The 55404-nt window shown below is 72.9% G+C and carries 52 protein-coding genes (2 of these 52 only partly in view); 27 read left to right on the top strand and 25 right to left on the bottom strand.

What is annotated here, in order from left to right; all coding sequences use genetic code 11:
• On the bottom strand, positions 1-30 hold the beginning of the coding sequence (locus ACH47Z_RS26780; protein ID WP_399077885.1) for an ATP-binding protein. It extends 387 nt beyond the left edge of the window; the window shows 30 of its 417 coding nt (coding positions 1-30); its start codon is at positions 28-30; its stop codon lies off the left edge, out of view.
• 197 nt (positions 31-227) lie between these two features.
• On the opposite strand from ACH47Z_RS26780, the gene ACH47Z_RS26775 reads away from it, so the two are divergent.
• Entirely contained in the window at positions 228-995 is a 768-nt protein-coding gene (locus ACH47Z_RS26775) for an IclR family transcriptional regulator (RefSeq protein ID WP_399077883.1), read from the top strand.
• Positions 996-1039: 44 nt separating this feature from the next.
• Positions 1040-2560 (top strand): glycerol kinase GlpK, encoded by a 1521-nt coding sequence (glpK, locus tag ACH47Z_RS26770; protein ID WP_399077881.1) that lies wholly within the window; start codon positions 1040-1042, stop codon positions 2558-2560.
• 10 nt (positions 2561-2570) lie between these two features.
• On the opposite strand, the gene ACH47Z_RS26765 is transcribed toward glpK, so the two are convergent.
• The 5 genes from ACH47Z_RS26765 to ACH47Z_RS26745 all read right to left on the bottom strand — a co-directional run bounded on the left by ACH47Z_RS26765 (position 2571) and on the right by ACH47Z_RS26745 (position 8893).
• The gene (locus ACH47Z_RS26765) at positions 2571-4253 is read right to left on the bottom strand and encodes an ABC transporter family substrate-binding protein (RefSeq protein ID WP_399077879.1); all 1683 of its coding nucleotides are present in this window, start codon (positions 4251-4253) and stop codon (positions 2571-2573) included.
• A gap of 43 nt (positions 4254-4296) precedes the next feature.
• Positions 4297-6381, bottom strand: a complete 2085-nt coding sequence (locus ACH47Z_RS26760) for a dipeptide ABC transporter ATP-binding protein (protein ID WP_399077877.1) — start codon at positions 6379-6381, stop codon at positions 4297-4299.
• A complete protein-coding gene (locus ACH47Z_RS26755; RefSeq protein WP_399077875.1) occupies positions 6378-7301 on the bottom strand; it encodes an ABC transporter permease in 924 nt (307 codons plus the stop codon). The genes ACH47Z_RS26760 and ACH47Z_RS26755 overlap by 4 nt, the downstream gene beginning before the upstream one ends.
• A gap of 1 nt (position 7302) precedes the next feature.
• Positions 7303-8286 carry an ABC transporter permease gene (locus tag ACH47Z_RS26750; protein WP_399077873.1) on the bottom strand — a complete coding sequence of 328 codons (984 nt, stop codon included), beginning with the start codon at positions 8284-8286 and terminating at the stop codon, positions 7303-7305.
• Between the two features lie 172 nt (positions 8287-8458).
• On the bottom strand, positions 8459-8893 hold the full coding sequence (locus tag ACH47Z_RS26745; RefSeq protein ID WP_399077871.1) for an OsmC family protein: 435 nt from the start codon (positions 8891-8893) through the stop codon (positions 8459-8461).
• Between the two features lie 96 nt (positions 8894-8989).
• Between ACH47Z_RS26745 and ACH47Z_RS26740 the strand changes: the two genes are divergently transcribed.
• The 4 genes from ACH47Z_RS26740 (at position 8990) to ACH47Z_RS26725 (ending at position 11082) form a co-directional block, all read left to right on the top strand.
• On the top strand, positions 8990-9478 hold the full coding sequence (locus ACH47Z_RS26740; protein WP_399077869.1) for a MarR family winged helix-turn-helix transcriptional regulator: 489 nt from the start codon (positions 8990-8992) through the stop codon (positions 9476-9478).
• On the top strand, positions 9475-9933 hold the full coding sequence (locus ACH47Z_RS26735) for a MarR family transcriptional regulator (RefSeq protein WP_399077867.1): 459 nt from the start codon (positions 9475-9477) through the stop codon (positions 9931-9933). The genes ACH47Z_RS26740 and ACH47Z_RS26735 overlap by 4 nt, the downstream gene beginning before the upstream one ends.
• Before the next feature lie 61 nt (positions 9934-9994).
• On the top strand, positions 9995-10342 hold the full coding sequence (locus tag ACH47Z_RS26730) for a tetratricopeptide repeat protein (protein ID WP_399077965.1): 348 nt from the start codon (positions 9995-9997) through the stop codon (positions 10340-10342).
• A gap of 95 nt (positions 10343-10437) precedes the next feature.
• On the top strand, positions 10438-11082 hold the full coding sequence (locus ACH47Z_RS26725) for a peptide deformylase (RefSeq protein WP_399077865.1): 645 nt from the start codon (positions 10438-10440) through the stop codon (positions 11080-11082).
• Positions 11083-11090: 8 nt separating this feature from the next.
• Here ACH47Z_RS26725 and ACH47Z_RS26720 read toward each other — a convergent pair whose 3' ends face one another.
• Complete coding sequence (locus tag ACH47Z_RS26720) at positions 11091-12521, bottom strand: dihydrolipoyl dehydrogenase family protein (protein ID WP_399077863.1); 1431 nt, start codon at positions 12519-12521, stop codon at positions 11091-11093.
• Between the two features lie 142 nt (positions 12522-12663).
• Here ACH47Z_RS26720 and trxA point away from each other — a divergent pair, with 142 nt between their 5' ends.
• Entirely contained in the window at positions 12664-13038 is a 375-nt protein-coding gene (trxA, locus tag ACH47Z_RS26715; RefSeq protein WP_399077861.1) for a thioredoxin, read from the top strand.
• Between the two features lie 34 nt (positions 13039-13072).
• On the opposite strand, the gene ACH47Z_RS26710 is transcribed toward trxA, so the two are convergent.
• A complete protein-coding gene (locus ACH47Z_RS26710) occupies positions 13073-14077 on the bottom strand; it encodes a LacI family DNA-binding transcriptional regulator (protein WP_399077859.1) in 1005 nt (334 codons plus the stop codon).
• Between the two features lie 152 nt (positions 14078-14229).
• Here ACH47Z_RS26710 and ACH47Z_RS26705 point away from each other — a divergent pair, with 152 nt between their 5' ends.
• Both ACH47Z_RS26705 and ACH47Z_RS26700 read left to right on the top strand, forming a co-directional pair.
• A complete protein-coding gene (locus ACH47Z_RS26705) occupies positions 14230-14913 on the top strand; it encodes a TetR/AcrR family transcriptional regulator (protein ID WP_399077857.1) in 684 nt (227 codons plus the stop codon).
• Between the two features lie 624 nt (positions 14914-15537).
• On the top strand, positions 15538-16704 hold the full coding sequence (locus ACH47Z_RS26700; RefSeq protein WP_399077855.1) for an FAD-dependent oxidoreductase: 1167 nt from the start codon (positions 15538-15540) through the stop codon (positions 16702-16704).
• 6 nt (positions 16705-16710) lie between these two features.
• Here the strand turns inward: ACH47Z_RS26700 and ACH47Z_RS26695 are convergent, their stop codons facing one another.
• Entirely contained in the window at positions 16711-17391 is a 681-nt protein-coding gene (locus tag ACH47Z_RS26695) for a TetR family transcriptional regulator (protein WP_399077853.1), read from the bottom strand.
• Positions 17392-17491: 100 nt separating this feature from the next.
• Between ACH47Z_RS26695 and ACH47Z_RS26690 the strand changes: the two genes are divergently transcribed.
• Entirely contained in the window at positions 17492-18055 is a 564-nt protein-coding gene (locus ACH47Z_RS26690) for an NAD(P)H-dependent oxidoreductase (protein WP_399077851.1), read from the top strand.
• A gap of 65 nt (positions 18056-18120) precedes the next feature.
• Here the strand turns inward: ACH47Z_RS26690 and ACH47Z_RS26685 are convergent, their stop codons facing one another.
• Positions 18121-19002 carry an LLM class F420-dependent oxidoreductase gene (locus ACH47Z_RS26685; protein ID WP_399077849.1) on the bottom strand — a complete coding sequence of 294 codons (882 nt, stop codon included), beginning with the start codon at positions 19000-19002 and terminating at the stop codon, positions 18121-18123.
• 91 nt (positions 19003-19093) lie between these two features.
• Entirely contained in the window at positions 19094-20089 is a 996-nt protein-coding gene (locus tag ACH47Z_RS26680) for an ArsR family transcriptional regulator (protein WP_399077847.1), read from the bottom strand.
• A gap of 56 nt (positions 20090-20145) precedes the next feature.
• Between ACH47Z_RS26680 and ACH47Z_RS26675 the strand changes: the two genes are divergently transcribed.
• Both ACH47Z_RS26675 and ACH47Z_RS26670 read left to right on the top strand, forming a co-directional pair.
• Complete coding sequence (locus ACH47Z_RS26675; protein WP_399077845.1) at positions 20146-21408, top strand: MFS transporter; 1263 nt, start codon at positions 20146-20148, stop codon at positions 21406-21408.
• Between the two features lie 34 nt (positions 21409-21442).
• Complete coding sequence (locus ACH47Z_RS26670) at positions 21443-22864, top strand: amidase (RefSeq protein ID WP_399077843.1); 1422 nt, start codon at positions 21443-21445, stop codon at positions 22862-22864.
• 234 nt (positions 22865-23098) lie between these two features.
• On the opposite strand, the gene ACH47Z_RS26665 is transcribed toward ACH47Z_RS26670, so the two are convergent.
• The 3 genes from ACH47Z_RS26665 to ACH47Z_RS26655 all read right to left on the bottom strand — a co-directional run bounded on the left by ACH47Z_RS26665 (position 23099) and on the right by ACH47Z_RS26655 (position 25918).
• Complete coding sequence (locus ACH47Z_RS26665; protein ID WP_399077841.1) at positions 23099-24679, bottom strand: hypothetical protein; 1581 nt, start codon at positions 24677-24679, stop codon at positions 23099-23101.
• Between the two features lie 81 nt (positions 24680-24760).
• Positions 24761-25189 (bottom strand): hypothetical protein, encoded by a 429-nt coding sequence (locus tag ACH47Z_RS26660; RefSeq protein ID WP_399077839.1) that lies wholly within the window; start codon positions 25187-25189, stop codon positions 24761-24763.
• Positions 25190-25246: 57 nt separating this feature from the next.
• A complete protein-coding gene (locus tag ACH47Z_RS26655) occupies positions 25247-25918 on the bottom strand; it encodes a helix-turn-helix transcriptional regulator (protein ID WP_399077835.1) in 672 nt (223 codons plus the stop codon).
• Positions 25919-26045: 127 nt separating this feature from the next.
• Here ACH47Z_RS26655 and ACH47Z_RS26650 point away from each other — a divergent pair, with 127 nt between their 5' ends.
• Together ACH47Z_RS26650 and ACH47Z_RS26645 are read left to right on the top strand one after the other, a co-directional pair.
• Entirely contained in the window at positions 26046-26459 is a 414-nt protein-coding gene (locus ACH47Z_RS26650) for a hypothetical protein (protein ID WP_399077833.1), read from the top strand.
• Positions 26460-26537: 78 nt separating this feature from the next.
• The gene (locus tag ACH47Z_RS26645) at positions 26538-26984 is read left to right on the top strand and encodes a type II toxin-antitoxin system PemK/MazF family toxin (protein ID WP_399077831.1); all 447 of its coding nucleotides are present in this window, start codon (positions 26538-26540) and stop codon (positions 26982-26984) included.
• A 33-nt stretch (positions 26985-27017) separates the two neighbouring features.
• On the opposite strand, the gene ACH47Z_RS26640 is transcribed toward ACH47Z_RS26645, so the two are convergent.
• Entirely contained in the window at positions 27018-27893 is an 876-nt protein-coding gene (locus tag ACH47Z_RS26640; RefSeq protein WP_399077829.1) for a TIGR02452 family protein, read from the bottom strand.
• Positions 27894-28171: 278 nt separating this feature from the next.
• On the opposite strand from ACH47Z_RS26640, the gene egtA reads away from it, so the two are divergent.
• The 4 genes from egtA to egtD are packed head-to-tail and all read left to right on the top strand — an operon-like array spanning position 28172 to position 32623.
• Positions 28172-29515 (top strand): ergothioneine biosynthesis glutamate--cysteine ligase EgtA, encoded by a 1344-nt coding sequence (egtA, locus tag ACH47Z_RS26635; protein WP_399077827.1) that lies wholly within the window; start codon positions 28172-28174, stop codon positions 29513-29515.
• A complete protein-coding gene (gene egtB / locus ACH47Z_RS26630; protein ID WP_399077825.1) occupies positions 29512-30852 on the top strand; it encodes an ergothioneine biosynthesis protein EgtB in 1341 nt (446 codons plus the stop codon). Before egtA ends, egtB begins: the two co-directional genes overlap by 4 nt.
• Complete coding sequence (gene egtC, locus ACH47Z_RS26625) at positions 30852-31667, top strand: ergothioneine biosynthesis protein EgtC (protein WP_399077823.1); 816 nt, start codon at positions 30852-30854, stop codon at positions 31665-31667. The genes egtB and egtC overlap by 1 nt, the downstream gene beginning before the upstream one ends.
• On the top strand, positions 31664-32623 hold the full coding sequence (egtD, locus tag ACH47Z_RS26620) for an L-histidine N(alpha)-methyltransferase (protein WP_399077821.1): 960 nt from the start codon (positions 31664-31666) through the stop codon (positions 32621-32623). Before egtC ends, egtD begins: the two co-directional genes overlap by 4 nt.
• A 1-nt stretch (position 32624) precedes the next feature.
• On the opposite strand, the gene ACH47Z_RS26615 is transcribed toward egtD, so the two are convergent.
• The gene (locus ACH47Z_RS26615) at positions 32625-33878 is read right to left on the bottom strand and encodes an extracellular solute-binding protein (protein ID WP_399077818.1); all 1254 of its coding nucleotides are present in this window, start codon (positions 33876-33878) and stop codon (positions 32625-32627) included.
• A 183-nt stretch (positions 33879-34061) separates the two neighbouring features.
• Here ACH47Z_RS26615 and ACH47Z_RS26610 point away from each other — a divergent pair, with 183 nt between their 5' ends.
• The gene (locus ACH47Z_RS26610) at positions 34062-34277 is read left to right on the top strand and encodes a dodecin (RefSeq protein WP_399077816.1); all 216 of its coding nucleotides are present in this window, start codon (positions 34062-34064) and stop codon (positions 34275-34277) included.
• Between the two features lie 13 nt (positions 34278-34290).
• Here ACH47Z_RS26610 and ACH47Z_RS26605 read toward each other — a convergent pair whose 3' ends face one another.
• The gene (locus ACH47Z_RS26605) at positions 34291-34782 is read right to left on the bottom strand and encodes a hypothetical protein (RefSeq protein ID WP_399077814.1); all 492 of its coding nucleotides are present in this window, start codon (positions 34780-34782) and stop codon (positions 34291-34293) included.
• A gap of 64 nt (positions 34783-34846) precedes the next feature.
• Between ACH47Z_RS26605 and ACH47Z_RS26600 the strand changes: the two genes are divergently transcribed.
• From ACH47Z_RS26600 to ACH47Z_RS26570, 7 genes are all read left to right on the top strand, one after another.
• Positions 34847-35854, top strand: a complete 1008-nt coding sequence (locus tag ACH47Z_RS26600; protein WP_399077812.1) for an LLM class flavin-dependent oxidoreductase — start codon at positions 34847-34849, stop codon at positions 35852-35854.
• Between the two features lie 73 nt (positions 35855-35927).
• Positions 35928-36116 (top strand): antitoxin, encoded by a 189-nt coding sequence (locus ACH47Z_RS26595; protein WP_399077810.1) that lies wholly within the window; start codon positions 35928-35930, stop codon positions 36114-36116.
• A 32-nt stretch (positions 36117-36148) separates the two neighbouring features.
• Complete coding sequence (locus ACH47Z_RS26590) at positions 36149-38488, top strand: ABC transporter (protein ID WP_399077809.1); 2340 nt, start codon at positions 36149-36151, stop codon at positions 38486-38488.
• A gap of 97 nt (positions 38489-38585) precedes the next feature.
• Entirely contained in the window at positions 38586-39005 is a 420-nt protein-coding gene (locus ACH47Z_RS26585; protein WP_399077807.1) for a CU044_2847 family protein, read from the top strand.
• A 3-nt stretch (positions 39006-39008) separates the two neighbouring features.
• Positions 39009-41147: a trypsin-like peptidase domain-containing protein gene (locus ACH47Z_RS26580; RefSeq protein WP_399077805.1), complete on the top strand. Its 2139-nt coding sequence runs from the start codon at positions 39009-39011 to the stop codon at positions 41145-41147.
• A complete protein-coding gene (locus ACH47Z_RS26575) occupies positions 41144-42094 on the top strand; it encodes an AAA family ATPase (protein ID WP_399077803.1) in 951 nt (316 codons plus the stop codon). Before ACH47Z_RS26580 ends, ACH47Z_RS26575 begins: the two co-directional genes overlap by 4 nt.
• A 2-nt stretch (positions 42095-42096) precedes the next feature.
• On the top strand, positions 42097-45426 hold the full coding sequence (locus ACH47Z_RS26570; protein WP_399077801.1) for an SAV_2336 N-terminal domain-related protein: 3330 nt from the start codon (positions 42097-42099) through the stop codon (positions 45424-45426).
• Here the strand turns inward: ACH47Z_RS26570 and ACH47Z_RS26565 are convergent.
• From ACH47Z_RS26565 to ACH47Z_RS26545, 5 genes are all read right to left on the bottom strand, one after another.
• Entirely contained in the window at positions 45384-46262 is an 879-nt protein-coding gene (locus ACH47Z_RS26565) for a lysophospholipid acyltransferase family protein (RefSeq protein WP_399077799.1), read from the bottom strand. The genes ACH47Z_RS26570 and ACH47Z_RS26565 overlap by 43 nt on opposite strands.
• Complete coding sequence (locus ACH47Z_RS26560; protein ID WP_399077797.1) at positions 46262-47056, bottom strand: GNAT family N-acetyltransferase; 795 nt, start codon at positions 47054-47056, stop codon at positions 46262-46264. The genes ACH47Z_RS26565 and ACH47Z_RS26560 overlap by 1 nt, the downstream gene beginning before the upstream one ends.
• A gap of 242 nt (positions 47057-47298) precedes the next feature.
• Entirely contained in the window at positions 47299-48048 is a 750-nt protein-coding gene (locus ACH47Z_RS26555; protein WP_399077795.1) for a succinate dehydrogenase/fumarate reductase iron-sulfur subunit, read from the bottom strand.
• Entirely contained in the window at positions 48045-49994 is a 1950-nt protein-coding gene (locus ACH47Z_RS26550) for a fumarate reductase/succinate dehydrogenase flavoprotein subunit (RefSeq protein ID WP_399077793.1), read from the bottom strand. The genes ACH47Z_RS26555 and ACH47Z_RS26550 overlap by 4 nt, the downstream gene beginning before the upstream one ends.
• A 1-nt stretch (position 49995) precedes the next feature.
• Positions 49996-50667: a succinate dehydrogenase gene (locus ACH47Z_RS26545; RefSeq protein ID WP_399077962.1), complete on the bottom strand. Its 672-nt coding sequence runs from the start codon at positions 50665-50667 to the stop codon at positions 49996-49998.
• A gap of 119 nt (positions 50668-50786) precedes the next feature.
• Between ACH47Z_RS26545 and ACH47Z_RS26540 the strand changes: the two genes are divergently transcribed.
• Positions 50787-51671, top strand: coding sequence for a LysR family transcriptional regulator (locus ACH47Z_RS26540; protein WP_399077791.1), 885 nt, complete (start codon positions 50787-50789; stop codon positions 51669-51671).
• Between the two features lie 38 nt (positions 51672-51709).
• On the opposite strand, the gene ACH47Z_RS26535 is transcribed toward ACH47Z_RS26540, so the two are convergent.
• The 3 genes from ACH47Z_RS26535 to ACH47Z_RS26525 form a co-directional block, all read right to left on the bottom strand.
• Positions 51710-53863, bottom strand: coding sequence for a putative bifunctional diguanylate cyclase/phosphodiesterase (locus tag ACH47Z_RS26535; RefSeq protein ID WP_399077789.1), 2154 nt, complete (start codon positions 53861-53863; stop codon positions 51710-51712).
• A complete protein-coding gene (locus ACH47Z_RS26530) occupies positions 53860-54672 on the bottom strand; it encodes an SAM-dependent methyltransferase (protein ID WP_399077788.1) in 813 nt (270 codons plus the stop codon). Before ACH47Z_RS26530 ends, ACH47Z_RS26535 begins: the two co-directional genes overlap by 4 nt.
• A gap of 276 nt (positions 54673-54948) precedes the next feature.
• Positions 54949-55404, bottom strand: the 3' end of a protein-coding gene (locus ACH47Z_RS26525; RefSeq protein WP_399077786.1) for an SCO0930 family lipoprotein. 519 nt of this gene lie beyond the right edge of the window; only the last 456 of its 975 coding nucleotides appear in the window; its start codon lies beyond the right edge, outside the window — the gene reads right to left on this strand; the stop codon is at positions 54949-54951.

Raw genomic sequence — 55404 nt, 5'->3', positions numbered from 1 at the left:
CCGAAGCAGCGTGTTGAGCTGTGCCGCCATGGTCTCTCCCGGTGATGTGTACGGCCGGGTACGGCGCCCATGCCTGAAGCGCATACCGGTTGCGCAAAAAGCTACGGAGACTGTCCGGGCGGGTCAATGAATGTGGGTCGGCATTACCGAACGCGGAGCTCCCGGCGGCACCGCAGGGACCGCCCTTCCGTACGGCGAAGCGTCCCTGGCGGTAATAGGCTCGCTTCATGGCCGGACCGGTCCAGTCGATCGAACGGGCGGCGGCGATTCTGCGTCTGCTCGCCGGCGGGCCCCGTCGCCTCGGGCTCGGCGAGGTCGCTGCCTCGCTGGGGCTGGCCAAGGGGACCGCCCACGGCATTCTGCGCACGCTCCAGCACGTGGACTTCGTGGAGCAGGACACGGCGACCGGGAAGTACCAGCTCGGAGCCGCCCTGCTGCACCTCGGCACCAGCTACCTGGACGTCAACGAGCTGCGCTCGCGCTCCCTGAACTGGGCCGATGCCCTCGCCGCCCGCAGCGGAGAGGCGGTCCGCCTGGGAACCCCCCTGGAGGGCAGCGTGCTCGTCGTCCACCACGTGTTCCGGCCGGACGACACCTTCCAGACCCTGGACGTGGGCTCACTGCTGCCCCTGCACGCCTCCTCGCTGGGCAAGGTACTGCTCGCCTACGGAACCGCGACGACCGAGCCCGCCAAACAGCCGGGGCTGGAGGCGTACACCCGGCACACCCTGGTCGATCGCGAGCAGCTCGCCCGGGCGCTCGCCGAGGTGCGGGAACTCGGCTGGGCCGCCGAGATCCAGGAGATGAGCATGGGCGAGGCCGGGCTCGCCGCGCCGATCCGAGGGCACGGCGGCCTCGTCGTCGGCGCCATCGGGCTGTCCGGGCCGGTCGAGCGGATCTGCGACAGCCAGGGCCGCCCCCGCCCCACTCTGATCACCCTGATCCGCGAGGCCGCGCGGGCGATCTCCAGGGACCTGGGGGCCGCCCGCTGGTAGGCAGAGCAGGCCGCCCCTCGACGCGTCGGAAGGCAGACCCGATCATGGCCGAACGGTTTGTAATGTCCATCGATCAGGGCACCAACTCGACCCGGTGCATTCTGTTCGATCACCGCGGGCGTCTGGTCTCGGTGGCGCAGAAGGAGCATCAGCAGCACTTCCCCGAGCCCGGCTGGGTCGAGCACGACGCCGTCGAGATCTGGCAGAACCTCCGGCGCGTCGTGCCCGAGGCCCTGTCCGTCGCCGCTGTCGACACAGGACAGGTCATCGCCATGGGGCTGGCCAACCAGCGCGAGACGACCGTGCTGTGGGACCGGCGGACCGGCACCCCCCTCGGGCGGGCGATCGTGTGGCAGGACACCCGCACGGCGCCGCTCGTCGAGGAACTCGGCCGGCACCCCGGCGAGGAGTTCTTCCTGCAACGGTGCTGTCTGCCGCCCTCGACCTACTTCTCGGCGCTGCGGATCCGCTGGCTGTTCGACCACGTCAAGGGGCTCCAGCAGCGCGCCGACGACGGCGAGGTGCTGTTCGGCACCATGGAGAGCTGGCTGATCTGGAACCTCACCGGAGGCCCCGAAGGCGGTCTGCACATCACCGACGTCACCAACGCCAGCCGCACCATGCTCATGAACATCCGCACGCTCACCTGGGACGACGAGCTGCTGGACTTCTTCGGGGTGCCCCGCTCGATGCTGCCCGAGATCCGGTCCTCCGCCGAGACGTACGGCGACGCCCGCTCGCTGCTGCCGGGCGTCGCCATCACGGCCGCGCTCGGCGACCAGCAGGCCGCGCTCTTCGGCCAGACCTGCTTCTCCCCCGGCGAGGCGAAGTGCACCTACGGAACGGGCAGCTTCCTGCTGCTCAACACCGGCAAGGACATCGTGCGGTCCCGGCACGGGCTCCTCACCACCGTCGCCTACAAGATCGGGGACCAGCAGCCGGCCTACGCCCTGGAGGGGTCGATCGCCGTCACCGGCGCACTCGTCCAGTGGTTCCGGGACCGCCTGGGCCTGATCAGCAGCGCCCCGGAGATCGAGACCCTCGCCCGGACGGTCGAGGACAACGGCGGCTGCTACATCGTCCCCGCCTTCTCGGGTCTGTTCGCGCCTCGCTGGCGCAGCGACGCACGCGGGGTCATCGTCGGCCTCACCTCGTACATCACCAAGGGACACCTGGCGCGTGCGGTCCTGGAGGCCACCGGATGGCAGACACGGGAGGTCGTCGACGCCATGAACGCCGATTTCCCGGTCTCCCTCCAGCAGCTCAAGGTGGACGGGGGCATGACCGCGGACAACCTGCTCATGCAGTTCGTGGCCGACGTGCTCGACGTGCCCGTGGTGCGGCCCATGGTCGCCGAGACGGTCTCCCTCGGCGCCGCCTACGCGGCCGGGCTCGCCGCCGGCTACTGGCCGGACCTGGAGGTACTGCGCCGCAACTGGCACCGGGCCGGGCAGTGGCTGCCCGACATGGACCCCGAGCTGCGGGACGCGGAGTACGACAACTGGCAGCGGGCCGTCGAACGGTCCCTGGGCTGGGCCCGGCCCGCCGCCTCGGGCCCGCCGTGACGCCGTAGGGTCACTTCTGCCAGCCGACCGTCTCCGGGAGCGGGGTGTAGAAGATGGTCGCGCCGACGTTGGCGAGGCCCTTCTTCACGGCGTAGGTGGAGGGGCCGCTGTACAGCGGGAGGAAGGCGTACTCCTGGAGCGCCGTGCGCTCGACCTTGTTGACCGCCGCGATCTGCCGGTCGAGGTCGGCGATGTCGGCGGTCGCGCGGATCTCCTTGTCCAGCGCGGGCGTACCGGAGCCGGTGATGTTGGAGGCGCGGTCCGAGCAGTAGAAGTCGCACAGGTAGCGGGCGCCGAACGGGTCCATGGAACGGTTTCCGGAGACGAACAGGTCGAACTTGCGCTCGCTGAGGATGCTCGAGAAGTCCGCGTCGTCGGCCTTGTGGATGACCAGGCGGATGCCGGCCCGCTTCAGCATCGCGGCGAAGGCGCCCGCGGTGGCCTTGCCCAGGGGGTCGTCGCCGAGCAGGGTGTAGCCGACCTCCAGCTTCTTTCCGTCCTTGGCCCGGATGCCGTCGCTCCCCGTCTTCCAGCCCGCCGCGTCGAGTTCCTTCCCGGCCGCGTCCGGCGCGTACTTCAGGACGGCCGAGACGTTGTCCGCGTACCCCTTCTGGAAGCTGTACAGCATGGCCGAACCGGGCAGCGGCTCCTTGTAGTCGAGGCCCTGGAACTGGATTCTGGCGATCTGGGTCCGGTCGACGGTCTCCTCGATGGCCCTGCGTACGGCTTTGTCCCCGAGGACGGGGGACTTGGTGTTGAAGTAGAGCGCGTACTCGAAGGGGCTGCCGCCGCTGCGGATCTCCGTGCCCTTGAGGCCCTTGACCTGCTTGAGGCTCTCGGCGTCGACGGCGGAGACGTAGTCGAGCTGGCCGTTCCTGAACGCGTTGACCGCCGCGGTGGATTCCAGGTTGACGTAGACGCGCTTGTCGAGCTTTCCCTTGCGGCCCCACCACTTCGGGTTGCGGACGAAGGTGATGTTCCCCGAGTGGGTGTCCCACGAGCCGACCGTGTACGGCCCCGCGCCCCACTCCGGGTGGGCCTTCTTGACGTACGCCTTGTCGAAATTGTCGACCGTGGCCGCCTTGGGGTGCAGGAAGGTGGTGAACAGGGCGGACCAGGAGGCGTTGACGCCCTTGAAGCTGATCACGGCCTGCTTGGCGTCACGGCCCTTCTCGACGGAGGTGATCTGGTCGTAGCCGTCCGTGGACGAGGCGGCGTAGGCCTTGTTCGAGCCGTTGTTCGCCTGCCAGGTCGCCTTGATCGCGGTCCAGTCGATCGGGGTGCCGTCGTTGAAGACCGCCTTGGGGTTGATCGTCAGCGTGACCTTCTGGTTGCCGCCCTCGACGGACACCTTCACGTCGCTGTAGTAGTCCGGGTTGTACTGCACGTCGCCGGTCGGCGAGTAGGTGATCGCGTCGGCGTTGTACCAGGCCCACACCCGGGACGCGGTCAGCGTGGCATTGACGTTGAACGGGTTGCCCTGGTCGTCGAAGGTCCCGGCCGTCGTATAGGTGCCGCCGTCCTTGATCCGGTCGTAGGGCGTGGGGTTGTAGTCGGCCGCGCCCGACGCGGCGGACGGGGTGCCCTTCGCGTCCGAGGCCGTGGAGTTCGTGCCGGACGAGGACTGGCACGCGGTGGCGGTGACGGAGATCGCGGCCAGGAGAGCGACGGGCAGGGCCAGTCTTGCGCGCATGACGGATCGTTCCTTCTGGGTGGACGGGTGGTGGGGTGGGTGCTCAGACGCCGTGACAGGCGTACTCGTGGCCGGGCTGCCCGGCCACGGGAGCCGGCACGGGACGCTCCGTACGACAGCGCTGCCGTACGGTCTCGTCGGCGAGGCGGTACAGCGGGCAGCGGTCCACGAAGACGCACCCTTGCGGAAGGCGTGCGGCGCTCGGCTGCTCGCCGTCCAGCACGAGGCGTTCACGGGTGCGCTCCCGCGCCGGATCGGGCACCGGGACCGCCGACAGCAGTGCGCGGGTGTAGGGGTGCTTGGGGTCGGAGAAGATCGTCTCGGTCTCGCCGGTCTCGACGACGTGGCCGAGGTACATCACCGCGATGCGGTCGGAGATGTACCGGACCACGGCCAGGTCGTGCGCGACCACGAGGTAGGCGAGCCCGAGTTCCCGCTTGAGCCGGGCGAGCAGGTTGATGACGCCGGCCTGCACGGACACATCCAGGGCGGAGAGCGGCTCGTCCAGGGCGAGCAGTCTCGGCTCCGTCGCCAACGCGCGGGCGATGCCGATCCGTTGGCGCTGGCCGCCGGAGAGGGCGGCCGGGAAGCGGTCGCTCACCGTGTCGTCCAGGCCGACCAGGGCCAGCAGTTCGCGCACCCGGGAGCGGATCGCCTCGCGGTCGCGGCCCGCGGCCCGCAGGGGTTCGGCCAGCAGCTGGAAGACGGGCATGCGCGGGTCCAGGGCGCCCAGCGGGTCCTGCATGACGATCTGGACGTCCTGGCGTACCGCGCGTGCCCGCGCACGGGAGGCGAGGGTGCCGACGTCGGTCCCGGCGATCTCGATCCGGCCGCCCTCGGGCTGTCTGAGCCGGAGGATCTCCATCAGCGTCGTGGTCTTGCCGCTGCCGGACTCGCCCACCAGGCCCAGGGTCTGCCCGGCGCGCAGCTCGAAGCTGACCCCGTTGACGGCGTGCAGCGTGCCGATCCGGCGCTTGAGGAGGGCTCCCTTGGTCACCGGGAAGGTCTTGACGAGGTCCTCGACACGCAGGATCACCTCACCGGCCTCGGTTCGGCCGGAGGGCGCCTGTTCCTCGACGGGCGCGGCGCCGCCGGTGGGGTCGAGGGATCCGTCGGCGATCTCCTCGGCGCGCAGGCAGGCCACGTGCCCGTGCCCGGTGACATGGCGCAGCCCGGGTTCACCGGTGCGGCACGCGTCGAGGGCGACGGCACAGCGGGGCGCGAAGGGACAGCCGGCCGGCAGGCCGACCAGGGCGGGCGGTTCCCCGCCGATCGGGACCAGGGGACGGCGGGCCCCGCCGTCCACGGTCGGCACGGCGGCGAGCAGCCGTGCGGTGTACGGCATCGTCGGCCGGCGGAACAGTTCCGCCACGCCCGCGCGCTCCACGAACCGGCCGGCGTACATGACGGCGACGTCGTCGGCGTGGCCCGCGACGACCCCGAGGTCATGGGTGATCAGGACGAGGCCGGCACCGGTCTCCCGCTGCGCCCGGCGCAGGACGTCGAGGATCTGCGCCTGCACGGTGACGTCGAGCGCGGTGGTGGGCTCGTCGGCCACGAGCACGGACGGCCGGTTGGCGATCGCCAGGGCGATGACCACGCGCTGGCACATGCCACCGGAGAACTCGTGCGGGAAGGCGGCGGCGCGGCCGCGCGGGTCGGGGATGCCGACGAGGTCGAGGAGTTCGACGGCCTGCTCCCAGGCGGCCCGTTTCGTCAGGTCCTGGTGGACGCGCAGGGCGTCGGACAGCAGCCGGCCCACGGAGAAGATCGGGGTGAGCGCGGACAGGGGGTCCTGGAAGACCATGCCGATGGACCTGCCACGGACGCGCGACAGCTCCTGGTCGCCGAGGCCGACCAAGTCCCGTCCGCCGAGCAGTACGTGGCCGCTGAGGTCGGCGGAGGGCGGCAGCAGGCCCATGATGCCCAGCGCGGTGGCCGACTTGCCCGAGCCGGACTCGCCGACGATGCACAGGGTCCGGCCGGGCAGCAGGTCGAAGCCGACGCCGCGCACCGCCTCGACGGTGCCGGCCTCGGAGGGGAAGGAGATCCGCAGGTCGCGCACGGAGAGCACGGGGGCGGCCGCGGTGAGGGACGCGGGATTCGGCACGGGGGTCGCGAGGGTCATCGTCGGCCTCCTGCCGCGCCGGTCACCGAAGTGGGGTCGAGGGCGTCGCGCAGTCCGTCGCCGATGAGGGTCATCGACACGGTGAGCAGGACGACCAGTCCCGCCGGGAAGGCGAAGAGCCAGGGGGCGCTGGTGACGGTGCCCGCCCCGTCCGCGAGCATCGTGCCGAGGGAGACGTCCGGGGTCTGGACGCCGAACCCGAGGAACGACAGGGCGGTTTCGCTGAGCACGGTCGCGACGACCCCGAGCGTCAGGTTGACGATCAGCAGGGAGCCCAGGTTGGGGATGATGTGGCGCAGGATGATGCGCAGCGGACCGACGCCCATGAACTCCGCGGCCGTCACGTAGTCCCGTTCACGCAGGGAGGTCGACACGGACCAGATCACCCGCGCCGTGGACATCCAGCCGAACACGGTCAGTACGACGATGAGGACGCGCCAGTCGCCGGCCAGCCGGTGGGAGACCAGGGCGAGGATGAGGAACGACGGGACGATCAGCAGGAAGTGGATGACGGCGAGGGTCATCCGCTCGACCCGGCCGCCGAAGTACGCGGCGCCGGCGCCGACGACCGCGGCGACGACGATCGTCAGCACGGCCACGCTCACCGCGATCACCAGTGAGCGCTGGAGTCCGTGCACGGCACAGGCGTAGATGTCGTTGCCGCCCTGGTTGGTGCCGAACCAGTGCAGGGCGCTCGGCGGCTGGGTGAGGGCGGTGAAGTCGGCGTCGGTGTAGGCGTAGGAGGTGAACTCGCCGCCGAAGGCGGCGAACAGCACCAGCAGCACGAAGATCACCACCCCGGCGACGGCGAGGCGGTTGCGCAGGAAGCGCCGCAGATAGAGCCGGCCGAGGCCGGTGCGCTGCGGCGCGGGCCGTGCCGCCGTACGGGACAGGGCGTCGGGTGTCGTGTCGGTGGCCATGTCAGCTCACCCGCACCCTCGGGTCGAGGAGGACGGTGGCGATGTCCGCGAGGATCGCGCCGATCGCGGTCAGGGCCGCTGCGAAGGCGGCCGTGGCGACCGTGCCGTGCACGTCGTTCTTGCTGATGGTCTGGATGAGGTAACGGCCCATGCCGTTCCAGCCGAAGACCGTCTCGGTGATGACGGCGCCGGTGAAGACGGCCGGGATGCCGAACGCCACGGAGGCGGCCGTCGGGATGAGCGCGGCCCGCAGCGCGTGCCGGCGGATCGCCTGGCTCCGGGTGAGTCCGGTGGCCTGAGCGGTGCGGACGAAGTCGGCGTTGATCGTGTCGAGCAGCAGCGAACGCTGTGTCAGGTGGTAGCCGACGTACCCCATCAGGGTCAGTGTCAGGGTCGGCAGGATCAGATGCAGGAGGCGGTCGCCGATCGTCGGGAGCAGTCCCTGGACGTCGGGTGAGTTCTCCCCGGCGACGTAGAGGAAGTGCAGCCCGGCGTGCTGGTTCAGCCAGATGGCGACGAAGACGACGGCGAGCGCGGCGACGGACGTCGGTACGTTGAACACCAGGATGGACACGGCCTGCGAGATCCGGTCGGCCCAGCCGTACTGCCGGGCCGCGGCGTACACGCCGAGCGCGACGCCCACCACGACGGACAGGACCGTCGCGACGACGACCAACTCGGCGCTGACGAGCGCCCGGTAGCCCACCTCGCCGTTGACGGAGACACCGGTGGGAGATCTGCCCCAGTCGAAGTGGCGGACCACCGAACCGAGCCAGTCCCACCAGCGCCGCGCCAGCGGCACCCGCGGGTCCAGGTTGTACGGCGCGAGGGCCCGGTCGATCTGGGCCTCGCTACGGACGGGCCGCAGCTCCTTGAAGTTCGACCGCGGGTCGAGGAACCAACTGGCCAGGAAGTACGTCGCGTTGGTCGCAATCACGATCATCAGCAGCCAGCCGGCCGCTTTGCGCATCACGTAGCGCACCATCCGCGGTACCTCCCCAAGGTGTGATCGTCAGCTTGGTTCGTACCTTGCGGAGAACGCCAGGCCCGGGCCGCTCCTGCCATGAGCCCGACATACTGCCGCAGCAAACGGTCCGGAGCAGGGCGGCATTTCGGATGAGCGAGACGTGCGCGCTGTTACATTCCGAGTCCTCGGGTCAGGCGTCCGCGACCGTCGCCGTCACCGGTGTTCCCGTCTCCACCGTGCGGCTGACCGTGCACAGGCGGTCGTGGGAGGTCTTCACCGCGCGGGGCAGGATCGCGCGGGCCCGTTCGGCGCCCTCGCCGTCGGGGAACGTGACGTGGAAGGTCACCGCGAGGCCGGTGAGGCGGTTGCCGAGTTCGTCGTCCGTCCTGGTGCCCCGCACGGCGACGGTGAAGGCGCTGGGCTCCGCGTGCCGGCTGGTCGCGAGGTCCACGTCCACCGCCGTGCAGCCCCCGAGCGCCGCGAGCAGCAGCTCGACCGGGGTGAACTCGGTGTCTCCTTCGGCTCCGGTGCCGAAGGAGATCGTGCCGCCGCGTGCGTTCGTCGCCACGTAGTGGCCGGTACTGGTGCGCTCCACGGTGACGGAGCGCAAGGAGTCATCGGTCATACCGGCGACCCTAACTCTCCGGACCGCCTCACTCCGGTCTGCGGACGCCTCCAAACATAGTAGCCATGTACATAGTAGCCATGTACCGTATTTCTCATGAGCAATGGTTCCGAAGGAGCCACGCCCGGTTTCCTGGTGTGGCGGCTGTCGATGAAGTGGCGCGTCGCGGTGGACCGTGCGGTGGCCCCGCTGGGGCTGACGCACGCGCAGTACTCGCTGATGGCCTCGCTGTACGGCATGCGGCGCTCCGGCCTGCGGCCCAGCCAGCGCCAGCTCGCCGATCGCACCGGGCTGGAGGCGCTCTACGTATCCAAGCTGGCCCGCGGCCTGGAGTCGGCCGGCCTGCTCGACCGCACCCGGGACCCGGACGACCCGCGTGCCGTCCGGCTCGCGCTCACCGAGCAGGGGCGCGAGGTCACCGGGAAGGCGATCGACGTCGTCCAGGGGCTGCTGCGGCAGCTGCTGGCGCCGCTCGGCGGACTCGACAGCCCGCGCACACGGGAGTTCAGCCGCGACCTCAGGACCCTGCTCGACGCACCGCTTGACCCGTTCGGCACCACCGATCACGAGACGGAGCAGTCATGACCACCACCACAACACCCCTCGTCGGCCCCCGCGTCATCGGCCTCGCCCACTACGCCTCGCGCGCCGTCCTGGAGCGCGCCCTCGCCCCGCACGGGATCGACTTCCTCCAGTCCGTCACCCTCCGGCTCACGGTCGTGGCCGACGGCCCGGTCGAGCGGGCCGGCCTCGCCGCCGAGGTCGTCGACACGGTGAAGGTCGCCGAGGCCGACGCACAGCGCACGATCGACACACTGGCGGCCGTCGGCCTGATCTCCGTCGAGGAGCCGTCCCTCGTACGGGTCACGGCCGCCGGACGGGAGCTGTACGCCACGACCTCCGCCGCGACCGCCCCGATCTCCGCCCGGATCTACGCGGGCATCTCCGAGGAGGACCGGGCCGTGGCCGGCCGCGTGCTCGCCCTGATCACGGAGCGGGCCAACGCGGAGCTGGCCGCGCTGAGCACGCAGAACAGTTAGTGGAATATTGAACAACCGCGTTCCGTTGAGGCCGTCGAAGGAGGTCACAGTGGAGACGCGAGTGGAGACGACGTACTACGACCACGGCACGCCCGCCGAGCGCTGGGAGCGCGCGCAGCGGTTCTTCGGCGCCAAGGACTACGCGGGCGCGGCACGGGTGCTGACCGGGCTGGTCGAGGAGGTGCCGGAGCAGACCGGACCCCGGCTGCTGCTGGCCCGCGCCTACTACCACTCGGCCCAACTGAGCCGTGCCGAGGCCGAGTTGCGGGTCATCGTCGAGCATGACCCGGTGGAGCACTACGCCCGGCTGCTGCTGGGCCGCACTCTGGAACGGCAGGCCCGGCACGAGGAGGCCGAGCGGCACCTGCGCATCGCCTCGGCGCTCGCGGGTGACTTCCCGCAGGAGTGAACAGCGCGCCGCGGGCCCGGTTCCCGTACGGGGACCGGGCCCGCGGTATACGGACATACGGCGGGGGCGGCGGGAGGGCATGGCATCCTGGCGCGATGGCACCCTCCCCTGATCACGCGCCGCTCGCCGAGCGGGTCGAGGAACTCCTCGCCGCCGGCGGCCCGTTGCCCATCGTCGCCGCCGGACAGCCCGTGCTGCGGCGCGTCACCGAGCCGTACGACGGCCAGCTCGGCCCCGCCCTGCTGGCCCGCTTCGTCGAGGCCCTGCGCGTCACCATGCACGCCGCGCCCGGCGTGGGCCTCGCCGCGCCGCAGGTCGGCGTGCCGCTGCGGATCGCGGTCCTCGAGGACCCGGCGCCGGTGCCCGAGGAGGTCGCCGTGGCCCGGGGCCGGGTGCCGCAGCCCTTCCGGGTCCTGGTCAACCCGGTGTACGAGCCGGTCGGCAGTGCGCGGGCCGCGTTCTTCGAGGGCTGCCTGAGCGTGCCGGGCTGGCAGGCGGTGGTGGCCCGGCACGCCGAGGTACGGCTGCGCGGCCAGGACGAGCAGGGCCGCGAGCTGGACGAGGTGGTCAGGGGGTGGCCCGCCCGCATCGTCCAGCACGAGACGGACCACCTCGACGGCACGCTCTACCTGGACCGCGCCGAACTGAGGTCGCTGTCCACCAACGAGGCCGTGGCGGCCCTGTGGGCCCAGCCGACGCCGGACGCGGCCGGCACGGCCCTCGGCTTCGAACTGCCGTAATCCAGCGGTCAGTTGTCGCGGTAGGCCTCCAGCAGCCGCAGCCACACCTCGCTCAGCGTCGGGTACGACGGCACCGCGTGCCACAGCCGGCCGACCGGGACGCGGCCGGCGACGGCGATCGTCGCGGAGTGGATGAGTTCGCCGACGCCGGGGCCGACGAAGGTGACGCCGCGCAGGATCTCGTCCTCCAGGTCCACGACCATCCGGGCGCGGCCCTTGTAGCCGTCGCCGTACAGTCCCGCCCCGGCGACCGAGGAGAACTCGACGTCGACGGCGCGCACCCGGTGGCCCGCCTGTTCCGCCTCGGCGAGGGAGAGACCGACCGCGGCCGCCTCCGGTTCGGTGAAGACGACCTGGGGTACGGCGTGATGGTCGGCGGTGGCGGCGTGCGCACCCCAGGGCTCCTCCAGCGGGGTGCCGCCGACCGCGCGGGCGGCGATGGCGGCGCCGGCGATACGGGCCTGGTACTTGCCCTGGTGGGTGAGGAGGGCGCGGTGGTTGACGTCGCCGACGCCGTACAGCCAGTCGGTGCCGGTGACGCGCAGGCTGTCGTCGACGTCCAGCCAGGAGCCGGGCTCCAGACCGACGGTGTCGAGGCCGATGTCGTCGGTGTGCGGGACGCGCCCGGTGGCGAAGAGGATCTCGTCGGCCTCCAGCCGGTCGCCCGCGGCGGTGACGGCGACGACGGTGCCGTTCTCGCGGGTGACCGAGGCGACGGAGGTGCCGGTGCGGACGTCGACGCCCGCCTCGGTGAGCGCCTCGGCGACCAGTTCCCCGGCGAACGGCTCCATCCGGTTCAGCAGCCCCTTGCCGCGCACCAGCAGGGTGACCCGGGAGCCGAGGGCCTGCCAGGCGGTGGCCATCTCGGTGGCGACGACACCGCCGCCCACGACGATCAGCCGGGCGGGGGCCGCCTCGGCGCTCGTCGCCTCACGGCTGGTCCACGGCTTCACCTCGGCGAGTCCGGGCAGGTCGGGGAGTTGGGCGCGGGTGCCGGTGGAGACGGCGACGGCGTGCCGGGCGGTGAGGGTGGTGACCGTGCCGTCGGGGGCGGTCACGGTGACCGTACGGGGGCCGGCGAGCCGCCCGTGGCCGCGGAAGAGGTCGGCGCCGATGCCGTCGAGCCAGCCGACCTGGCCGTCGTCCTTCCAGTGGGAGGTGTACTCGTCCCGGCGGGCGAGGACCGCCGGGGTGCCGAGCGGGCCCTGCACGTCCTGGGCCAGGCCGGGCAGGCGGCGGGCGTCCGCCTGGGCGATCACCGGCCGCAGCAGGGCCTTGCTGGGCATGCACGCCCAGTACGAGCACTCGCCGCCGACCAGCTCGCTCTCCACGACCGCGGTGGTGAGGCCGGCCGCGCGCGTGCGGTCGGCGACGTTCTCCCCCACGGGCCCGGCCCCGAGCACCACGACGTCGTACGCGATGGATTCCGTTTCCGTCATGGGGTCAGTCTGGTGGGTGGTGTGCGCGGCGGCCACACGGGTACGCGCGCGGGACACAGGCGTGCACCTGTGGAATAGGCGGCCTGACGGCCGTGTTTCCGCCGACGGCACAACCCCACACCGGGAAGTAGGGATTCACACCATGAGCAGCACCGTGGAGCTGACCAAGGACAACTTCGACCAGACGGTCACCGAGAACGAGTTCGTTCTCATCGACTTCTGGGCGTCCTGGTGCGGGCCGTGCCGGCAGTTCGCGCCGGTCTACGAGAAGGCCGCGCAGGACAACCCCGACCTGGTCTTCGGCAAGGTGGACACCGAGGCCCAGCCGGAGCTGGCGGCGGCGTTCAACATCCAGTCGATCCCGACGCTCATGATCGTGCGCGACAAGATCGCCGTGTACGCCCAGCCGGGTGCCCTGCCCGAGCCCGCGCTGACGGACATCATCGGGCAGGCCCGGAAGCTGGACATGGACGAGGTCCGCAAGAGCGTCGCCGTCGAGCAGGGCGGCGCGCAGTAACGCACACGCCGAACGGGGGCCTCGGCGGCGCCGGTCAGCTGGACTCGCGCCGGATCACCGAGGCCCCCAGCACCTGGTGCACCTCCGGCTCGCTTCCCGGGTCGCGCACCGCGCGGTCGACCAGTTCGGCGAGGTCGCGGCCCGAGGGCAGTTCGATGCGGACCGTGCTGAGCCGGGGGCGCAGCAGCCGGCCCAGCATCAGGTCGTCGGCGCCGATCACGGCCACGTCCTCGGGGACGCGCAGGCCCTCGTCCTGCAGGGCGCGCATCAGCAGCATCGCGTACTCGTCGTTGTAGGCGAACACCGCGTCCAGATCCAACTCCCGCCAGCGAGCGGCAAGTTGAGCGGCTGCCTGCTCCGTGTAGGCGAGCGGCAGCTCGGTGACGGCCGCGTCCGCGCTGCCGCGCAGGGCCTCGCGCACACCGGCGAGCCGGGGCTGGGAATAGACCTCCAGACCGGGCTCCTCGGGCACCACGACACCGATCCGGCGTCTGCCCTCGGCGTAGAGGTGGGCGCCCGCGCAGTGGCCGACCGCGTCGTGGTCCATCAGCAGGGCGTGCGCGCCGTCGACGCGCACGGGGCCGAGGGTGACCACGGCCCGGGCGCCGGAGCGCTTGAGCACCGCCACGCCCTGCGGTCCCAGTTCGACGCCGGGCACCAGGACGGCGACCGGCCGCAACTCGGCCCAGGCGCGGGCGGCTTCGTCGCCCTGCAGGCCGACCGTGCCGTACTGCACGACGGTGTAGTCGAGGCGGCCGAGCGCCTGCTGGAGTTCGTTGAGGAATCTGCTGTACAGGGGGCCCGCCGGGACCGCGGCGGCGGGCATGAGGACCATACGGCTGTGTCCGGCACGCAGGCTGCGGGCGGCGGCGTGGGGCACGTACCCCAGTTCCCGCGCGGCCTCGTGGACGCGTCGGCGCGTCGGTTCGCTGATCCGGACGGCGCTGGTGTTGTTGAGGACGTAGGACACGGTCGCGCGCGAGACGCCGGCCAGGCGGGCGACGTCGGCGCTCGTGGGCGTGTTCGGTATCTGCACCATGACAGACCGCATCTTGGCAGAGGGGGTGGGGGCCGGAGCGGGCGGGGCGATGTGGTTCACCGTTCGACGAAAAGTGGTTCGCCGACGCACGGACGGGCGAACACGTTCGTAACGAACTTGTTCGCAGCGAACATGTTCGTTACGATGGACCCATGACCGCCGATTCCCCTGATTCCCCCGGTTCCCCCCGCTCCCGCCGCGAGCGCCCCGCCAAGGCGGCCCTCACCCGGGAGGGCATCGTCGCCACCGCCGTCGCGATCCTGCGGACGGAAGGGCTGCGCAAGGTGACCATGCGACGCCTCGCGCAGGAGCTCGACACCGGCCCGGCCTCGCTGTACGTGTACGTCCGCAACACCGACGAGCTGCACGCGGCCGTCCTGGACGAGCTGCTCGGCACGATCGGGCCCGCCCCGGCCGAGGGCACCTGGCGGGAGCGGCTGGAGAAGGTCCTGACCGCGTACACCGCGGTGCTGCTGGAGCACCCGAGCCTCGCCCGCTCGGCGCTGACCTCGTGGCCCGGCGGCCCGCACTATCTGCGGCTCATCGAGACCCTGCTGGGGCTGCTGCACGAGGGCGGGGTGCCGCGGGCACAGGCGGCGTGGGGCGTCGACCTGCTGCTCCAGCACGCCACCGCGACCGCCGCCGAGCACGCCGGGGAGGAGCCCCCGGGCGACTGGCAGGCCCTCACCCGCGCCCTGCGCGCAGCACCCGCCGACACGCACCCGCACATCGCGTCCAGCGCCGACGCCCTGCTCTCCGGCACCCCCGAGGCCCGCCTGTCATGGGCCTTCCGGACCCTGCTCAACGGCATCGAGCGAACCGCCGTACCGGACTGACACGGCCGGGGGTCCACGGGCCCACGCCAGGCGACTTGCCACACGCCGGGCTGCCGCGCCGACCCGGCGACCCCCAGATCCCGCGACTGTACGACCCACCACCCAACCGACCCGCACCGTCCGGTGGGCGGGCGGACTGTCGCGGCCTTGCACACCGACACCGCCACCGAGCCACCCAGCCGTCCCGGCGACCCGGCGACCCGGCGACCCGGCGATCCGGCGATCCGGCGATCCGGCGATCCGGCGATCCGGCGATCCGGCGACGGTACGACCGACTCACCCCGTCCGACGGGCAGTCGCCGCCCCGCACACCAACCCACCACGCCGACCCGCCGACCCGCCGATCCCGCGCCTGTCCGGCCCACCACCCGACCGACCCACCCCAGCCGACGAGCCGGCACAGCCCCACACCAACCCACCACCGGACCACCACGCCGACCCGCCGGGTCGGCGGCTGTGCGGCACGGCGGACGGCCGACCCGCCGCCGGCCGGTCCACCCGGTCCGGGGGCCGTTCGGCCCGCCGTCCAGGCGGTGCGCCGCGTGGCCGGCTTTCGTGTCCGGCGCCCCGCCACCCCGTCGGCCCCACAGCCCACCCGTCCGACCCACCCACCAGGAGCCCACCATGACCAGCCCCTCGCACGCCGCCTCTCCCCTCCCCCACCACCCCATAGCCGTCGTCGGTGCGGGGCTCGGGGGGCTTGTGCTGGCCCGGGTGCTGCATGTACACGGCGTCGAGGTCGCCCTGTTCGAGCTGGACGCCTCGCCGAGTGTCCGGATGCAGGGCGGCATGCTCGACATTCACGACGACTCCGGGCAGGAAGCGCTGCGGGCCGCCGGGCTGTACGAGGAGTTTCTGGAGCGTGTCCATCCCGGGGGTCAGGCCATGCGGGTTCTGGACCGGTACGGCACGGTCCGGCTGGCCGAGGGTGACGACGGCAGCGGCGGGCGGCCCGAGATCGACCGGGGTGAGCTGCGCGCGCTGCTGCTCGGGTCGCTGCCCGAGGACACGGTCCGCTGGGGTGCCAAGGTCAGCGGGGCGCGCCCGCTGGGCGGTGGCCGGCACGCGGTGACGCTCGCCGACGGCACCGCGTTCACCACGGACCTGCTGGTCGGCGCCGACGGCGCCTGGTCCCGGGTCCGCCCGCTGCTCTCCCCGGCCCAACCCGCGTACACGGGCGTGTCGTTCGTCGAGGCGGACCTGGAAGAGGCCGACCTGCGGCACCCCGTGAGCGCAGGGGTGGCCGGCGGCGGGATGCTGTTCGCGCTGGGCGCGGGCCGGGGCTTTCTCGGGCACCGTGAGAGCGACGGCAGTCTGCATGTCTACGCGGCCGTCGAGGCGCCGGAGGACTGGCTGGACGGCATCGACTTCGGCGACCCGGACGCGGCGAAGGCGGCCGTACTGAAGGAGTTCGACGGCTGGGCAGAGAGCCTGCGGGCGCTGGTCGCCGACGCCGACGGGCCGTTGGTGCCCCGGCGGATCCATGCCCTGCCGATTGGGCACCGCTGGGACCGGGTCCCCGGGGTCACGCTGCTCGGGGACGCGGCCCATCTGATGTCGCCGTTCGCGGGCGAGGGCGCCAATCTGGCACTGATCGACGGCGCCGAACTGGGCCTCGCGCTGGCCGCGCACCCCGGGGACACCGAGACGGCGCTGGCGGCCTACGAGGAGCGGATGTTCCGGCGGGCCGAGGTGTCGGCGCAGGATTCCGCGGACAGTGCCGCCCTGCTGTTCCGGGCCGACGCCCCGCAGGGTCTGCTCGACATGTTCACGGCCACACCGGCCGGCTGACCGCCCTCAGCGGAGCGGCTCCGTGCGGGTCACCCGGGCGACCAGGTCGGTCCAGCCGCCCTCCAGCCGCTCCAGGGGCATCCCGCACTGCCGGGTCTGGTGGTGGATCAGGGCCGGGTCGAGCGAGGCCAGCAGCGTGTGGGTCAGCAGCTCGCAGTCGGCGTCGGGCACGATCTGCCGCAGCAGCATCGCGACGTGTGTGCGCAGGGCCCGCGACGCCGGGTGGGAGAAGCGGCGGGTGGGTTCCGGCTGGGCGGCCAGGAGGAGCTCGAGCCGCTCGGCCGACCGGTACAGCACCGCCACGCCGAACGCCCGCAGCCGGTCCAGCGGCGGCGCCCCGGGGCCCAGCGGCGGGGGGCCGCCCATGAAGTCGGCCTGGAGCTGCCGGTCGGAGTGGTCGAGCAGGGCCATCAGCAGCCCGGTGCGGTCGCCGAAGCGGCGGAAGACCGTGCCCTTGCCCACCTTGGCCGCCGCGGCCACGGCCTCCATGGTGACCCCGGCCACGCCGTGCTCGGCGATCAGCCGGGCGGCGGCCTCGAGCAGCGCGGCCCGGTTGCGGGCCGCGTCGGCTCGCAGGCACGGCTCCTCGGCGGAGGGTGCGACCTGCAGCAACTCAGGCGTGTCGAAGGGCTCCTCGGGCGTCGGGAAGGGCGGCAGCGCGGCGGACATGAAGCCAGCGTAAAGCATCGGGAACAAAACTGGACCGCGGTCCGCTTAGAGTGATACAAACTTAAACGGACCCCGGTCCGGATCGTAACAGCGATGTTTCAGCCCCCTTGGAGTTCCCATGTCTGTTCGCATCCTCGCGCTCGTCGGCAGCCTCCGCGCCGGCTCGCACAACCGCCAGCTCGCCGAGGCGGCCGTCAAGCTCGCTCCCGAGGGCGCCGAGGTCGTGCTGTACGAAGGCCTGGCCGAGATCCCGTTCTACAACGAGGACACCGACGTCGAGGGCAGCGTCCCGGCCGCCGCCGCGAAGCTGCGTGAGGCCGCTCAGGCCTCCGACGCCTTCCTGCTGTTCTCCCCCGAGTACAACGGCACCATCCCGGCCGTCCTGAAGAACGCCATCGACTGGCTGTCCCGCCCGTACGGCGCCGGCGCCTTCGGTGGCAAGCCCGTCGCCGTCATCGGCACCGCGTTCGGCCAGTACGGCGGCGTGTGGGCGCAGGACGAGGCCCGCAAGGCCGTGGGCATCGCCGGCGGCAAGGTGGTCGAGGACATCAAGCTGTCCATCCCGGGCTCCCTGACCCGCTTCGCCGAGACCCACCCGGTGGACGACAACGAGGTCGCCGCCCAGCTGACCGAGGTCGTCGCCCGTCTGCACGGCAACGTGGGCGAGACCGCGGCCGCCTGAGCCGCGGGCATCCCGTGAAGGGGCCGGAGTCGCACTCCGGCCCCTCTCTCGTGCGCGGAAACGGCTCAGTCGAGCCCGGCCAGCCGCTCCACCACCGGAGCCGCGAACCGTTCCATCCACGCGGCGGTCCCGGGGAGCCGCGGGGCCAGGACCACGGTGTCGACACCGAGCCCGGCATAGCCCTCGATGTCCCGCAGGCACGCGTCGAGGTCGCCCGTGGTGGTGTGCTCGCCCGTGTAGACGAAGGTCTTGCGGATGCCGTCGTAGTCCCGGCCGACGCTCTCGCAGTGGCCGCGCAGCACCTTCAGCTTGTGCCGCATCTCCTCGGGTGAGGAGGGGATGATGTTGCACGCGTCGGCGTACCGGGCCACCAGGCGCAGGGTCTTCCGCTCGCCCCCGCCGCCGATCATGATCTCCGGGTGGGGGCTGCTCACCGGGGCGGGCACGCACAGGGTCTCCGCGAGCCGGTAGTGCCGCCCCTCGAAGGGGCCGTCGCTGTGCGGGTCCCACATCTGCAGACAGATCCGCAGGGTCTCCTCCAGCCGCTCGAACCGCTCCGCCAGCGCCGGGTAGGGCACCCCGAGGCCGTGGTGCTCGCGGTCGTACCAGGCGGCGCCGATGCCGAGCGTCGCCCGGCCGCCGGACAGCACGTCGAGCGTGGTGGTGATCTTGGCGAGCAGACCCGGGTACCGGTACGTCACCCCCGTGACCAGGGCGCCGAGTCGGACCCTGGAGGTGTGGGCGGCGAGATAGCCGAGCGTGGTGTAGGCCTCCATCATGGGGGCCTCGGCGCCGCCGTTGAACTCCATCTGGAACCAGTGGTCCATCACCGACAGCCACCGCACCCCGGCCGCCTCGGCCGCGGCACCGGTGGCGGCGAGTTCGGGACCGATGGCCGGCCCGCCCCCGGGATGGTCGAACCGGTTGATGTGCACACCCACACGCATGGCCGTCTCCGTCCGCGCTGACCGTCGTACGTCGCATAGGTCATAGAGACCGTAGAGATCGCCGACGCTAGCCGCTGAAGCGTGCTCGACGTCAACCGTGCGCGGGCGGGTCGCCCGACACCAGCCGTTCGGCCAGCTCGCTGCGCCGGTACAGCACCCGTCGTCCGTCCCGGGCTCGGGTGACCAGGCCGGTGGCGTCCAGGATCCGCAGGTGCTGGGAGACGGCGCTCGGGGTGACGCCGAGCCGGCGGGCGAGTTCGACCGTGGGCAGGGGCTCGGCGAGCAGGCGCAGCAGGGTGGTCCGGGGCGCCCCGAGCAGCTGGACGAGGGCGGAGGCGCCGGGATCGGGCGGGGGTTCCCACAGCGTCGCCGTGCCGCGGCCTGGATAGGCGAGCATGGGCGGGGCCTCGGCGCTGATCGGGGGCGCCGGTTTGTGCGCGAACACCGAGGGGACCAGCCGCAGTCCTCGCCCGGCGCCCTCCACCGCGTGCCGGCCGATCATCTTGTCCACGGTCAGCACACCGTCGCGCCAGCCGAGGTTCGAGTGCAGTCCGGCGAAGAGCGAGCGCGCGCCGCCGGTGGCCAGCTGTCCCGCGCGGTGCGTGATGTCGGCCTCCAGGACGAGCCGGATCCGGGGCCAGTGCGGCAGCAGGGCCGTCTCCCAGTAGCAGAGCAGCAACTCACAGATGGCGTCGAGGAGTTCGAGGACCGGTCCGTCCCCGGCGGCGCCGGCCTGCCGCAGTGCGCCCGGGAGCGGGCGCGGGGCGTGCGCGGCGAGCAGGTCGCGTCGTACGACGTCCGGGGGCGTGGCCCGTACGGCGGTCAACTCCTCGGCCGGCGTGGGGGCGTAGGCGGTGGGGCGGGGTGTGAGGAAGTCGGGCAGGGCCAGGGTGGGACCGACCAGAGCCAAGAGCAGGGGCAGGTCGGCGGGGGCGAGAGCGGGGAGCACGGCCTGGCGCCAGCCGCGGTGCAGGGGGTGCAGGGCGGGTGCGCGCAGCACGCGCAGGCTCTCCATCAGCTGGCTCAGCGGGGAGATCGCGAACCGGGTGTCGGCGAGGTCGTCGACCCCCAGCACGATGCTGATCATTTAGCCCCCGCCTACATCGTTTGGCAACGGCCCGCGTGTGCCGTGGACTTCCGCCCATGACGGATCACCACACCGGGCAGCGTACCCGGTGGCTCATTCCGCTGCTGGTCGTCGCGTGCGGGGTCGCGGTCGGCAACGTCTACTTCCCGCAGGCCGTCGTCCCGCTCGCGGCGACGGGCCTCGGCGTCTCCCCGGGTACGGCGGCCGGGGTGGTGACAGCGACCCAGTTCGGCTACTCGGCCGGCATCTTCCTGCTCGTCCCGCTCGGCGACCGGCTGCCGCCCCGCCCGCTGCTGGTCACCCTGCTCACGGTGACCGGTCTCGGGCTCGCCGCGGCGGCCGCCGCGCCCGCGCTGCCGGCGCTGCTCGCGGCGAGCGTGCTGGTGGGCGCGGCCACGGTGGTCGGTCCGCTGGCCGGGCCACTGGCGGCCGGGCTGGTCCCGGCCGGACGGCGGGGCGTGGTCGGCGGCACGCTGCTGAGCGGCTCCCTCGCGGGCATGCTGCTGTCCCGCACGGCCGGCGGCGCCCTCGGCGACCGGCTGGGCTGGCGGGCGCCGTACGTCCTCGCGGCCGTCCTCACCCTGGCGGTTGCGCTGTTGCTGTCCCGGACGCTCCCGCGCCTGACCCCGCCGACCCGGCAGAGCTACCCCCGCCTGCTGGCCGCACCGCTCCGCCTCCTGCGCACCGAACCCGACCTGCGCCGCTCCGCCTTCTACCAGGCGACGGTGTTCGCCGGATTCTCCGCCGTGTGGACCGGGGTGGCGCTGCTGCTGGCCGGCCCGGTGTACGGGCTGGGCGCGGCCGCGGTGGGGCTGCTCGCGCTGGTCAACGCGGTGACGATGGTCGTCACGCCGTACGCGGGCCGGCTGGTGGACCGGCGGGGCGCGGACGTGGTGAACCTGGGCTGCTTCCTGCTGGTCGCGGCCTCGGCCGGGGTCCTCGCCCTCGGGAGCCTGGGCGGCGGCCCCGGCCTGCTGTGCCTCGTGGCGGGCACGCTGCTGCTGGACGTCGGCATGCAGTCCGGCATGGTCGCCAACCAGGTGCGGATCTACGCCCTCGGCGCGGACGTCCGCAGCCGCCTCAACACCGCCTACATGACCTGCGCGTACCTCGGCGGCAGCCTCGGCTCCTGGCTGGGCGCCCGGGCGTACGCGGGGTGGGGCTGGCCGGGGGTGTGCGCACTGACCGCCGTACTGACCGCGCTGGGCCTGGTCCGGCACCTGCGCGCCCGGACCGGGATCAGGACACCCGGGACCCGGATCAGGACACCTGGGCGAAACCCGTACGACGGTTCCCGTCCAGACGTTACCGTTCGGTAGACATCGTGCCCGGAGCCGCCCGGAGGTGCTCGCCATGCCGCCCGACCGTGCCGCAGGTCTCGCCGAGAGCAGGTGTGCGCTCGCCGAGGGGGAGGTGACCTCACGGGCTCTGGTGGAGCGGGCGCTGGCCCGGATCGAGGCCGCGCAGCCGACGCTGAACGCGTTCCGGATCGTACGGGCCGAGGCCGCGCTCGCCGAAGCGGACGCCGCCGACCGGGAGTTGGCCGCCGGGGTGCGGCGCCCGCTGCTCGGGGTGCCGGTGGCGGTGAAGGACGACATGGACGTGGCGGGCGAGCCGACCGCGTTCGGCTGCCGCGGCGACTTCCCGCCGGTGGCCGCGGACGGCGAGGCGGTACGGCGGCTGCGCGCGGCCGGTGCCGTGATCGTCGGCAAGACCAACACGTGTGAGCTGGGCCAGTGGCCGTTCACCGAGGGGCCGGCGTTCGGCGACACCCGCAACCCGTGGCACACCGGGCACACCCCTGGTGGCTCGTCCGGGGGTTCGGCCACCGCCGTCGCCGCCGGACTCGTGCCCGCCGCGCTCGGCTCCGACGGCGCCGGCTCGGTGCGCATTCCGGCCTCGTGGACCCATCTGATCGGCATCAAGCCGCAGCGCGGCCGCATCTCGACCTGGCCGCGCGGCGAGTCCTTCCAGGGCATCACGGTCAACGGCACCCTCGCCCGTACGGTCGCCGACGCGGCCCTGCTGCTGGACGCGGCGAGCGGCAACCACGCCCGGGACCCGCACCGGCCGGCCGCCCTGACGGTGGCGGACGCGGTCGGCCGCGACCCGGGCCGGCTGCGCATCGCGCTGTCCCTGAAGCCGCCGTTCACCGCCGTACCGGCCCGGCTGGACCCCCGGATCCGCGCCCGGATCCTCCAACTCGCCGACAAACTAGCCGCGTTGGGGCATGTGGTCGAGGAGGCCGATCCGCCGTACGGGCAGATCGGGCTGACCTTCGTCCCGCGCGCCACCGCCGGGAACGCCGAGCACGTCCGCGAGGCTCCCGACCCGGCACTGCTCGACCCACGCACCCGGGACGCGGCCCGGCTCGGGCGGCTGCTCGGCGGTGCCCCGCTGCGGGCGGCCCGACGCGCGGAGGCGGTACTGCACCGCCGCGTCGGCCGCTTCTTCGGGACGTACGACGTGATCCTGACCCCGACGACGGCCGCTCCCCCGCCCCGGATCGGCGCCCTGCACCGGCTGGGCGGGCTGGCCACCGACCGCGCGATGATCGCCGCCTGCCCCTACGCCTGGCCGTGGAACGTGCTGGGCTGGCCGGGCGTGAACATACCCGCCGGCTTCGTCGACGGCGACCTCCCGATCGGCGCCCAACTCCTCGGCCCCGCCGACAGCGAGCCCCGGCTGATCTCCCTCGCCGCGCAGGTGGAGCGGGAGTTGCGCTGGCACGAGCGGTGGCCGCCGGAGGCGGTGGTGGGCGCTCCGACGGTGTGACGGAGCTTCATGCTCGCGCGGGGTCCGGGGCGGGATGGAGGTCGTTGGCTGGGTGGGTGGGGGCTGTGGGGTGGAGTGGGGATCGCCGACCGGGGGCAACGGCCGTTGGCCGGAGCGAGGGCCGTCGGTCGCGGCAGGGGCCGTCGGTCTGGGCCGGGGCCAGTCGCTGTGGCGCCACCGTGGGGCGTGGCAGAGTGCCGTCGGTCATGGCCGGGCGGGTCGGGGCGGGCGGGGTCACCAGGGGCCCCGGCCTGCTGTGGCCAGGAGTCTGTCGATCGTGGCCGGGGGCAGTGCCGGGTTCGCGGCGGCCGCGTGGGCGAGGTCGGCGTCCGTTTCACCGGCGAGGAGTTCTGCCAGACGGGTCGGCGGGAGGTATGGGTGGCGGGCGAGGGCGGTGCGGACCTGGGGGTCGGGGTCGCGGGTGAGGCGGGCCACGGTGGCGGGCGGGGTGTCCGGGTCGCGGGCGGCCAGGGCACGGACCTGCGGGTCGGCGTGATCGGCGTACGCGGCCAGCCCGGCGCGCGGGAAGTTCGGCCGGGTGGTCAGGCGGGCGCGCTCGGGGCCGGTGTACTCCAGGAAGCTGCGCAGCAGCAGGGCCGCCGGGGCGTCCGGGTGGTTCTGGGCCAGCAGGACGCGGACGCCGAGATCCTCGTCCTCCGCCAGGCGGGCCACCAGGTCGGCCGGGAGCGTGTGGTCCGTCGCGGCCTCCCGGCGCAGCAGCGGGTGCCCGGAGAGTGCGTCCCGGCGGACGGCTTCCGGGTCGCGGGGCGTCCGGTACCGGCCCCGGGCACCGAACCTGCCGTCTGTCGGGACCGTGTAGTCGATGCGCGCCCGTTCCTCCTCGCTGAAGGCCGGATGGACGGACACGGCAAGCCGTACCCGCGGGTCCGGGTCCACGGCAAGGGCACGGCGTTCCCCGGGGCCGAGGTCCGGATGGCGGGCCACGGTCCGGCGGACCCGCGGGTCGGGGTCAGCGACCAGGGCGTGGCGTTCGGCGGTGCCCAGGTCCGCGCGGCCGGCGATCTCCTCGCGCACCTTCGGGTCCGGGTCGGCGGCCAGAACGGTCACCACGTCGGGCGGCAGCGTGGGATTGCGGGCGATCATCGCCTTGTCGTCCGCGCCGGCCGGTGCGGTCAGGACGCCGTCCACGACGGCCCGACTGAGCGCCGAGTGGAGCAGCAGACGGGTGCGGGCGTGGCAGGGGCGCTCGGGCAGCGCGCTCTCCACCCACGCCGGATCGTCGTGCCGCGCATACGCCCGCGCCACCTCCCGCACGCGCTCGTCCGGGTCCGCCAGCAGCGCGGCCCGCTGGTCGTCGGACAGCCCGTTCCAGCCGAACACCCCCTGCAGGCGCACCTCGGCGACCGGATGGGTGGGGAACGAACAGATCAGCTCGGCGGACGTCTGCCGGTACAGCGACCACAGCAGTTCGGCCTCGTACGTGACGAGCATGCGCACCACGGTGGCGTCGGGCAGCGGCCGGGGCCGGTCCGGCTCGGTGCACCGGGGCCCGTCGGCGAGGTTGCCGCGCACGAGCCACTCCGGGTCGTCCACCAGCCACGCCCGCTGGGCCGGGTCGACGTGGGGGTTGACGGCGAAGAACGTCCGGGTGCGCGGGTCGGGATGCTCGACCACGGCGTCCACGACGGCGCCGGGCAGATCACGGTCCCGGCACAGCACCATCCGTACGGCGAGCGGGCCTTCGGCGAGCAGCCGGAGCAGTACCTCCGGTGCCGCGGACGGATTGAGCGCGAGCCCGGCGAGCCGCCGTGCGGGCAGGTCGGCTGCCGCCCAGATCTCATCAGGCGTGGGCATGCCGTGTCTCCCCCGTCGATGTGAACCGCCCTGGCGGGCTCCCGGCGGACGACCTTACGTGACCGGCCCGCCCAGGGTTGGTCACACCGCGAGCAGGGCGACTCCCAGGCCGATCAGGGCGGCCACCTTGAGGAGTTCCAGCGCCACGTACCAGAGGTGGCTGCGGGAGCGGGGCAGTTCCTCGCCGGCGAGGACGCGGTCGGAGCGTCGGTTCAGGACGGGCCGGACGACTGCCAGTTGTGCGAGGAGCAGCACCGCGACGGCCGCGGTCAGCCCGGTGACCCGGGCCGGGGCGCCGCCCGCGGCCGCTGCGGCGATCACCACGACCGCCAGGGCGGCCTCCACGGTGTTCAGCGCCCGGAAGACCAGCCGGCCTATGCCCAGGCCGACGGGAATCGTGACGCCCGGTGCACGGAACTTCAGCGGGGCCTCGAGGAAGGAGATCGCCAGCACCATCCCGAGCCAGACGAAGGTGACGGCACCGGCGAGGGCGGCGGACGTGGCGTTCATGTGCGGGGGCCTTTCTCCGCCGGGGGCCGGCGGGTGGGATGGGGTTCGTCGCTTCCGTCAGGCGGCCGTGGTCCCGGCCAAGTGGGCCACGCAGGAGTCCGGTTCGGCGAAGGGTTCCAGGGCGGTGGCGGTCAGGGGCGCGTCCAGTCGGGCCAACGCGCCCTGGATCAGGCCGAGATGGAGCGGGCAGACCAACCGGCCGTGTTCCTCGGCGAGTTCCAGGAAGGGACAGTGCCGCAGCCGGATCCGTCGCGGCGGTCCGCCGGGCATGTCCGCTGCCTCCGTCTGTGGGGCGAAGCCCAGTTCGTCCAGCAGGGCGACGAGCGCGGCCATCGAGTGCTCGGCCGTCGGCCGCTCGAACGGGGGCGGTGGATCCACCAGGTAGCCGCCCCATGCACGGCCGGTCTCCATCGCCTCCGCGCGTGCCTCGGCCGGGTCGGCGGCCGCCCACCGGCTGAGCAGGACGCGGGCGAGGAGCCGGTAGTCCCGGATGCCGCCGCGGTCCATGCCGGGACGCGCGGTGTAGACGGTGCGGGGCCGGCCGGGCCCCGAGGACCGTACGGTACGGCGCTCGACCAGACCCTCGGCCGCCAGGGCGTCCAGATGGAACCGGACCGTGTTGGGGTGGACGCCCAGCCGCAGCGCCGTCTCCGCGACACCGAGCGGCGCGGGTGCGGCACGCAGCGCGTCCAGCACCTCCCGGCGCCGTGGGCTCTCCCGTGTGGTCATCTCCGGCCCCCTCTCCGCTCTCACCTGCGCTCATTTTTCACGAATCCTACATGTGTTAATTGTAAAATGGACCTTCACGGATTCAGCAGGGAAAGCGGAAGACCCGAGAGCGACGGAGGAACAGCAGATGACGTCGCCGTCCGCGAGGAACACCGGGCCGATCGCCGCCACGGCGCCCGGCCCACGCGTGCTGTGCGACACCCGGGCCCTGGCCGAGGCCCCGCCGCTGCCGGGCGGGGTGCTGTGGAAGCTGACCGAGAGCGGCCGCCAGCTCGACGCCAACGTCGTACGGCTCGGTCCCGGCCGGCAGGTCACGGCCCACACGGAGCCACAGCTGGATGTGATGCTCCTCGTCATCGCCGGTGACGGCGTGCTCGGCGCGGGTCCCTCCGACGCATCGCAGCCGCTGGCCGAGGGCGCCCTGGCCTGGCTGCCGCACGGCGCCGCACGCAGTATCACCGCCGGTGCGGCCGGGCTGACCTACGTCACCGTGCACCGCCGCCGCCCGGGCATGCGGATCGGCACCCGCCCCGACGCCTGACCGGGACGCCCGCCTGCACAACACCCGCACAGCGGACGCCCCTTGCCGGGAGGCGGCCGACCGCTAGGGTGTGCCCCCGTGAGCACGTTTACCGAAGAGAACGTCCCCGGCCGCTACGGCCCCCACGCCACCACCGAGGCCGACCCGCACGAGGTCGGCCGGGTGCGCACCGAGTACTCCCCGGCCCACGACGGCGACCCGGACCCCGGCGAGATCGTGTGGACCTGGGTGCCCTTCGAGGAGAACGACGGCCGGGGCAAGGACCGCCCGGTGCTGGTCGTGGCCCGGGAGGCCGAAGGCACCTTCCTCGCCGTGCAGCTGACGAGCAAGCGGCACGACGGCGACCGGGACTACGTGGCGATCGGCAACGGGCCGTGGGACCGCTCGGGCCGGGACTCCTGGGTGGACGTGGACCGCGTGCTGCGGCTGCACGAGGAGGGCATGCGCCGCGAGGCGTGCGCGCTGGACCGGATGCGCTTCGACCTGGTCCGCCGGCGGCTGCACGAGCGCTACGGCTGGACCTGACCGGCCGGTGCCTCGAGGAAACGCCCAGGCGCCTCAGGGAAACACCCGGGCGAACGCCTCCCGCACCGCCGTTCCCGGCGTCCGGTCCAGCACCCCGAACACGACGTGGTCGAAGGTGTGGGCGAACCGGCTGCCGGGGCCGAGCAGTTGCCGGAAGGCCGTCGCGACCTGCGCCGGGTCGTTCTGGAACACTCCGCAGCCCCAGGCACCGAGCACCAGCCGGCGGTAGCCGTGGGCGGCGGCCGTCTCCAGCACCCGCTCGGCACGGACCGCCAGGGCGCCCGGCAGACCGGCGGCGCGCTCCGGCGCCGTACGCCGTACGACGCCCGCGTTGGGGGCGGCCGCGGTCAGGAAGCCCACGCGGTACGGCTCGGCCAGCAGCCGGCCGCGGTCGTCGCGGAAGACCGGGACGGCCGGTGAGTGGATCACCCGGTCCGTGTAGAAGGCGTCGCGGTCGGCACGGTGGTGGTCGTAGAAGGCGCGGGCCGTGAGCAGGCAGGTGTACAGCGCGGAGGCGCGGCACAGGGCCTCCTCCTGGGCCTGCGCGCCGTTGAGATAGCCGCCGCCGGGATTCCGGGCCGAGGCGAAGTTCAGCACGGCGACCGGAGCACCGGCCAGCCGGCGGGCGGCCTCCAGGCTGCTCTCGCCGGTGACCTCGAAAACGGTGCCCTCGGCGACAGTGCCCTCGGCGACGGAGGCACCGGCAACGGAGACACCGGCCCCACCCGATCGGCCTACGGAAACCGGTTCCGGAACGGGAACCGGTTCCGGGCCGAACATCCGCGTCCCCGCCCGCGCCGCCTCGATCTGCGCCGCGAGCGAGACCTCGCGGCCGTCCGGCGCGCGGTACCGGCCCGCGGCCACGATCTGTTCCGTCTCCGCGGCGATCCCGCGCAGGCGCGCGCTCACGGCGCCACCCCCGTGGACGCCCTGACCACCGCCTGTGCGGTCTCCCCCGTCGTGCTCATGTACGCATCCTGGGCGATGCTGGTGATGCGCCGCAACGGAGTTTTCCCCACCCCCCAACGGCCCGGAGAACGCATACGGAAACGGAGATGACCGAACCGGAACGTCCGGTGGGGCACCCTTGTGCGAATCGGCTCGAGGGTCTTGGGTGGAACGCATGCCTGCCCGGCCCTGGGACAAACCGGGCCGCTGGCATGGTGGAATCTCAGGAGGATCCCGACATGTCCGACTCGAAGAGCGACGGCGGCGACTGTACCGAGCACCGCACCGCCGTCACCGAAGCCGAGGTGGAGGCCCTGGTCAAGGGCATCTGCTTCAAGACCGGGCCGCCCCGCGCGCTCGGTGTCGAACTGGAGTGGCTGGTCCACGAGCTGCACACCCCGCAGCTCCCCGTGACACCCGAACGACTCGAAGCGGCCTACGCCGCCCTGCGGGCCGTACCCCTGCGGTCGCCGCTCACCGTGGAGCCCGGCGGCCAGCTGGAGCTGAGTTCGCCGCCCGCCGCCTCCCTGATGGAGTGCATCCGTACCGTCTCCGCCGATCTGGACACCGTGCGCGGTGTCCTCGCCGAGGACGGGCTCACCCTCGTCGGCATCGGCCACGAACCCTGGCACACCCCGCGCCGGTTCCTGCACGAGCCGCGCTACGACGCCATGGAGATCTGCCTGGACCGTACCGGTCCGGCCGGCCGGCACATGATGTGCGCCTCCGCGTCCGTGCAGGTGTGCGTGGACGCCGGGCAGGAGGAGCCCGGCCCGCTCGGGCATGTGCGGCGCTGGTGGCTGGCGCATCACCTGGGCGCGGTCCTGGTGGCCGCGTTCGCCAACTCCCCGCTGATGGGGCGGGAGCCGACGGGCTGGCTGTCCACCCGGCAGCTGCTGTGGATGGAGATAGGCGCCGGCCGGGCGGGCGCTCCCCCGCTGGACGGCGTCCCACGGGCCGCCTGGGCCCGGCATGTGCTGGACGCGCCGGTGATGTGCGTCCGCCGGGACGGCGGGCCGTGGGAGGTGCCCGAGGGGCTCACCTTCCGGGAGTGGACCCGTTCCGGGGCACCCCGGCCGCCCACCCGGGCGGACCTGGACTATCACCTGACCACCCTGTTCCCGCCGGTCCGGCCGCGCGGTCATCTGGAGCTGCGCATGATCGACGCGCAGCCCGGCGAGGACGGCTGGATCGTGCCGCTCGCGGTGACGGCGGCGCTGTTCGACGACCCGGAGGCCGCCGAGACGGCGTACCGGAGCGTGAAGCGGCTCGCGGAACGCTCCCTGGGGCTGCCGGCCCCGCACAACCCGCTGTGGACCGACGCGGCCCGGTACGGGCTCGCCGATCCGGAGCTGCGCGAGGTCGCCGACGTGTGTTTCGCGGCGGCACTTCAGGCGCTGCCCCGGCTCGGGGCCACCGCCGAGGTGACCGACGCGGTGGCCGCGTACCGGGACCGTTACGTCGCCCGGGGCCGCTGCCCCGCCGACGACCTGCTGGATCTGCGGCGCGGCCTGGACGCGTCCGGGTCCGGCCGCACCGGGGGCACCCCCGCCGACCGACGGAGGAAGGACATCCGCACATGACCGCCCCCGAGCAACCGCATGTGACCACCCCCGAGGCCGGCACCGAGACGCTGCGCGAGCGCGCGCTCGCCTCCCTCACCACCGCCCGTGCCCGGACCACGCTGCTGACCAGCTGTGTCGAGGACCCGGACCTCACCGCCCAGCACTCCCCGCTGATGTCCCCGCTGGTGTGGGACCTCGCGCACATCGGCAACCAGGAGGAGCTGTGGCTGCTGCGGGCGGTGGGCGGCCGGGAGGCGATGCGACCGGAGATCGACGGCCTGTACGACGCCTTCGAGCATCCGCGCGCCGAGCGCCCCTCGCTGCCACTGCTGCCGCCCGTCGAGGCCCGGCAGTACGCGGCCGAGGTGCGCGGCCGGGTGATGGATCTGCTCGAGGGCGCCGACTTCGGCGGCTCCCGGCTGACCGAGGCCGGCTTCGCCTTCGGGATGATCGCCCAGCACGAACAGCAGCACGACGAGACGATGCTGATCACCCATCAGCTCAGAAGGGGGCCGCGGGCGCTGACCGCCCCCGATCCCGAGCCGGCGCCACCGTTCACCGGTCCGGCCGAAGTCCTCGTGCCCGGCGGCCCGTTCACGATGGGCACCTCCAGCGAGCCCTGGGCGCTGGACAACGAACGCCCCGCGCATGTGCGGGAGGTGGCGCCGTTCTGGATCGACACCACTGCGGTGACGAACGCGGCGTACCAGGCGTTCATCGAGGACGGCGGCTACGACACCGAGCGCTGGTGGACCCCGGAGGGCTGGGCGCACATCCGGCAGCACTCGATCACGGCCCCGCTGTTCTGGCACCGGGAGGGCGGGCAGTGGCTGCGCCGCCGGTTCGGGGTCACCGAGCCGGTCGTACCGGACGAGCCGGTGCTGCACGTGTGCTGGTACGAGGCCGACGCCTACGCCCGCTGGGCCGGGCGGCGGCTGCCCACCGAGACGGAGTGGGAGAAGGCCGCCCGCCACGACCCGGCCACCGGCCGCTCCCGGCGCTACCCGTGGGGCGACACCGATCCGGCACCGCAGCACGCCAACCTGGGTCAGCGGCACCTGGGCCCGGCGCCCGCCGGGAGTTATCCCGCCGGTGAATCACCGCTCGGGGTACGGCAGTTGATCGGTGACGTGTGGGAGTGGACGGCGAGCGACTTCCTGCCGTACCCCGGCTTTCAGGCGTTCCCGTACAAGGAGTACTCGGAGGTGTTCTTCGGCCCCGAGTACAAGGTGCTGCGCGGCGGTTCGTTCGCGGTGGACCCGGTGGCCTGCCGGGGCACGTTCCGCAACTGGGACTATCCGATGCGGCGGCAGATCTTCTCCGGGTTCCGCACCGCCCGCTCGGAGGCTGTCTGATGTGCCGTCACATCGCTTATGTGGGGCCGGAGACATCCATCGGGCAGGTGCTCACCGAGCCTGCGCACAGTCTGGTGCGCCAGTCGTGGGCGCCGCAGCGGCAGGCTTCGGGGACGGTCAACGCCGATGGTTTCGGCGTGGGTTGGTACGCCCCGGGCGATCCCGTCCCGGCGCGTTACCGGCGGGCCGGGCCGATCTGGGCGGACCTGTCCTTCGCCGACCTGGCCCGGGTGGTGCGTTCCGGCGCCGTCCTGGCCGCCGTACGGGACGCGACACTGGCGGGCGCGGACGCCGAGGCGGCCGCCGCGCCCTTCGTGTCCGGGCGGTGGCTGTTCAGCCACAACGGGGCCGTCGCGGGCTGGCCGGACTCGGCCGCCCCGCTGATGTCCGGGCTGCCCCCGGTCGAGCTGCTGGCGCTGGAGGCCCGTACCGACTCGGCGTTCGTCTGGGCGCTGGTCCTGCACCGGCTGCGGGCGGGAGACGAGTTGGGTACGGCCCTCGGCGAAACGGTTCGCCAGCTGGCCGAGGCGGCCCCCGCCTCCCGGCTCAATCTGCTGCTGACCGACGGCGCCACGATCGCCGCCACCGCCTGGGGCGACAGCCTCTGGTACCGCACGGAGCCCGGCCGGAGCGCGGTCGTCGCCTCCGAGCCCTACGACGACGACCCGCTCTGGCAGGAGGTCCCCGACCGCACCGTGCTCACCGCGAGCCGCGCCGGCGTGCTGCTCGCCTCGCTGGACGATCCGGCGTCCTCCCCCACTCTCGACTCCGCTCGACCGGGGGGACCCCCATCATCAAAGGAGCCTTGTACGTGAGCCCCCTGCACGTCACCCGCACTCTTCCCGAGGACGCGACGGACGCCGCACTGCGCGCCGACGTCCGTGGCGGCCTCACCGTCCAGCCCAAGTGGCTGCCGCCGAAGTGGTTCTACGACGCCCGCGGCAGCGAACTGTTCGAACAGATCACCGAGTTGCCCGAGTACTACCCGACGCGCGCCGAGCGGGAGATCCTCGTCGCCCGGTCCGGCGAGATCGCGGCGGCGAGCGGCGCCCGCACGCTGATCGAGCTGGGTTCGGGCTCCTCGGAGAAGACCCGCCATCTCCTCGACGCGCTCGCGCCCGCCGCGTACGTCCCGGTCGACGTCAGCGAGAGCGCCCTCACCCAGGCCGGGCAGGCGCTGGTCGAGGAGCGCCCGGATCTCCAGGTGCACGCGCTGATCGCCGACTTCACCGCCCCGCTGACCCTGCCCGCGACTCCCGGGCCCCGGCTGCTGGCGTTCCTCGGCGGCACGATCGGCAATCTGCTGCCCGACGAGCGCGCGAAGTTCCTGGCCTCCGTGCGCTCCCTGCTCGCGCCGGGCGACGGGCTGCTGCTCGGCACCGACCTCGTCAAGGACGAGCGGGTGCTGGTGCGGGCCTACGACGACGCGGCCGGGGTGACGGCCGCGTTCAACAAGAACGTGCTGGCCGTCGTCGACCGTGAACTCGGCGCCGACTTCGACCCGGACGCCTTCGACCACGTGGCGCTGTGGGACGCCGAGCGGGAGTGGATCGAGATGCGGTTGCGCTCCCGTACCGCGCAGACCGTGAAGGTGCCCGCGCTGGACCTCGCCGTGGACTTCGCCGCGGGCGAGGAGCTGCGCACCGAGGTGTCGGCGAAGTTCCGCCGGGACGGAGTCACCGCCGAACTGGCGGAGGCCGGGCTGGAGTTGACCCACTGGTGGACCGATACGGAGGGCCGGTTCGCACTGTCGCTGAGCGTGGCATCGTGAGTCAGAGGTCCGGGGTCAGCTCCTCGGTGATCCTGCGCGAGGCGCGGCGGGCCTCCGCCCGCGGGTCCGCCCCGTTCAGGACCCGGGTCATGTACTCCTTGATCGGGTTGTCGGCCTCGACGTCGGCCCACTGAGGGGTGCTGGGGGTCGCCCGCCCGTGTGCCGCGCCCGCGGCCATGGCGGCGACCCCCTCCTCGCCCGCGACCGCGCCCGCCAGCGTGGTCTTGTTGGGCACGTAGTTCATGGTGCGGGCGAGTTCGGTGTCCCACTTGGCGCCGGTGAGCGCGCCGACGACGGCGGTCGCGGCGAACTGGTCCTTGGTGTTCCGCGGGATGACCAGGTCGGAGCCGCCGGTGAACACGGCGCCGGGCCGCGCGGCGGTCTTCCCGGGCACCGGGAAGAAGCCCAGCTTGCCCTTCAGGTCCGGGTTCTGCTGCGTGATCGACTGGGCGAGCCCGGGTACGGCGACGATCTGGGCGACCGTGCCTCCCGCGAACACCCCGGCCTGGGGCGGGTGTTCCTCGTCGGCGCCGGCAGGACCCCGGCCGAGTGCCTGGAGCCGCCGGTAGAAGTCCATGCCGCGCAGCGCGGCCGGGGTGTCCAGGGCGCCCGTCCAGTCGTAGTCCTTCTGCACGGCGAGGTCGCCGCCCTCGTCCCAGACGAAGCCGGAGAGCGTGTACCAGTCCTGCCCGGCGAGGTAAATGCCCTGATGGCCGCCGGAGTCGAGCCTCTCGGTGTCGGCGAGCCACTCGTCGCGGGTCTTCGGCGGACGGGTGATGCCGGCCGCCTCGAAGAGGTCCTTGCGGTAGATGACGACGCGGTTGGCCGCGTACCAGGGGATGCCGTACTGGGCGTTGCCGTCCTTGCCGGGCTCGGCGAGACCGGGCAGCCACGCGTCCTTGCCCCAGTCGCGCATCGACTCCAGGGTGAGATCGGCGAGCCGGCCGCCGTCGGCGTACAGCGGCACCTGGGTGTTGCCGACCTCGATGACGTCGGGTCCCTCGCCGGAGGGGCCCTTGAGCGCCGTACGGACCTTCTCGACGATGCCGGTCCACTGCTGGATGCGGATGTCGAGGCGCAGGTCCGTGTGGGTGCGCTCGAAGTCCTCGGTGAAGCGCTGGAGGAACTCCTTGGAGGCGCTGTCCTTCATCAGCCACACGGTGACGGTCTTGCGCTCGTGCCCGCCCGGGAGCATCCCGCAGGCGCTCAGGAGGGAACCGGTGACACAGACGAGGGCGAGCAGACGACGTCTCACGAGGGGTCCTGTTCTGTCTGGCAAGGGGTGCGGACAGGCGTGGGGGCCCGACATGGGGGGGACGAGCGGCGGCGCTCGTACGGGTGTGCTGGATTTTGGTATGGACCAATCCGGAGGTCAAGGGGCGGGCGGGGCGGGGATGGGGCACGGTGGAGTACGGCGTGACACGAGAGGAGCACCCTCATGACGAATCACACCTACCGGGTCACCGAGATCGTCGGCACGTCGCACGAGGGCATCGACCAGGCCATCCGCAACGGCATCGCCCGCGCCGACCAGACCCTGCGCAACCTCGACTGGTTCGAGATCACCGAGGTCCGCGGCCAGATCGAGAACGGGCGGATCGAGCATTACCAGGTGGCGCTGAAGGTGGGCTTCCGCATCGAGGACGCGGACTGACCTTCTCCTGGCGTCAGGTACGGCCGTCCCGCTCCTGAGCCTGCTGAAGCGCGGCGGACTTCGCGGCCCAGCGGGCACGTACGACAGTGAACCCGGCGCATTCGGCGTCGTCACAGACCAGTTCGTCGTCGTCCACGAGGAACCGGACCTCGCGGCCCTGGGCGAGCCGGTGCAGGATCTCCAGCTTGGTGAACCGGGCGGGCCTGCGGTCGGCGTTTCCCCGCATGTACACGCGCCCCTCGGGCAGCCCGTGGGCCGCGAGCCAGTCCAGGGTGTCGCGCCGGCACCGCTCGGGGCGGCCGGTGAGATACAGGACCTCACACTCGCGGGCGCTGTCCATGGCGAGCGCGATGCCCTCCGCGAGGGGCGGGTCCGCGGGCGCGGCGGCGAAGAACGCGACCCAGTTCCTCGGCCGTACCTCCAGGAAGTGCTGCCGGTGGGCGGTGTCGGCCAGGGTGTTGTCGAGGTCGAACACGGCGAGCGGCCGCTTGCTGCTGTCGGTCACCGGGCCACCCTAGCCAGGACCCGCCGCCCGGGAATCCCCAGCCCCTCAGAGCGTTGAAACCCGTGTGAGCAGTTCAGTGATCGCCCGGACCCGGTTCTCCGTGCTCGACCGTTCCCGCACCCGCGAGGGGCGGCCGCCCGGCGAGGCGCTGCGGGACACCGTCGCGCTGTCCCGGGAGGTGGAGGCGCTCGGCTACCACCGCTTCTGGGTGTCCGAGCACCACGGCGTGCCCGGGGTCGCCGGGTCCGCGCCGACCGTGCTCGCCGCCGCGGTCGCCTCGGCCACCCGCACGATCCGGGTCGGCACCGGCGGGGTGATGCTGCCCAACCACCAACCTCTCGTCGTCGCCGAGCAGTTCGGCGTGCTGGAGGCACTGTTCCCCGGCCGGATCGACATGGGGCTCGGGCGGTCCGTCGGCTTCACCGACGGGGTGCGCAGGGCCCTCGGCCGGGACAAGGAGGACGCCGAGGACTTCGCGGCCCAGCTCGGCGAGCTGCTCGGCTGGTTCGAGGGCACCTCCCCGACCGGGGTGCACGCCCGCCCCTCGGAGGGCCTGCGGGTGCCGCCGTTCGTGCTGGCCATGGGCGAGGGCGCGCGGATCGCGGCGCAGGCCGGGCTGCCCATGGTCATCGGGGATCTCCGCAACCGCGAGAAGCTGCTCCGGGGCATCGACGAGTACCGCTCCCGGTTCCGCCCCTCGCCCTGGGCCTCCGAGCCGTACGTGGTGATCTCCGGCACGATCGCGGTCGCAGGCAGCGAGGCGGAGGCGCGCCGGCTGCTGGTGCCCGAGGCCTGGTCGATGGCGTACTCGCGCACGCACGGCACCTTCCCGCCGCTTTCCCCCGCCAAGCAGACCGAGGCCCGCGCGATGACCGCGAAGGAGCGCGGTTTCTACGAGTCCGGGCTCGCCGGGCACATCGCCGGCACCGGGGAGCAGGTGGCGCACGAGCTGGCGACGGTGCTGAAGGAGTCGGGCGCGGACGAGGTCCTGGTCACCACCAGCGCCTACGGCCGTACGGCCCTGGTGGACTCCTACCGGCGGCTCGCCGGCCTCTTCGCCCCGGGCCGCTGACGCCCCGAGATGCGAACGCCGCCGGGGCCGGTGACCCTGGAGGGGCAAGCCTCTAGCGACGAGGAGGGCTGCCATGTCCGTGATGGACAAGCTCAAGGGACTGCTCAAGGGACACGAGGACCAGGCCTCGAAGGGCGTCGACAAGGCGGGGGACTACGTGGACGAGAGGACCCAGGGCAAGTACAGCGGCCAGGTCGACACCGCGCAGGACCAGCTGAAGGAGCAGCTGAGGCAGCAGGACACCGACAACCCTCCGCAGTAGGAGTGCACGGGCGCGGATAGAGTTGCCCGTCGATGCACCACCCACATGACCCCTACGTCCGCGTCCGCGGCGCCCGCGAGCACAACCTCAAGGGCGTCGACGTGGACATTCCGCGCGACGTGCTGGCCGTGTTCACCGGCGTGTCCGGCTCGGGGAAGTCGTCGCTCGCGTTCGGCACGATCTACGCCGAGGCCCAGCGGCGGTACTTCGAGTCGGTCGCGCCGTACGCGCGCCGGCTGATCCACCAGGTCGGGGCGCCCAGGGTCGGCGAGATCACCGGGCTGCCGCCCGCGGTCTCGCTCCAGCAGCGCCGCTCGGCACCGACCTCCCGTTCCTCGGTGGGCACGGTCACCAACCTCTCCAACTCCCTGCGCATGCTGTTCTCGCGCGCCGGGAAGTACCCGCCAGGTGCCGAGCGTCTCGACTCGGACGCGTTCTCGCCGAACACGGCGGCCGGTGCCTGCCCGGAGTGCCACGGTCTCGGCCAGGTGCACGAGACGACCGAGGAGCTGCTGGTCCCGGACCCCGGACTGTCGATCCGCGAGGGCGCGATCGCCGCCTGGCCGGGGGCCTGGCAGGGCAAGAACCTGCGGGACATCCTCGACACGCTCGGCCACGACGTGGACCGGCCCTGGCGTGAACTCCCGGCCGAGCAGCGCGCGTGGATCCTGTTCACGGACGAGCAGCCGGTCGTCACCGTCCACCCGGTACGCGACGCCGACCGCATCCAACGGCCGTACCAGGGCACGTACATGAGCGCCCGCCGGTATGTGCTGAAGACGTTCTCGGACACCAAGTCCCCGACGCTGCGGGCGAAGGCGGAGCGTTTTCTGACCAGTACGCCGTGCCGGGTGTGCGGGGGCAGCCGGCTGCGGCCCGAGGCGCTCGCGGTGACCTTCGGCGGCCGGACCATCGCCGAGCTGGCCGCGCTGCCGCTGACCGATCTCGCCGCGCACCTCGACGGCGGCACCGAGGCCGATCCGGGACTCCGGATCCTCACCGAGGACCTGAAGTCCCGGATCGCACCGGTGGTCGAACTGGGCCTCGGCTATCTCAGCCTCGACCGGTCCGCCCCCACCCTCTCGGCGGGCGAGCTGCAACGGCTGCGGCTCGCCACACAGTTGCGCTCCGGGCTGTTCGGGGTGGTGTACGTCCTGGACGAGCCGTCGGCCGGGCTGCACCCGGCGGACACCGAGGCGCTGCTGACCGTGCTGGAGCGGCTGAAGGCCGCGGGGAACTCGGTGTTCGTGGTGGAGCATCACCTGGAGGTGGTGCGCGGCGCCGACTGGCTGGTGGACGTCGGCCCCGGCGCGGGCGAGCACGGCGGACGCGTGCTGTACAGCGGTCCGCCGGCCGAGCTGGCGTGCGTCGAGCAGTCGGCGACGGCGGTCTTCCTGTTCGACGAGTCCCCGGGGCCCGCTCGCCAAGTCCGCGAGCCACGGGGCTGGTTGAGGGTGGGTCCGGTGACCCGGCACAACCTGCGCGCGGTGACGGCGGACTTCCCGCTCGGCGCGTTCACCGCGGTCACCGGGGTCTCCGGTTCCGGAAAGTCCACGCTCATCGGCGAGTTGACGCAGGAGCTGGCGGGAGTGGAGCGGCTGGTCCGGGTCGATCAGCGGCCCATCGGGCGGACCCCGCGCTCGAATCTGGCCACCTACACCGGCCTGTTCGACGTGGTCCGCAAGGTGTTCGCCGGCACCGGGGAGGCACGGGCGCGCGGGTACGGCGTGGGACGGTTCTCCTTCAACGTGGCCGGAGGGCGCTGCGAGACCTGTCAGGGCGAGGGGTTCGTCAGCGTCGAGCTGCTGTTCCTGCCGAGCACGTACGCGCCCTGCCCGGACTGCGGGGGCGCCCGCTACAACCCCGAGACGCTCCAGGTGACGTACCGGGAGCGGAACATCGCCGAGGTGCTCGATCTGACCGTGGAGGGCGCGGCGGAGTTCTTCGCGGACGTCCCGGCCGCCGCCCGGAGCCTGGGCACCCTGCTCGACGTGGGCCTCGGCTATCTGCGGCTGGGGCAGCCGGCGACCGAGCTGTCCGGCGGCGAGGCCCAGCGGATCAAGCTGGCGAGCGAGCTGCAGCGCGGGCGGCGCGGACACACCCTGTACCTGCTGGACGAGCCGACCACCGGACTCCACCCGGCCGACGTAGAGGTGCTGATGGACCGGCTGCACGGGCTGGTCGACACCGGGCACACGGTCGTGGTGGTCGAGCACGACATGACGGTGGTCGCGGGCGCCGACTGGGTGATCGACCTGGGCCCGGGCGGCGGCGACCGGGGCGGCCGGGTCGTGGCGTCCGGCCCGCCGGAGCGGGTGGCCGGGTCGGCGGACAGTGCCACCGCGCCGTATCTGGCACGGGTCATGCCCTGAGTGCCGCGCGTTGCCGACGGGTGCCCAATGCATCGATGTGGTAACCGAGTTGGACCGCCGGGGCGGCCCCTGGGTGATCCCTGGCGATAATGTGGCCGTGTCCACTTCAGCCGAACCCACACGCGAAACCGAACTCGAACTCGACGACGGCACACCGGTCCGGTTCGTCCTCGCCCCGGGCGCGGGCGCGGCCCCCGTAACGCCGGAGCCGGACGACGACCTTCCCGCGGGCATGGGCCGGGTGGTGCCGGTCGGCGCGGGCGGCCGGGCCGTCGCGAACTTCGCCGCCGACGCGCTGCGCGGCGCGCTGCGTCCGATCGGTCCGCTGCTCCAGGAGGTCCACGACGCGGCCACGGCGGTGCCCGAGCCGCCCACCGAGCTGAGCGTGACCTTCGGCGTACAGGTGGGCCAGGACCTGAAGTTCGGGATCGTCGGCGCCGCCGGGCAGGCGCATCTCACCGTCACCGCCAGCTGGAAGCCGACGGCTCCGGACACCGGCACGGGCCCCGCGGACTGAAGCGTGGGCTGGTTCCACACCCCGGGGGGCGGCGGCGACCCGTCCCGGTACGTCGTGACCGTGCGGCGGGCGGAGGACGGCAAGACGGCGGGCGCGGGGCTCGTCCTCGGCCATGACACGGTGCTGACCTGCGCGCATGTCGTCAACGCCGCGCTGGGCCGGGACATGTTCCACACCCGCGCGCCGGGCGCCCTGGACGTGCCCGTCGAGGTGCGCGACACCACGGACTCGCAGCGCTACCTCGCCCGCGTGGCCCACTGGATCCCGCCGCGCGCCCGGGACGGCGGGCCGGTGCGGCCCGGCACCGACGAGTGGCTCGGCGACCTCGCCGTCCTGCGCGTCGACGCCCCGGCCGCGGGACTGCCGGGCGGCCCCCGCCAGGCGGCCCTGTCCGTCGGCCAGAAGCTCCGCGCCTGGCACGGCAGCAGCCGCGACTCCACCGTCGCCCGGCTCACCGTCGCCTCCGTGCACGGTCCGCACGGCTATGTCGACGGCGCGCCCACCGGCATGGCGGTCGGCCCCGGCTACAGCGGCGGGCCCCTGTGGTGCCAGGAGGAGAAGGCCGTGGTCGGGCTCGTCGCCGGGCACTTCATGCCGCTCGACGCCGCCGGACAGCCACTCCCGCTCGACTTCCAGAACGTCATACGGCGCAGCTGGGTCATCCCCTGGCAGGCCGTCGAGGCCGAACTGCTCCCCCTCGGCGTGCTGGACCGCGCCCTGCCCGGACCGGCCGACACCGACGAGCACGCCTTCGCGCTGCTGAAGGAGGCGATCTGGGACGCGTTTCCCTCGGACAGCAGGCGCGGCGACTACGCCCGTCGGCTGGCCCGGCTGTGCGGAGTGGAGCCCGGCAGCGACATCTCCCCGCCCTACAGCAGCGAGTTCGCCACGTTCCTGCTGACGCATCCGCGCGCCCTCGCGGCACTGACCGGGCTGCTGCGCCGGGACGACCCGAGGTCCGCCGACCGGCTGCTGGCCGCCGGCGCCCTGTCCCGCACGCCCCGGCTGCTGTCCCCGTCCGAGTACGCCCAGCTGCGCGGGCACCTGCGTGCCCTGCCGCCCGCCGTGACCGGACGGATCCCCGAGGCGGTCCGCGCCGCGCTGCCGCACCTGGCGGCCCAGCCGGGCGGCGACACCGTGGACGCCCTGGTCGACCGCCTGGAGCTGCTTCCGGGCGACGGCCACGCGAGCGGTGACGAGCGCCGGGTGCCCGCCCTGCTGCGGGTGGTGGAGTACGTCGGCGCCCTCGTGCCCGACCCCCAGCGGGCCCGGCTGCGGCTGTGGTCGGACGGGGTCGCCGCCCGGCTCGGCATCGAGCGCCCGGCGATGGGCGAGCGGCGCTACGACGCCCAGGAGTGGGCGCGTTCGATGCGCGGACGGGCCGCGCGCGTGCGGGTCCTGGTGCAGGTGACGCAGGCCGGGCGGGGCCGGCACCGGCTGCGGATCTGGTGCGACGAGGGCGCGGGGCCCCGGCAGGTGTCCACCGAGAGCGTACGGACGTACACCGCCTCCGAGGCGGCCCGCGAGGTGCTGCGGGCCCTGGACTCGCTCACGCCCCCGCCCGAGGACGAGCGTCCGCCGCTGGTGGAGGTGCTCGTGGACCGCGGCGGCCTCAATCTGCCCGTCGACGAGTGGGCGGCCCGGGATCCGGCCGAGCTGCTGCCCGGGGTGCTCGGCGTGGAGTTCCCGGTGGTCGTGCACTGCCCCGAACTCCTGCGCCGCAACGGGCGGTTCGTGCCCCGCTGGCGCAGCAGATGGAGCCGCCTCGACGAGGGCAAGGCGCTCGTCGTCTCCGATCCCGCCGACGGGGGCGCCCTCTACCCCCAGCTCGTCAACCAACTCGACACGGTACGCGTCTCCGTGGACGTACCGCCCGGTCCTCCCCGGGACCGCATCGTGCAGACCTGCCTGGCCGTGGGCATACCTGTGGTGATGTGGGACCGCGGCGAGGACGGCCCCTCGCACAGCGTCCGGCACATGGCGCAGGTCGCCACCCGGGAGCTGCCCGACGGCGTCCACAGCTACCGGGCGGACGCCTGGGCCAATCCACCCGAGTTCCCCGGCCGTCCGGTCCTCGCCTGGGCCGACGCCGACCGCACCGTCCCACGACTGCATCTGTCCGAACCCCAGGAGGGCCCATGACATCCGCCCCCGACGCCACGTGGCGACTGTTCCGGGGCGACGGCGTGCCCCGGGACGTCGCCCTGCCCTCCGCCCCGCCCTGGCGGCGCTTCGCCCCGGCGCGTGCGCCGCGCCCGCAGCTGCCGTACGTGATCGATCCGCGGCACGCCGACATCGTCAACGCGGCGCTGCATCTGCGCCGTCCGCTGCTGGTGACCGGGCCCGCGGGCACCGGCAAGTCGTCGCTCGCCCGGGCCGTCGCGCTCGAACTGCGCCTCGGCGAGCTGCTGCGCTGGTCCGTCACCAGCCGCTCCACCGTGCCGGACGCCCTGTACGTCTACGACGCGATCGGCCGACTGCGCGAGACCACGCTCAGCCGGGACCGCGACGAACCCGAACCGTCCATCGGGCAGTTCATCCGGCTCGGGCCGCTCGGTACGGCGCTGGTGACGTCCGCGGCCCCGCGCTGTCTGCTGATCGACGAGATGGACAAGGGCGACGTCGACCTGCCGAACGATCTGCTCACCGTGTTCGAGGAGGGCTACTTCGAGATCAAGGAGCTGGTGCGGCTGCCGGAGGACACCGCCGACGTGGAGGTGCAGACCTCCGACCACCGGGGCACGGTCCGGGTCCACCAGGGGCTCGTGCAGTGCGCCGAGTTCCCCGTCGTGATCATCACCAGCAACGGGGAACGGGACTTCCCGCCCGCGTTCCTGCGCCGCTGCCTCAGGCTGGAGCTGCCGGTGCCGGACGAGGAGCGGCTGCGCACCATCGTCGCCGCGCACCTGGGCGAGGAGGCGCTGCGGGAGGCGGACGACCTGATCGAGGCGTTCCTGCGCCGCCGTGCCCTCGGTGAACTCGCCACCGACCAGCTGCTGAACGCCGTGTTCCTGCGCACCGGCGGCGTCGACCTGGACGCCGACGGGCTGCTGAACGCCGTACTGCACCAGCTCACCGGGGCGATGTGACCGTGGCGGGCGGGGGCGGGCGGCTGGCCGAGGCACTCAGGGTGCTGGCGGCCTGCGGGCACGACCTGGACGCGGACCAGGTCCTCGACGTGCTCTGGCTCGCCCGCCGCCTGCCCGCCGGCACCGACGCGCCCCTCCTGCGCGAACCGGAGCCCGCGCCGGAGCACTCCGCGCCCGGCCCCGCCCCCGAGCCCGGCCCGGCCGCCCCGCAGGCACCGGCCCCGGACCCCGACGACCCGGACCTGCCCGACCTCACCGCCCCCGCCCTGTACGCGGCGGCCCGCCGGGCTCCGGTGCCCGAGGTGCGGTTCGCCCCGTCCGCGCCCGAACCCCGGCGGGCGATGCCGGTGCGGGTGCCCGGGGACAAGGCCCTCGCCGATGAGCTCGAACTGGGCCGGGCGCTACGGCCGTTGCGCCGCCGCCTCGACAGCCGCCACCGCACGGAGATCGACGAGGAGCGCACCGCCGCCCAGCTGGCCGAGACGGGCCTGCCCGACGTGGTGGAACGGCCGGTGCGCGAGCGCTGGCTGAATCTGGCGCTGCTCGTCGACGACGGTCTGTCGATGCTGCTGTGGCACCGGCTCGGCGCCGAACTGCGCACGCTTCTGGAGCGGTTGGGGGCCTTCGCCACCACCCGGGTCCTCGGCCTCGACACCCGCACCCGTGAACCCGGTCTGCACGTACGGCCGTTCCGGCCCGAGAGCGGCGCGCTGCCGCTCAGCACGGTCAACGACCCCTCGGGCCGTACCCTCGTCCTCGTCGTCAGCGACGGCATGGGCGCCGCCTGGCGCTCCGGCGCCCTGCACCGGCTGCTGGCCCAGTGGGGCTCCCGGGGACCGACCGCGGTGCTGCAGACGCTGCCGCCGGACATGTGGGAGGCCTCCGGCATCGCCGCCGAGCGCTGGCAGGCCACCACCCGGCGGATCGGCGGTGCCAACGGGGCCTGGCAGGTGGGCGATCCGCTGCTGCCGCCGGAGCTGTCCGAGTTCGACGGGGTGCCCGTGCCGGTCCTGGAGCCGACGGCCGAGTCGCTGCGGGACTGGGCGCGGCTGCTGGCCTCGCCCGGCACCACGGTCGAGTTGCCGCTGCTGGCCCGCCCCGATCCGTACGGCAGCGTGTCCGACGCCCGGGACCTGACCAGTGCCCAGCACTTCCGGGACGCGGCCACCCCGGAGGCGTACCGGCTCGCGGCGCATCTCGCGGCGGTCTCCCCGCTGTCGGTACCGGTGATGCGGCTGGTGCTGTCGGCGGTGCCGTCGGCCACGACCTCGCATCTGGCGGAGGTGTTCCTGGGCGGCCTGGTCCGGCCGCATCCGGCCCCGGTGCCCGGCCCGCTGCCCGCCAAGCACCGGGTGTTCGACTTCGCCGAGGAGTCCAAGTCGGTGCTGCTGGACTCCGTCCCGCAGGCCGAACTGCTGCGCACCAGCCGCCAGATCGGCCGCCATCTGGAGGAACTCGCGGGCAACTCCCCCGACTTCCCGGCCTGGCTCGCCCATCCGGACGGCTCGGCCCAGCTGCCGGGTTCCCACCAGCCGTTCACCAGTGTCGAACGCCGGCTGCTCACCCGCTTCGGGGTGTCGTTCGACCGGATACCCCGCCTGCCCTCCCGGGAGTCCGAGCGCACCGCCGCGGGCGCCGACGGCTGGACGCCGCTGACCGACGCGGACCCGGTCCGGCTCGGCCCCTACACCCTGCGCGACCGGCGCCGGGGCCGCCGTACGATCGTGTACCGGGGCACCGACGCACACGGCATCGAGGCGGTGCTGCGCATGCCCCGGCCCGATCTCCCGGCGGCCAACGCCCAGTTGATCGCGATGGAGGCGGAGGCGCTGTCCCGGCTGCAGGGGCAGTACGCGCCCGCGCTGCTCGCCACCGGCCTGGAGGACTCCCCGCCCTGGCTCGCGATGGCGCCGATCGGCGACCGGGACGCGGACGGCCGGCCGGCCCGGCTGTCCGAGGTGTTCGCGCAGGCCCTGCAGGACGGCACCGCCCCGTTCGACCTCGTGCGCGGCCTGCTGGTGTCCTGGCATCTGGCGAACGCGCTCGCCCTGTGCCACGCCGCCGGGCTGGTCCCCGCCGACTTCGGCATGGACAGCGTGTACGTGCTGCGCCGCACCGTGGCCCTCGGTGATCTGTCCGACTACGCCGTCGACGGCCGCTATCTGGGCTCCGGCCCGGCGCCGACCGTCGCGGACAGCGTGCGCGCGCTGGGCGTGCTGTTGCAGCTGATCAGCAGCAAGGCGGGCGTGGAGGTGCCGAGTCTGCCGGAAGGCATGCACCGGTGGCAGGGGGACGGCTGGGAGCAGTTGCGGCGTCTGGTGCTGCGCTGTCTCGACGACGACCCGGCTCGCCGCCCCAGCGCCAGCGACGTCGCCGACGCCCTGGCCAAGTACATCGCGCTGGCCCGGCTGAAGGCCGGCGACGACACACCACCCGTTGTCCCGGCGGGCATCCTGTCGGCCGCACCCGTGCCGCTGACCCCGCCGGTCGTGCACCAGGACGATCCGCAGGCCGGGCAACTGCCGCTGTCCCGCTTCAAGGCGGCCCGCGCGCGGACCAAGGAGCGGCTGGCACGGGTGCGCGAGCCGCTGCCGTTCAGCAGGCGGGTGACGCTGATCAGCGCGAACTACTACAGCGGCCGGGCCACGACGACGATCGCGCTGGGCTCGCTGCTGGCCGCCGTACGGGCCGAACCCGTCCTCGCCGTCGACGGGGCCGCCACCGAAGGCGCGCTCGACGCCTTCCTCCCGCACGACCGCAACCCGGCCGTGCCGCGGGATCTGGCCGCCCTGCCGCTCGGCCCGTCGTACGAACAGATCCGCGCCCACACCACGCGCCTGCCCTCGGGCCTCGAGGTGATCGCGCACCGGGCGCGTCACTACGGGCCCAACTCCGCGCACGCCCAGGAGTACATGCGTGTGCTGGCCCACACGGCGCCGTACTACTCCTTCGTCCTGACCGACTGGGCGCCGGTGCGCATGGAGCCGCCGCCGGAGGTGATCCTCGGCCACACGGACCAGCTGATCGTGTGCTGCGGCACCGCCGACGCGTCCCGCGACGCCGCCGTGCACACCCTCGGCCGGATCCGGCAGGCCGAGCACCACCGGCTGGCGGACCAGGCGGTCGTCGTGGCCACCCGGGCCGACGGTCCCGACCGCCGTAGCCTGCCCGGCGACTTCCACTGGCAGCTGAACGTCCTGCCCGACCAGATCGTGGACGTGCCCTTCGACGCGGCGCTGCAATCGGCGCACGGAGGGCTGAAGGACCTGCGCGCGGCGACCGTGGACGCCTATCTGAGGCTGGCGGAGCTGGTCGTACGACCCCTGCCGTAGACGGCGGACCCGGACTCGTTCCCGGGCCGGTCCGCGACCAGGGCCGTATGGGTCCAGGCCGGTTCGGGGCTCACCGGCTGGGCCGCGCGGGCCAGGGTACGGCGGTCGGGGTGGGCGCCCGGCGGGATCAGCGGCCGTATCTCCACCTCGGCGATCAGGCCGCGGGCGCGGGCCACCCGCCACAGGGAGGCGAGCAGGGTGTCCTCGCCGACGAACGCCGCCGCCGTGCCCGGACCGCCGCCCTCCTGCCGGTAGCGCAGGCTGACGGGCTGCACGGGCACGCCGGCGTCGAGCGCGGCCTGGAAGACGGCCCGGTGGAAGCGGCCGTGGGCCCGTCCGCACCAGGTGCTGCCCTCGGGGAACGCGGCCACGGCCGCGCCCTGGCGCAGCGCCCCGGCGATCCGGGCGACCGTCTCGGGCAGGGCGCGCAGCCGGTCCCGCTCGATGAACAGGGCCCCGCCGCGCGCGGCCAGCGCGCCCGCCACCGGCCACTGGCTGATCTCGGTCTTGGCGAGCATGCGGGCCGGGCGTACGGCGGTGAGCAGCGGGATGTCCAGCCAGGAGACGTGGTTGGCGACCAGCAGCAGTCCGCCGGCCGGAGCGGGGGTGCCGGTGAGGCGGACCCGGACCCCGATGGCCCGCACGATCGCCCGGCACCACCGCCTGACCCACTCGGCGGGGATCCTCCCACCGAGCGGCGACACCATGACCCCGGCCAGCACCAGGGCCACGACGGCGGTCAGCCGCAGCACCGCCCGCGGTACGGCCGCCGCGGTGCGGGCCCGCTCCACACAGGCGCCCGGGGTGCAGGGCGCGCTGGGCAGCCAGACGCTCATCAGGCCGGCACGAGGGAGAGGAAGTGCCGCAGGTAGCGCGCGTTGACCCGGCGCATCGACAGCAGCACGTACAGGTCGGCGACGCCGAAGTCCGGGTCGTGGGCGGGCTCGCCGCAGACCCAGGCGCCGAGGCGGAGGTAGCCGCGGAGCAGGGCGGGGAGTTCAGGGCGGGTGGGCGGGGGAAGAGGTGCGTGGCCGGCGGGGGCCTCGGCGTTCGGGGTCCACGGCAGCAGCGGCCGTACCCGGAACTCCTCGGGGGCCAGGTGCTTGGCGCGGACCCGCTCCCAGGTGGCCGTGGCGAGGGTGACGCCGTCGGCGAGCGGCACCGAGCAGCAGCCGGCCAGCCACTCGTGCCCGCGGTCGACCATGTAGCGGGCTATCCCGGCCCAGATCAGGCTGATGACGGCGCCGTCGCGGTGGTCGGGGTGCACACAGGAGCGGCCGACCTCGACCAGGCCGGGCCGGATCGCGTCGAGCGAGGCCAGTTCGAACTCGCCCTCCGAGTAGAGCCGCCCGGCGACCGCGGCCCGCTCCGGGGGCAGCAGCCGGTAGGTGCCGACGACCTGGCCGGTCACGGTGTCGCGCACCAGCAGGTGGTCGCAGTAGGCGTCGAAGGCGTCGACGTCGAGGCCCGGCTGCGCGGTGGCCAGCAGGGCCCCCATCTCCCCGGCGAAGACGTCGTGCCGCAGCCGCTGGGCGGCACGCACGTCGTCCTCGTCGCGGGCGAGCGTGACGGTGTAGCGGGTGGGTGCCGCGGGCTGCGGGGGACGGTCGAGGGTGGACACGCCGGTCATGGCTCTCTCCATGGTCACGGGCCGGTTCGGCGACAGCGGCGGCGGGCTCGGTACGTACGGCCCGTCGCTCCTGTTCTTCCGATGCCGGTTGGCGTGCGCGTGACCTGAGCGGGGAGAGCGGATGTGGGAATGCTGAACGCCGAGGTCCCACGATCATGGAAACCAGACGGGGCCGGGGATGAGCACCACTCCCGGCCCCGCCCGTCCGCCCCCTTGTCGGCGAACGTCCTGTGTCGGTCGCGCTACCTCTTCCCGACCTTCCGGGTGGCGCGCAGCCACTCCCTGTTCATGCTCGTGATGGACACCAGCGGAATCCCCTTGGGACAGGCGGTCGCGCACTCACCGGTGAGCGTGCAGCCGCCGAAGCCCTCCGCGTCCATCTGGGCCACCATGTCCAGCACCCGGGTCTCCCGTTCGGGCGCGCCCTGGGGCAGGACGCCCAGATGGTTGACCTTGGCGGAGGTGAACAGCATCGCCGCGCCGTTGGGGCACGCGGCCACACACGCCCCGCAGCCGATGCACTCCGCGTGCTCGAAGGCGAAGTCGGCGTCGGCCTTGGGCACCGGGGTGGCGTGGGCCTCCGGCGCGGAACCGGTCGGCGCGGTGACGTAGCCGCCGGCCTGGATGATCCGGTCGAACGCGGACCGGTCGACGACGAGATCCTTGATCACCGGGAACGCGGCCGCCCGCCACGGCTCGATGTCGATCGTGTCGCCGTCCTTGAAGGACCGCATGTGCAGCTGGCAGGTGGTGGTGCGCTCCGGGCCGTGCGCGTCGCCGTTGATCACGAGGGAACAGGCGCCGCAGATGCCCTCGCGGCAGTCGTGGTCGAAGGCGACGGGGTCCTCTCCGGACAGGATGAGCTGCTCGTTGAGGACGTCCAGCATCTCCAGGAAGGACATGTCGGACGAGATGCCGTCCACCTCGTACGTGGACATCGCTCCGTCGGCGTCGGCGTTCTGCTGCCGCCAGACGCGCAGGGTGAGCTTCATGCGTAGCTCCGCTGGGTGGGGTGGACGTACTCGAAGACCAGGTCTTCCTTGTGCAGGGCGGGCGCCTGGCCGGTGCCGGTGAACTCCCAGGCGGCCGCGTAGGAGAACTCCTCGTCCCTGCGGGCGGCCTCGCCGTCGGGGGTCTGGGACTCCTCGCGGAAGTGGCCGCCGCAGGACTCGGCGCGGTGCAGCGCGTCGAGGCACATCAGCTCGGCGAGCTCCAGGTAGTCGACGATCCGGTTGGCCTTCTCCAGCGACTGGTTGAACTCCTCGCCGGTGCCGGGCACCTTGATGCGCCGCCAGAACTCCTCGCGGATCTGCGGGATGCGCTCCAGTGCCTTGCGCAGCCCCGCGTCGGTGCGGGCCATGCCGCAGAACTCCCACATCAGCTCGCCGAGTTCGCGGTGGAAGGAGTCCGGAGTGCGGTCGCCGTCGACGGACAGGAGCAGGTTGAGCCGGTCCTCCGTCTCGGCCAACACCTCCTGGACGACCGGGTGTTCGACGGTCACCTGCTCCTGGTGCGGGTTGCGGGCCAGGTAGTCGTTGATGGTGGCCGGCAGGACGAAGTAGCCGTCGGCGAGGCCCTGCATCAACGCGGAGGCGCCGAGCCGGTTGGCGCCGTGGTCCGAGAAGTTGGCCTCGCCAATGGCGAACAGGCCCGGGACGGTGGTCTGCAGGTCGTAGTCGACCCACAGTCCGCCCATCGTGTAGTGCACGGCCGGGTAGATCCGCATCGGCACCTCGTACGGATCCTCGTCGGTGATCCGCTGGTACATGTCGAAGAGGTTGCCGTACTTGGCCTCGACCGCCTTGCGGCCCATGCGCTGGATCGCGTCGGCGAAGTCGAGGTAGACGCCCTGGCCGCCGGGGCCCACTCCCCTGCCCTCGTCGCAGACGTTCTTCGCGGCGCGGGAGGCGATGTCCCGCGGGACCAGGTTGCCGAAGGACGGGTAGATGCGCTCCAGGTAGTAGTCGCGCTCGTCCTCGGGGATCTGGTGCGGCGGGCGGGTGTCGCCCTTGGCCCTGGGCACCCAGATCCGGCCGTCGTTGCGCAGCGACTCACTCATCAGCGTCAGCTTGGACTGGTGGTCGCCGGTGCGCGGGATGCAGGTCGGATGGATCTGCGTGAAGCAGGGGTTGGCGAAGTACGCGCCGCGCCGGTGCGCCCGCCAGACGGCGGTCGCGTTGGAGTTCATGGCGTTGGTGGAGAGGTAGAAGACGTTGCCGTAACCGCCGGAGGCGAGGACGACAGCGTCCGCGAAGTAGGTGTCGATCCTGCCGGTGATCAGGTCCCGGGCCACGATCCCCCGGGCCCGTCCGTCCACGACGATCAGGTCGAGCATCTCGGTGCGCGGGTGCATCTCCACGTTCCCCGCGGCGATCTGCCTGCTCAGGGCCTGGTAGGCGCCGAGGAGGAGCTGCTGGCCCGTCTGGCCGCGGGCGTAGAAGGTGCGGGAGACCTGGACGCCGCCGAAGGAGCGGGTGTCGAGCAGGCCGCCGTACTCACGAGCGAAGGGCACGCCCTGGGCCACGCACTGGTCGATGATCTCGACCGAGATCTGCGCGAGACGGTGGACGTTGGACTCGCGGGCGCGGAAGTCGCCGCCCTTGACGGTGTCGTAGAACAGCCGGTGGATCGAGTCGCCGTCGTTGCGGTAGTTCTTGGCCGCGTTGATGCCGCCCTGCGCGGCGATGGAGTGGGCGCGGCGCGGGGAGTCCTGGTAGCAGAACTGGACGACGTGGTAGCCCTGTTCGGCCAGGGTGGCGCCCGCGGAGCCGCCGGCGAGGCCGGTGCCGACGACGATGACGGTGTGCTTGCGCCGGTTGGCGGGGTTGACGAGCCTGGCCTCGAAGCGGCGCCGGTCCCAGCGCTCGTGGACCGGGCCGGAAGGGGCCTTGGCATCGACGGCCGGTTCGCCGGTCGTGTAGTTCACGTAGTCGGTCATGTCAGCTCACCACTCCGGTCATGACGCCCACGGGTACGGCGATGAAGCCGGCCGTGAGCAGCAGCGCGAGGACGTTGGCGATGGTCTTCAGGGCGCGGTCGCGGGCGCGGCTGCCGACGCCGAGGGTCTGCGCGGCGCTCCAGAAGCCGTGCCGGATGTGCAGGCCGAGCGCGAGCATCGCGACGATGTAGATGACGTTGCTGTACCAGTGGGAGAAGTCGGAGACGACGTTCTGGTACGGGTGGCCGTGCTCGAAGCGGCCGGGGTGCACGGTGCCGGTGGTCAGGTCCAGGACGTGCCAGATCACGAACAGGCCGAGGATGATCCCGCCCCAGCGCATGGTGCGGGTGGCGTAGCTCGCCCGGGGCTTGGAGTGCACGTACTTGCTGGGCCGTGCCCTGATGTCCCGGCGGCTGAGCTGGTACGCGGACGTGGCGTGGGCGACCACGGCGACGACCATGACGATCCGGATGAGCCACAGCGTCCACATGTGGTGCATGAACGGCTCGCCGATGCGGCGCAGCCAGTGGCCGTAGTGGTTGAACTCGCCCGGACCGAAGTAGATCTTCAGGTTGCCGATCATGTGCGCCACCAGGTAGCCCAGCATGATCAGGCCGCTGACGGCCATCACGGTCTTCTTGCCGACGGAGGAGTCCCACATCGTGCGCGCCATGGACGGCCGTCGGTCCGTCCGCGTTGCCAGAGCCATGCCCCGAACGCTAAGGCCGACGGAACCAATCGGTCCAAGACATGGTCCGCCTGGATTCAATAGGTGGAAGCTATCGTGGCACCATGCAGTTCCAGCAGCTTCAGTACTTCGTCGCCGTCGCCGAGACCCGGCACTTCACCCGGGCCGCCGAGCTGGTGCATGTTGCCCAGCCGTCGTTGTCGCAGCAGATCAAGGCGCTGGAGCGGGAGCTGGGCGCGGATCTGTTCCTGCGCGCCCGGGGCAACATCACGCTCACCGACGCGGGCGAGGCGCTGCTGCCGCTGGCCCGGCGGATCCTGGCCGACGCGGACACGGCACGGCACGAGGTGCTGGAGCTGGTGCAGCTGCGGCGGGGGCGGGTGCGGCTGGGGGCGACGCCGAGTCTGTGCACGGGGCTGCTGCCGGACGTGCTGCGCGCCTTTCACGACCGGTATCCCGGCATCCAGCTGCTGATCGAGGAGAGCGGTTCGCACGACCTGGTGCGGGAACTGGCGCGGGGGGCGCTGGACCTTGCCCTGGTCGTGCTGCCACTGCCTACACCGGCGCCCGCGCTGACGACCGTGGAGTTGCTGCGGGAGGAGCTGGTGGTCGTGTCCTCACCGGAGGCGCCGGCACCCGGCCGGGGTGGGCGGGTGGTGCGGGTCGCCGACCTGGAGGGCGAACGGCTGGTGATGTTCCGGCACGGTTACGACCTGCGGGAGCTGACCGTCGCCGCGTGCCGGGCGGAGGGGTTCGAGCCGGAGTTCGCGGTGGAGGGCGGGGAGATGGACGCGGTGCTCGGCTTCGTCCGGGCCGGGCTGGGCGTCGCGGTCGTCCCCCGCATGGTCGCGGCGCGGACCGGGCAGGGTCTGCGGGTGACCCCGCTGGCCCGGCCCGGGCTGCACCGGACGATCGCGCTGGCGCACCGCAGTGACGTGGCTCCACCGCGTGCGGCACGGGAGTTGCAGCGGATGCTGCTGGAGCGATGAGCGCCGACGCACCCGCAGCCGAAGACAGTCCGTGCCGCTCAGCCCGTCGCGTCCACCAGGGCAAGCTCGTGCAGACGCTCCGGTGGGCCCGGGCGGGCGTAGTACCAGCCCTGGGCCGTGTCGCAGCCCAGTATCCGCAGCTGTTCGGCCTGGGCGCCGGTTTCCACGCCCTCGACCGTGACCGCGAGGTCCAGGCTGTGGGCGAGCGTGACGATGCCCTCGACGATCTTCAGGTCGACCGGGTCGGCGGGGAACTGCTGCATGCCCTGGGTGAACGAGCGGTCCAGTTTGAGGATGCTCACCGGCAGGCGGCGCAGGTTCGCCAGGTTCGAGTAGCCCGTGCCGAAGTCGTCCAGGGCGATGTCGACGCCCATCTCGGCCAGCCGGCGCAGGGGTTTGAGCAGATCGTCGTCGGCGCCGATCAGGGCCGACTCGGTGACCTCCAGGCACAGCGCGTCCGGGGTGACGCCCGCGCGCTCCAGGATCTCGACCGTGTCCTGGACCAGGGCCGGATGACTGAGCTGGCACGGCGAGAGGTTGACGTTGATGCGCAGCGGTCCGGCGGCCGTCTCCTCGCCGTACCGTTCGCGCCAGGCGCGGGCCTGGCGGATGGACTCCTCCAGTACCCAGCGGCCGAGCGGAACGATCAGGCCGGTGTGCTCGGCGAGCGGGATGAAGCGGTCCGGGCCGAGGACGCCGTGCTGCGGATGCAGCCAGCGCACCAGTGCCTCGGCGCCGCGTACGCTGCCGTCGCCGAGGTGGACCAGCGGCTGGTACTCGATGAAGAACTCGCCGCGCTCCAGGGCCATCGGCAGGGCCGTGGTGAGACCGTGGCGGGTGATGGCGCGGGCGTCGGCCTCCGGGTCGGCCAGTTCGGAGCGGTTGCCGCCCGCCGATTTCGCCCGGTACATGGTGATGTCGGCGCTGCGGAGGACCTCGGCGGCGGTGCGTTCGCCCGCCGGGCCCTCGACGATGCCGAGGCTGCCGCGCACCATGAGGTCCCGGCCGTCGATGCTGATGGGGGTCACGAGCGCGTTCATGATGCGCTCGGCCAGCTCGTCCACCGTGCGCTCGGTGCCGGGGCCGGTGGTCAGGGCCACGAACTCGTCGCCGCCGAGCCGGGCGACCATCTCGCCGGGCGCGGTCGCACAGGACTGCAGCCGGTCGGCGACCTCCACGAGCAGGCGGTCGCCGGCCGCGTGCCCGAGGCTGTCGTTGATGGTCTTGAAGCCGTCCAGGTCGAGATAGCACAGACCGAACCGCTGGCCCTCGCCCGCTGCCAGCGCCTTCTCCAGGCGCTCGAAGAACAGGGTGCGGTTGGGCAGGCCGGTGAGCGCGTCGTGCGTGGCCTCGTAGCGCAGGCGGAGGTTGAGCAGGCGGCGCTCGGTGGTGTCCTCCATGAGGGCCAGCTGGTACTGCGGAGCGCCGTCGGCGTCGCGGAGGAGGGAGACCGTCAGGTTGGTCCACAGGACCGTGCCGTCGGGGCGGTTGAACGCCTTCTCCATGTGGTAGTGCTCGCGCGCGCCGCGGACCAGCTCCTCGTAGAGCTTCCAGGTCTGCGGGGCGTCCTCGGGGTGCACCCAGTCCTGCACCCGGCGTCCGCGCAGCGTCTGCTCGGACAGCCCGAACATGCGCAGCAGCGCCTCGTTGACCTGGAGGACGTTGCCCTCGAGGTCGGCGATGCCGATTCCTATCGCGGCGCCCTCGAACACCGCGCGGAAGCGGGCCTCGCTCGCGTGCAGCGCCTGCGCGACCACGCCCTGGGCCCTGAGCGCGGCCTGGGCGATGGACTCCTGCTCGGCCAGCGTGCGCTCGCGCAGCGCCTGCGCGAACCCGGCGGCCATCGCGTGCTGCAACCGCGAGGAACGCAGCCGCGGTTCGTCCTGCGGCGCCTCGGGGCCGTCCTCACCGCAGTACAGCACCAGATAGGCGTCCACGCAGTCGAGGGTGCGGGTCAGCGTCTCGGGGTCGGTGCAGTGCGCGTCCACCAGGGCTGCGCCGACCGCCCTCGCGCCGTCGGCGTCGAAGCTGTGCGCGCGCAGCAGCTCGCTCAACCGGCGTGCGAGCGGCAGCAGTTGCTCCTCGAGCTCCGCCCGGGTCAGCGACGTCGAGGTCACCGGGTAGACCGCCCGGCTCCAGATCGTCGCGAACCGGCGCAGTCTGCCCTCCGGCCCGTCCGGCTCCGCGCTCACGCCGTGCGCCCCACGCCGGCGAATCCGGAGAACGCGAACGGATCCTCGTCCTCCGGTGCCGTGTCCGGGCGCCAGTGCGGCATCGGCACCAGTCCGGGTTCCACCATGTCGTACCCCTCGAAGAACCGCGCGATCTCCTCGCGCGAACGCATGACCAGCGGGTTGCGAATGTCCTTGTATACGTCCACCGCGCCCTCGGCCCGCTCGGCGGGCAGCGGGATTCCCTCGTACGAGGCATGGGTGAGGATCAGCATGCTGCCGGGGGCGAGCGCCCCGCACAGCTCGGCCACCGCACCGTAGGGGTCGTCCGCGTCTTCCACGAAGTGCAGTATGGCAACGAGCAGGAGGGCCACCGGACGGTTCAGGTCGATCAGGGCCTCCACCTGAGGGCTCGCGAGGATCTCCCGCGGCTTGCGCAGGTCCGCCGCGACCACGTCCGCGTCCGCGTTGCCCGCCAGCACCGCCTGGCTGTGCGCGACGGCGACCGGGTCGTGGTCGACGTAGACCACGCGCGCGCCCGGCGCGGCCGCCTGGGCCACCTCGTGGACGTTGCCGAACGTCGGGATGCCGGAGCCGATGTCGAGGAACTGGGTGAGACCCTCACCGGCCGCGAACCGCACGGCCCGGCGCATGAACGCCCGGTTGGCCTGCATGATCTTCGGCAGGCCCGGCATGAAGTCCATGGCCCTGCGCGCCGCTTCCCGGTCGACCTCGAAGTTGTGCGAACCGCCCAGGTAGAAATCGTAGATCCGCGAGACGCTCGGCACCGAGATGTCGATGCTCCGTGGGGCCCAGGCGGGACGCTCCATGTATCTCTCCAAGGCGTGGACGACAGTCGTAGGCGATCCGGTGTTCGAGCTGAGGCTACTGATCGCCCGCCAAAGGAGCGACCCGAACCGGAAATTGACCGTCCGTTCCCGGTCACTGCCTGCGGCATGTGCCCGTATGACCCCGCTGTGTGACGGCTGTGCCGACCTGCGCTTCTCCCCCAAACACAAGGGGTCCGCCCCCTCCGTGCGGTGCGGAGGGGGCGGACCGGCGGTGGCGCCCCGGGCCGGGCGGGACGATCGACCCTGGGGAGGTGATCAGCTGCTCGGAGCGCCGACCGGCTTGCCGTCGGGCGAGACGGCGTACCAAGTGCCGCCCACGCCCTGACCGTTGGTGTCGCCGGGGGCCTTGTCCCCGGAGAAGGTGTAGATCGGCCAGCAGTTGACGGTCATCTGCTTCACACCGTCGGGACGGGTGAAGCCCATCAGACCCTTCTTCTTGACGCCCTGGGTGTCCTCCGGCTTGACCGGAGCGACGGCAGGCCACTTCTCGAGGCAGGCTCCGGCGCAGTTCGAGATGACCTTCGGCCAGGCCTTGTCCTTCAGGAAGCGGTAGACCGTCCTGCCGTTCTTGTCGACGATGATGTCGCCGAGCTTGGGGTCCTTGCGGACGGACAGGCCGGGCAGGGAGGCCAGCGAGGCCTTCTTGCCGTCGGGGGCCAGCGCGAACCACTTGCCGCCCACGCCCTGGCCGTTGACGTCACCGGCGTTGAC

This window comes from Streptomyces sp. NPDC020192, assembly GCF_044388685.1.
GTDB lineage: Bacteria > Actinomycetota > Actinomycetes > Streptomycetales > Streptomycetaceae > Streptomyces.
The sequence above is the reverse complement of the archived record's forward strand: the minus strand, read 5'-3'. Positions and strand labels throughout refer to the sequence as shown.

Bases quoted from the DNA above. Each gene is read 5' to 3' on its own strand.
- ACH47Z_RS26775 (WP_399077883.1), top strand. From the start codon at position 228: ATGGCCGGACCGGTCCAGTCGATCGAACGGGCGGCGGCGATTCTGCGT.
- glpK (WP_399077881.1), top strand. From the start codon at position 1,040: ATGGCCGAACGGTTTGTAATGTCCATCGATCAGGGCACCAACTCGACC.
- ACH47Z_RS26765 (WP_399077879.1), bottom strand. From the start codon at position 4,253: ATGCGCGCAAGACTGGCCCTGCCCGTCGCTCTCCTGGCCGCGATCTCC.
- ACH47Z_RS26760 (WP_399077877.1), bottom strand. From the start codon at position 6,381: ATGACCCTCGCGACCCCCGTGCCGAATCCCGCGTCCCTCACCGCGGCC.
- ACH47Z_RS26755 (WP_399077875.1), bottom strand. From the start codon at position 7,301: ATGGCCACCGACACGACACCCGACGCCCTGTCCCGTACGGCGGCACGG.
- ACH47Z_RS26750 (WP_399077873.1), bottom strand. From the start codon at position 8,286: ATGGTGCGCTACGTGATGCGCAAAGCGGCCGGCTGGCTGCTGATGATC.
- ACH47Z_RS26745 (WP_399077871.1), bottom strand. From the start codon at position 8,893: ATGACCGATGACTCCTTGCGCTCCGTCACCGTGGAGCGCACCAGTACC.
- ACH47Z_RS26740 (WP_399077869.1), top strand. From the start codon at position 8,990: ATGAGCAATGGTTCCGAAGGAGCCACGCCCGGTTTCCTGGTGTGGCGG.
- ACH47Z_RS26735 (WP_399077867.1), top strand. From the start codon at position 9,475: ATGACCACCACCACAACACCCCTCGTCGGCCCCCGCGTCATCGGCCTC.
- ACH47Z_RS26725 (WP_399077865.1), top strand. From the start codon at position 10,438: ATGGCACCCTCCCCTGATCACGCGCCGCTCGCCGAGCGGGTCGAGGAA.
- ACH47Z_RS26720 (WP_399077863.1), bottom strand. From the start codon at position 12,521: ATGACGGAAACGGAATCCATCGCGTACGACGTCGTGGTGCTCGGGGCC.
- trxA (WP_399077861.1), top strand. From the start codon at position 12,664: ATGAGCAGCACCGTGGAGCTGACCAAGGACAACTTCGACCAGACGGTC.
- ACH47Z_RS26710 (WP_399077859.1), bottom strand. From the start codon at position 14,077: ATGGTGCAGATACCGAACACGCCCACGAGCGCCGACGTCGCCCGCCTG.
- ACH47Z_RS26705 (WP_399077857.1), top strand. From the start codon at position 14,230: ATGACCGCCGATTCCCCTGATTCCCCCGGTTCCCCCCGCTCCCGCCGC.
- ACH47Z_RS26700 (WP_399077855.1), top strand. From the start codon at position 15,538: ATGACCAGCCCCTCGCACGCCGCCTCTCCCCTCCCCCACCACCCCATA.
- ACH47Z_RS26695 (WP_399077853.1), bottom strand. From the start codon at position 17,391: ATGCTTTACGCTGGCTTCATGTCCGCCGCGCTGCCGCCCTTCCCGACG.
- ACH47Z_RS26690 (WP_399077851.1), top strand. From the start codon at position 17,492: ATGTCTGTTCGCATCCTCGCGCTCGTCGGCAGCCTCCGCGCCGGCTCG.
- ACH47Z_RS26685 (WP_399077849.1), bottom strand. From the start codon at position 19,002: ATGCGTGTGGGTGTGCACATCAACCGGTTCGACCATCCCGGGGGCGGG.
- ACH47Z_RS26680 (WP_399077847.1), bottom strand. From the start codon at position 20,089: ATGATCAGCATCGTGCTGGGGGTCGACGACCTCGCCGACACCCGGTTC.
- ACH47Z_RS26675 (WP_399077845.1), top strand. From the start codon at position 20,146: ATGACGGATCACCACACCGGGCAGCGTACCCGGTGGCTCATTCCGCTG.
- ACH47Z_RS26670 (WP_399077843.1), top strand. From the start codon at position 21,443: ATGCCGCCCGACCGTGCCGCAGGTCTCGCCGAGAGCAGGTGTGCGCTC.
- ACH47Z_RS26665 (WP_399077841.1), bottom strand. From the start codon at position 24,679: ATGCCCACGCCTGATGAGATCTGGGCGGCAGCCGACCTGCCCGCACGG.
- ACH47Z_RS26660 (WP_399077839.1), bottom strand. From the start codon at position 25,189: ATGAACGCCACGTCCGCCGCCCTCGCCGGTGCCGTCACCTTCGTCTGG.
- ACH47Z_RS26655 (WP_399077835.1), bottom strand. From the start codon at position 25,918: ATGACCACACGGGAGAGCCCACGGCGCCGGGAGGTGCTGGACGCGCTG.
- ACH47Z_RS26650 (WP_399077833.1), top strand. From the start codon at position 26,046: ATGACGTCGCCGTCCGCGAGGAACACCGGGCCGATCGCCGCCACGGCG.
- egtA (WP_399077827.1), top strand. From the start codon at position 28,172: ATGTCCGACTCGAAGAGCGACGGCGGCGACTGTACCGAGCACCGCACC.
- egtB (WP_399077825.1), top strand. From the start codon at position 29,512: ATGACCGCCCCCGAGCAACCGCATGTGACCACCCCCGAGGCCGGCACC.
- egtC (WP_399077823.1), top strand. From the start codon at position 30,852: ATGTGCCGTCACATCGCTTATGTGGGGCCGGAGACATCCATCGGGCAG.
- ACH47Z_RS26610 (WP_399077816.1), top strand. From the start codon at position 34,062: ATGACGAATCACACCTACCGGGTCACCGAGATCGTCGGCACGTCGCAC.
- ACH47Z_RS26595 (WP_399077810.1), top strand. From the start codon at position 35,928: ATGTCCGTGATGGACAAGCTCAAGGGACTGCTCAAGGGACACGAGGAC.
- ACH47Z_RS26590 (WP_399077809.1), top strand. From the start codon at position 36,149: ATGCACCACCCACATGACCCCTACGTCCGCGTCCGCGGCGCCCGCGAG.
- ACH47Z_RS26575 (WP_399077803.1), top strand. From the start codon at position 41,144: ATGACATCCGCCCCCGACGCCACGTGGCGACTGTTCCGGGGCGACGGC.
- ACH47Z_RS26565 (WP_399077799.1), bottom strand. From the start codon at position 46,262: ATGAGCGTCTGGCTGCCCAGCGCGCCCTGCACCCCGGGCGCCTGTGTG.
- ACH47Z_RS26560 (WP_399077797.1), bottom strand. From the start codon at position 47,056: ATGACCGGCGTGTCCACCCTCGACCGTCCCCCGCAGCCCGCGGCACCC.
- ACH47Z_RS26555 (WP_399077795.1), bottom strand. From the start codon at position 48,048: ATGAAGCTCACCCTGCGCGTCTGGCGGCAGCAGAACGCCGACGCCGAC.
- ACH47Z_RS26550 (WP_399077793.1), bottom strand. From the start codon at position 49,994: ATGACCGACTACGTGAACTACACGACCGGCGAACCGGCCGTCGATGCC.
- ACH47Z_RS26545 (WP_399077962.1), bottom strand. From the start codon at position 50,667: ATGGCGCGCACGATGTGGGACTCCTCCGTCGGCAAGAAGACCGTGATG.
- ACH47Z_RS26540 (WP_399077791.1), top strand. From the start codon at position 50,787: ATGCAGTTCCAGCAGCTTCAGTACTTCGTCGCCGTCGCCGAGACCCGG.
- ACH47Z_RS26530 (WP_399077788.1), bottom strand. From the start codon at position 54,672: ATGGAGCGTCCCGCCTGGGCCCCACGGAGCATCGACATCTCGGTGCCG.